This window comes from Pararoseomonas sp. SCSIO 73927 (assembly GCF_037040815.1).
GTDB lineage: Bacteria > Pseudomonadota > Alphaproteobacteria > Acetobacterales > Acetobacteraceae > Roseomonas.
This window is the reverse complement of record NZ_CP146232.1, coordinates 1-54,629: the sequence shown is the minus strand read 5'-3', so window position 1 is coordinate 54,629 and position 54,629 is coordinate 1. Positions and strand designations below refer to the sequence as shown.

53 protein-coding genes and 5 tRNA genes are annotated in these 54,629 nt (G+C 73.5%); 30 read left to right on the top strand and 28 right to left on the bottom strand.

What is annotated here, in order from left to right:
- Window positions 1-65: 65 nt before the first annotated feature.
- The 10 genes from radC to VQH23_RS00245 all read left to right on the top strand — a co-directional run bounded on the left by radC (window position 66) and on the right by VQH23_RS00245 (window position 8,607).
- Window positions 66-1,013: a RadC family protein gene (radC, locus tag VQH23_RS00290; RefSeq protein ID WP_338663612.1), complete on the top strand. Its 948-nt coding sequence runs from the start codon at window positions 66-68 to the stop codon at window positions 1,011-1,013.
- 53 nt (window positions 1,014-1,066) lie between these two features.
- Window positions 1,067-1,141: transfer RNA gene (locus VQH23_RS00285), tRNA-Gly, on the top strand.
- 97 nt (window positions 1,142-1,238) lie between these two features.
- The gene (locus VQH23_RS00280; RefSeq protein WP_338663611.1) at window positions 1,239-1,895 is read left to right on the top strand and encodes a hypothetical protein; all 657 of its coding nucleotides are present in this window, start codon (window positions 1,239-1,241) and stop codon (window positions 1,893-1,895) included.
- Window positions 1,896-2,161: 266 nt separating this feature from the next.
- Window positions 2,162-2,680, top strand: coding sequence for a hypothetical protein (locus tag VQH23_RS00275; RefSeq protein ID WP_338663610.1), 519 nt, complete (start codon window positions 2,162-2,164; stop codon window positions 2,678-2,680).
- A 168-nt stretch (window positions 2,681-2,848) separates the two neighbouring features.
- Window positions 2,849-3,289, top strand: coding sequence for a hypothetical protein (locus VQH23_RS00270; protein ID WP_338663609.1), 441 nt, complete (start codon window positions 2,849-2,851; stop codon window positions 3,287-3,289).
- Between the two features lie 46 nt (window positions 3,290-3,335).
- Window positions 3,336-4,238 (top strand): DUF6065 family protein, encoded by a 903-nt coding sequence (locus VQH23_RS00265; protein WP_338663608.1) that lies wholly within the window; start codon window positions 3,336-3,338, stop codon window positions 4,236-4,238.
- Window positions 4,235-5,263, top strand: a complete 1,029-nt coding sequence (locus VQH23_RS00260) for a DMT family transporter (RefSeq protein ID WP_338663607.1) — start codon at window positions 4,235-4,237, stop codon at window positions 5,261-5,263. The genes VQH23_RS00265 and VQH23_RS00260 overlap by 4 nt, the downstream gene beginning before the upstream one ends.
- A 30-nt stretch (window positions 5,264-5,293) precedes the next feature.
- On the top strand, window positions 5,294-5,458 hold the full coding sequence (locus VQH23_RS00255) for a hypothetical protein (protein ID WP_338663606.1): 165 nt from the start codon (window positions 5,294-5,296) through the stop codon (window positions 5,456-5,458).
- Window positions 5,459-5,627: 169 nt separating this feature from the next.
- Window positions 5,628-6,512, top strand: a complete 885-nt coding sequence (locus VQH23_RS00250; RefSeq protein ID WP_338663605.1) for a hypothetical protein — start codon at window positions 5,628-5,630, stop codon at window positions 6,510-6,512.
- Between the two features lie 121 nt (window positions 6,513-6,633).
- Window positions 6,634-8,607 carry a BTAD domain-containing putative transcriptional regulator gene (locus VQH23_RS00245; protein ID WP_338663604.1) on the top strand — a complete coding sequence of 658 codons (1,974 nt, stop codon included), beginning with the start codon at window positions 6,634-6,636 and terminating at the stop codon, window positions 8,605-8,607.
- 40 nt (window positions 8,608-8,647) lie between these two features.
- Here the strand turns inward: VQH23_RS00245 and VQH23_RS00240 are convergent, their stop codons facing one another.
- The 12 genes from VQH23_RS00240 to modA all read right to left on the bottom strand — a co-directional run bounded on the left by VQH23_RS00240 (window position 8,648) and on the right by modA (window position 20,345).
- The gene (locus VQH23_RS00240) at window positions 8,648-9,301 is read right to left on the bottom strand and encodes a chemotaxis protein CheX (RefSeq protein WP_338663603.1); all 654 of its coding nucleotides are present in this window, start codon (window positions 9,299-9,301) and stop codon (window positions 8,648-8,650) included.
- A gap of 4 nt (window positions 9,302-9,305) precedes the next feature.
- Entirely contained in the window at window positions 9,306-9,686 is a 381-nt protein-coding gene (locus VQH23_RS00235; protein ID WP_338663602.1) for a response regulator, read from the bottom strand.
- Between the two features lie 81 nt (window positions 9,687-9,767).
- Window positions 9,768-10,013 (bottom strand): hypothetical protein, encoded by a 246-nt coding sequence (locus VQH23_RS00230; RefSeq protein ID WP_338663601.1) that lies wholly within the window; start codon window positions 10,011-10,013, stop codon window positions 9,768-9,770.
- Window positions 10,010-11,989 (bottom strand): chemotaxis protein CheA, encoded by a 1,980-nt coding sequence (locus VQH23_RS00225; RefSeq protein ID WP_338663600.1) that lies wholly within the window; start codon window positions 11,987-11,989, stop codon window positions 10,010-10,012. Before VQH23_RS00225 ends, VQH23_RS00230 begins: the two co-directional genes overlap by 4 nt.
- A 22-nt stretch (window positions 11,990-12,011) precedes the next feature.
- Window positions 12,012-12,869, bottom strand: coding sequence for a protein-glutamate O-methyltransferase CheR (locus tag VQH23_RS00220; RefSeq protein ID WP_338663599.1), 858 nt, complete (start codon window positions 12,867-12,869; stop codon window positions 12,012-12,014).
- Window positions 12,870-12,901: 32 nt separating this feature from the next.
- Complete coding sequence (cheB, locus tag VQH23_RS00215; protein ID WP_338663598.1) at window positions 12,902-14,011, bottom strand: chemotaxis-specific protein-glutamate methyltransferase CheB; 1,110 nt, start codon at window positions 14,009-14,011, stop codon at window positions 12,902-12,904.
- Window positions 14,008-15,462: a chemotaxis protein CheW gene (locus VQH23_RS00210; protein WP_338663597.1), complete on the bottom strand. Its 1,455-nt coding sequence runs from the start codon at window positions 15,460-15,462 to the stop codon at window positions 14,008-14,010. Before VQH23_RS00210 ends, cheB begins: the two co-directional genes overlap by 4 nt.
- Window positions 15,422-17,389, bottom strand: coding sequence for a methyl-accepting chemotaxis protein (locus VQH23_RS00205; protein WP_338663596.1), 1,968 nt, complete (start codon window positions 17,387-17,389; stop codon window positions 15,422-15,424). Before VQH23_RS00205 ends, VQH23_RS00210 begins: the two co-directional genes overlap by 41 nt.
- A gap of 159 nt (window positions 17,390-17,548) precedes the next feature.
- Window positions 17,549-17,758 (bottom strand): TOBE domain-containing protein, encoded by a 210-nt coding sequence (locus VQH23_RS00200; protein ID WP_338663595.1) that lies wholly within the window; start codon window positions 17,756-17,758, stop codon window positions 17,549-17,551.
- Window positions 17,755-18,867, bottom strand: a complete 1,113-nt coding sequence (gene modC, locus VQH23_RS00195) for a molybdenum ABC transporter ATP-binding protein (RefSeq protein WP_338663594.1) — start codon at window positions 18,865-18,867, stop codon at window positions 17,755-17,757. The genes VQH23_RS00200 and modC overlap by 4 nt, the downstream gene beginning before the upstream one ends.
- Complete coding sequence (gene modB / locus VQH23_RS00190; protein ID WP_338663593.1) at window positions 18,867-19,562, bottom strand: molybdate ABC transporter permease subunit; 696 nt, start codon at window positions 19,560-19,562, stop codon at window positions 18,867-18,869. The genes modC and modB overlap by 1 nt, the downstream gene beginning before the upstream one ends.
- Complete coding sequence (modA, locus tag VQH23_RS00185) at window positions 19,563-20,345, bottom strand: molybdate ABC transporter substrate-binding protein (RefSeq protein WP_338663592.1); 783 nt, start codon at window positions 20,343-20,345, stop codon at window positions 19,563-19,565.
- A 138-nt stretch (window positions 20,346-20,483) separates the two neighbouring features.
- Here modA and VQH23_RS00180 point away from each other — a divergent pair, with 138 nt between their 5' ends.
- The 3 genes from VQH23_RS00180 (at window position 20,484) to VQH23_RS00170 (ending at window position 26,765) form a co-directional block, all read left to right on the top strand.
- Window positions 20,484-22,178: an IlvD/Edd family dehydratase gene (locus VQH23_RS00180; protein WP_338663591.1), complete on the top strand. Its 1,695-nt coding sequence runs from the start codon at window positions 20,484-20,486 to the stop codon at window positions 22,176-22,178.
- Between the two features lie 138 nt (window positions 22,179-22,316).
- Window positions 22,317-23,180, top strand: coding sequence for a glutathione-dependent disulfide-bond oxidoreductase (gene yghU, locus VQH23_RS00175; RefSeq protein ID WP_338663590.1), 864 nt, complete (start codon window positions 22,317-22,319; stop codon window positions 23,178-23,180).
- Window positions 23,181-23,342: 162 nt separating this feature from the next.
- Window positions 23,343-26,765 (top strand): transglutaminase family protein, encoded by a 3,423-nt coding sequence (locus VQH23_RS00170; RefSeq protein WP_338663589.1) that lies wholly within the window; start codon window positions 23,343-23,345, stop codon window positions 26,763-26,765.
- A 255-nt stretch (window positions 26,766-27,020) separates the two neighbouring features.
- On the opposite strand, the gene VQH23_RS00165 is transcribed toward VQH23_RS00170, so the two are convergent.
- From VQH23_RS00165 to VQH23_RS00140, 6 genes are all read right to left on the bottom strand, one after another.
- The gene (locus tag VQH23_RS00165; RefSeq protein ID WP_338663588.1) at window positions 27,021-28,085 is read right to left on the bottom strand and encodes a putative zinc-binding peptidase; all 1,065 of its coding nucleotides are present in this window, start codon (window positions 28,083-28,085) and stop codon (window positions 27,021-27,023) included.
- Between the two features lie 66 nt (window positions 28,086-28,151).
- On the bottom strand, window positions 28,152-28,427 hold the full coding sequence (locus tag VQH23_RS00160) for a GNAT family N-acetyltransferase (RefSeq protein ID WP_338663587.1): 276 nt from the start codon (window positions 28,425-28,427) through the stop codon (window positions 28,152-28,154).
- 2 nt (window positions 28,428-28,429) lie between these two features.
- Window positions 28,430-29,095, bottom strand: a complete 666-nt coding sequence (locus VQH23_RS00155) for an MBL fold metallo-hydrolase (protein WP_338663586.1) — start codon at window positions 29,093-29,095, stop codon at window positions 28,430-28,432.
- Between the two features lie 52 nt (window positions 29,096-29,147).
- On the bottom strand, window positions 29,148-29,660 hold the full coding sequence (locus VQH23_RS00150; protein WP_338663585.1) for a hypothetical protein: 513 nt from the start codon (window positions 29,658-29,660) through the stop codon (window positions 29,148-29,150).
- Window positions 29,661-29,696: 36 nt separating this feature from the next.
- The gene (locus tag VQH23_RS00145) at window positions 29,697-31,832 is read right to left on the bottom strand and encodes a M48 family metallopeptidase (protein ID WP_338663584.1); all 2,136 of its coding nucleotides are present in this window, start codon (window positions 31,830-31,832) and stop codon (window positions 29,697-29,699) included.
- A gap of 234 nt (window positions 31,833-32,066) precedes the next feature.
- Entirely contained in the window at window positions 32,067-32,579 is a 513-nt protein-coding gene (locus VQH23_RS00140; RefSeq protein ID WP_338663583.1) for a septal ring lytic transglycosylase RlpA family protein, read from the bottom strand.
- A gap of 425 nt (window positions 32,580-33,004) precedes the next feature.
- On the opposite strand from VQH23_RS00140, the gene VQH23_RS00135 reads away from it, so the two are divergent.
- A complete protein-coding gene (locus VQH23_RS00135; RefSeq protein ID WP_338663582.1) occupies window positions 33,005-33,229 on the top strand; it encodes a hypothetical protein in 225 nt (74 codons plus the stop codon).
- 327 nt (window positions 33,230-33,556) lie between these two features.
- Here the strand turns inward: VQH23_RS00135 and VQH23_RS00130 are convergent, their stop codons facing one another.
- Entirely contained in the window at window positions 33,557-35,131 is a 1,575-nt protein-coding gene (locus VQH23_RS00130) for a serine/threonine-protein kinase (protein ID WP_338663581.1), read from the bottom strand.
- Window positions 35,132-35,735: 604 nt separating this feature from the next.
- On the opposite strand from VQH23_RS00130, the gene VQH23_RS00125 reads away from it, so the two are divergent.
- Both VQH23_RS00125 and VQH23_RS00120 read left to right on the top strand, forming a co-directional pair.
- Complete coding sequence (locus VQH23_RS00125; RefSeq protein ID WP_338663580.1) at window positions 35,736-35,978, top strand: hypothetical protein; 243 nt, start codon at window positions 35,736-35,738, stop codon at window positions 35,976-35,978.
- 41 nt (window positions 35,979-36,019) lie between these two features.
- Entirely contained in the window at window positions 36,020-36,385 is a 366-nt protein-coding gene (locus tag VQH23_RS00120) for a hypothetical protein (protein ID WP_338663579.1), read from the top strand.
- Window positions 36,386-36,457: 72 nt separating this feature from the next.
- Here VQH23_RS00120 and VQH23_RS00115 read toward each other — a convergent pair.
- Window positions 36,458-36,534, bottom strand: a tRNA-Arg gene (locus VQH23_RS00115).
- A gap of 97 nt (window positions 36,535-36,631) precedes the next feature.
- Here VQH23_RS00115 and VQH23_RS00110 point away from each other — a divergent pair.
- Window positions 36,632-37,582, top strand: coding sequence for an alpha/beta hydrolase (locus VQH23_RS00110; protein WP_338663578.1), 951 nt, complete (start codon window positions 36,632-36,634; stop codon window positions 37,580-37,582).
- Between the two features lie 74 nt (window positions 37,583-37,656).
- Here the strand turns inward: VQH23_RS00110 and VQH23_RS00105 are convergent, their stop codons facing one another.
- Window positions 37,657-38,421: a transglutaminase family protein gene (locus tag VQH23_RS00105; protein WP_338663577.1), complete on the bottom strand. Its 765-nt coding sequence runs from the start codon at window positions 38,419-38,421 to the stop codon at window positions 37,657-37,659.
- 305 nt (window positions 38,422-38,726) lie between these two features.
- Window positions 38,727-39,704, bottom strand: coding sequence for a prolyl aminopeptidase (gene pip, locus VQH23_RS00100; RefSeq protein ID WP_338663576.1), 978 nt, complete (start codon window positions 39,702-39,704; stop codon window positions 38,727-38,729).
- Between the two features lie 112 nt (window positions 39,705-39,816).
- On the opposite strand from pip, the gene VQH23_RS00095 reads away from it, so the two are divergent.
- The 7 genes from VQH23_RS00095 (at window position 39,817) to VQH23_RS00065 (ending at window position 45,724) form a co-directional block, all read left to right on the top strand.
- A complete protein-coding gene (locus VQH23_RS00095; RefSeq protein WP_338663575.1) occupies window positions 39,817-40,611 on the top strand; it encodes a hypothetical protein in 795 nt (264 codons plus the stop codon).
- Between the two features lie 70 nt (window positions 40,612-40,681).
- Window positions 40,682-41,635, top strand: coding sequence for a metal ABC transporter solute-binding protein, Zn/Mn family (locus tag VQH23_RS00090; RefSeq protein ID WP_338663574.1), 954 nt, complete (start codon window positions 40,682-40,684; stop codon window positions 41,633-41,635).
- 142 nt (window positions 41,636-41,777) lie between these two features.
- Window positions 41,778-43,988 carry a TonB-dependent receptor domain-containing protein gene (locus VQH23_RS00085; protein WP_338663573.1) on the top strand — a complete coding sequence of 737 codons (2,211 nt, stop codon included), beginning with the start codon at window positions 41,778-41,780 and terminating at the stop codon, window positions 43,986-43,988.
- 70 nt (window positions 43,989-44,058) lie between these two features.
- The gene (locus VQH23_RS00080; protein ID WP_338663572.1) at window positions 44,059-44,187 is read left to right on the top strand and encodes a hypothetical protein; all 129 of its coding nucleotides are present in this window, start codon (window positions 44,059-44,061) and stop codon (window positions 44,185-44,187) included.
- Complete coding sequence (locus VQH23_RS00075) at window positions 44,187-44,351, top strand: hypothetical protein (protein ID WP_338663571.1); 165 nt, start codon at window positions 44,187-44,189, stop codon at window positions 44,349-44,351. Before VQH23_RS00080 ends, VQH23_RS00075 begins: the two co-directional genes overlap by 1 nt.
- Window positions 44,352-44,441: 90 nt before the next feature.
- Window positions 44,442-44,807 carry a DUF423 domain-containing protein gene (locus tag VQH23_RS00070; RefSeq protein WP_338663570.1) on the top strand — a complete coding sequence of 122 codons (366 nt, stop codon included), beginning with the start codon at window positions 44,442-44,444 and terminating at the stop codon, window positions 44,805-44,807.
- The gene (locus tag VQH23_RS00065) at window positions 44,804-45,724 is read left to right on the top strand and encodes an SAM-dependent methyltransferase (protein ID WP_338663569.1); all 921 of its coding nucleotides are present in this window, start codon (window positions 44,804-44,806) and stop codon (window positions 45,722-45,724) included. The genes VQH23_RS00070 and VQH23_RS00065 overlap by 4 nt, the downstream gene beginning before the upstream one ends.
- A 7-nt stretch (window positions 45,725-45,731) precedes the next feature.
- Here VQH23_RS00065 and VQH23_RS00060 read toward each other — a convergent pair whose 3' ends face one another.
- Complete coding sequence (locus VQH23_RS00060; protein ID WP_338663567.1) at window positions 45,732-46,622, bottom strand: YihY/virulence factor BrkB family protein; 891 nt, start codon at window positions 46,620-46,622, stop codon at window positions 45,732-45,734.
- A 222-nt stretch (window positions 46,623-46,844) separates the two neighbouring features.
- Here VQH23_RS00060 and VQH23_RS00055 point away from each other — a divergent pair, with 222 nt between their 5' ends.
- Together VQH23_RS00055 and VQH23_RS00050 are read left to right on the top strand one after the other, a co-directional pair.
- Complete coding sequence (locus VQH23_RS00055; RefSeq protein WP_338663565.1) at window positions 46,845-47,825, top strand: tripartite tricarboxylate transporter substrate binding protein; 981 nt, start codon at window positions 46,845-46,847, stop codon at window positions 47,823-47,825.
- Window positions 47,826-47,908: 83 nt separating this feature from the next.
- Window positions 47,909-48,733 (top strand): lytic transglycosylase domain-containing protein, encoded by an 825-nt coding sequence (locus tag VQH23_RS00050; RefSeq protein ID WP_338663564.1) that lies wholly within the window; start codon window positions 47,909-47,911, stop codon window positions 48,731-48,733.
- 16 nt (window positions 48,734-48,749) lie between these two features.
- Here the strand turns inward: VQH23_RS00050 and VQH23_RS00045 are convergent, their stop codons facing one another.
- Window positions 48,750-49,184: a hypothetical protein gene (locus VQH23_RS00045; protein WP_338663563.1), complete on the bottom strand. Its 435-nt coding sequence runs from the start codon at window positions 49,182-49,184 to the stop codon at window positions 48,750-48,752.
- 9 nt (window positions 49,185-49,193) lie between these two features.
- The gene (gene uvrB, locus VQH23_RS00040; protein ID WP_338663562.1) at window positions 49,194-51,392 is read right to left on the bottom strand and encodes an excinuclease ABC subunit UvrB; all 2,199 of its coding nucleotides are present in this window, start codon (window positions 51,390-51,392) and stop codon (window positions 49,194-49,196) included.
- Window positions 51,393-51,546: 154 nt separating this feature from the next.
- On the opposite strand from uvrB, the gene VQH23_RS00035 reads away from it, so the two are divergent.
- Window positions 51,547-51,621, top strand: a tRNA-Thr gene (locus VQH23_RS00035).
- Window positions 51,622-51,712: 91 nt separating this feature from the next.
- Here VQH23_RS00035 and VQH23_RS00030 read toward each other — a convergent pair.
- Entirely contained in the window at window positions 51,713-51,898 is a 186-nt protein-coding gene (locus tag VQH23_RS00030) for a hypothetical protein (RefSeq protein WP_338663561.1), read from the bottom strand.
- A gap of 118 nt (window positions 51,899-52,016) precedes the next feature.
- Between VQH23_RS00030 and VQH23_RS00025 the strand changes: the two genes are divergently transcribed.
- Window positions 52,017-52,199 (top strand): hypothetical protein, encoded by a 183-nt coding sequence (locus tag VQH23_RS00025; RefSeq protein ID WP_338663560.1) that lies wholly within the window; start codon window positions 52,017-52,019, stop codon window positions 52,197-52,199.
- Window positions 52,200-52,656: 457 nt separating this feature from the next.
- Here VQH23_RS00025 and VQH23_RS00020 read toward each other — a convergent pair whose 3' ends face one another.
- A complete protein-coding gene (locus VQH23_RS00020) occupies window positions 52,657-52,920 on the bottom strand; it encodes a hypothetical protein (RefSeq protein ID WP_338663559.1) in 264 nt (87 codons plus the stop codon).
- Between the two features lie 110 nt (window positions 52,921-53,030).
- Complete coding sequence (locus tag VQH23_RS00015) at window positions 53,031-54,134, bottom strand: TrmH family RNA methyltransferase (RefSeq protein ID WP_338663558.1); 1,104 nt, start codon at window positions 54,132-54,134, stop codon at window positions 53,031-53,033.
- A 139-nt stretch (window positions 54,135-54,273) separates the two neighbouring features.
- On the opposite strand from VQH23_RS00015, the gene VQH23_RS00010 reads away from it, so the two are divergent.
- Window positions 54,274-54,356 (top strand) — tRNA-Tyr (locus VQH23_RS00010).
- A 67-nt stretch (window positions 54,357-54,423) separates the two neighbouring features.
- Window positions 54,424-54,497, top strand: a tRNA-Gly gene (locus VQH23_RS00005).
- Window positions 54,498-54,629 lie beyond the last annotated feature (132 nt).

Below are 54,629 nucleotides of genomic sequence, written 5' to 3'. Positions count from 1 at the left end.
GGGCGGCGCCGCAGAAGCCCGCTCACGCCTCCTTGAGCGGGGCGCCGGCACACGGAATTATTCCGATGAGTCGCCAGGACGGCGAGTCGCGAGGGGGTCTGCGGGGCATGTGGCTCGGGAAGTTGTTCCGCCGGCAGCCGGCGGCGCCGACGCGGCACGGGGCGCGCCCGCCCGGCTTCGCGGAGGATCTCGGTACCTTCGGCGTACAGGCCCTGGTGGAGGACGGATCCCGCCCCATGCGGACCGGCGGCGGCTCGCGCGGTACCCGCCCGGGCCGGGGAGGGGAGGAGTTTTCCGCGCGGCCCTTCTCCGGCGGCCTCCCCCCCGGCCGGCCCTTCGCGAGCACGGGGCCGCAGGGCCATCGCGGCCGGATGCGGGAGAAGCTGCTGGAGCGCGGGCCGGACGCGCTGGCCGATTACGAGCTGCTGGAGATGCTGCTCTTCTTCGCCTTCAAGAAGGGCGACACCAAGCCGCTCGCGAAGTCGCTCATCAACCGGTACGGCAGCTTCGCAGGCGTCCTGACCGCCCCGCAGGCCGAGCTGATGGCCACGCGGGGCCTGGGGGAGCACAGCGTCTCCGCGCTCAAGCTCGTCCAGGCCGCCGCGCTGCGCCTGGCGAAGGCCGAGGTGGCCGACATGCCGGTGCTGAACAACTGGGACCGGCTGCTGGCCTACCTCAACGCCGCCATCTCGCGCGAGAAGGTGGAGCAGTTCCGCATCCTGTTCCTGGACAGCAAGAACCGCCTGATCGCGGACGAGGCGCAGGCGAAGGGTACGGTGAACCACACCCCCGTCTACCCGCGGGAGGTGATCCGGCGGGCGCTGGACCTGCACGCGACCGCGCTGATCCTCGTGCACAACCACCCGAGCGGCGACCCGACGCCGAGCCGCTCCGACATCGAGATGACGATGGAGATCCGCCGGGCGGGGGAGATCTTCTCCGTGGTGGTGCACGACCACCTGATCATCGGGAACGGCCGCCACCTCTCCTTCCGGCGGGAAGGGCTGCTGTAGGCGGCGGATTGCGCCGGGGGCGCCGCTGCGCTAGGTGTGGGGCACCTCGGAGCGCGGGCGTAGTTCAGAGGTAGAACGTCAGCTTCCCAAGCTGAATGTCGTGGGTTCGATTCCCATCGCCCGCTCCATCCTCCCGATCCCCGACCTGTTACCCGTTTCCATTGGACAGGCCGCACCGTTCGGGCGTTCCTGCCGTGTTCTCCTCCTTCGGCACGGCAACCCATCATGAGTCGGTCCAGGCTTCCCCTCGTCTCCGCCCTGCTCGCCTCGGGCGCCCTCTCCGGCTGCGCGGTGGTGCCGGAACCGCTCGTCGCCTATCCCGGCCCGAACAAGACCGCCGAGGCGATGCAGCAGGACGACGCCACGTGCCGCCAAGAGGCAGCGGCGCCCGCCCCGCCCGCCGCTGCCGTGCCCACCACTTCCGCGCCCGCTACTTCTGCGCCCGCTACTTCCGCGCCCGGGGCGACGCCGGCTGTCGCCACCCCGGCCCCGGTCGCGCCGGAAACCCTGTACTTCCAGTGCATGGCTGCGCGCGGAAACGTCGTGGCCGCGGCGCCCGCGGCCTATCCCGCCACTTACGGCCCGGCCGTGTATGCCGGCTACGGCTTCGGCCTGTGGAGCGATCCCCTCTGGTACGGCTACTACGGCGCCCCGTTCTACGCCTGGGGCGGGGGATGGGGGCTGGGCCTGGGGTGGGGATGGGGCGGAGCCTACCGGGCAGGGTGGCGCGGCCCCGGTTACTGGCGCGGCCCGGGGTATTGGCATGGGCGCGGCGGCTGGCATGGCCGTGGGGGCGGGGGCTGGCGCGGCGGCCACGGCCACTTCGGCGGGTCCCGTGGCTTCGGTTCCCGTGGCTTCGGGGGCCGCGGCGGGCGGCACTAGAACCGCGGCGCCGTAACGCCCGCGTCATCGCGGCCCGGGCCTTATTGCGGCCGGGGCGCCGGAGGCGCTAGGGGGCGGCCCCGGCCATGCCGGGCGGCGGGCGCGACCCGCCGCGGAGGACCGGCGCGCCAGAAGCCGGCCTTCCCCCAGGATGCGTCCCGTCCCCCACCACCGTCCCCCGGCCCGTGCGGCCCTTCCGGGACGGTCCCGTGCCCGCGCCGCCGGCCCGCTCCGCGGGGCGGCCGGCGCCCGTTGCCGGAGGCCGCATGAACCGCCCCGCCGCCCTCTCCCTCCTCCTCCTGCTGGCCGCCTGTGGCTACGCGGATTCCCGCCTGGCGCATCAGGCGCAGCTGGACATGCAGGGCATGACCGCCACGGACCTGCAGGCCTGCGCGGGCATTCCCGACAGGACGAAGCAGCTCGACCCGCGCACGGAGCTGTTCAGCTACGCCCTGAAGAACGAGTCCACGGGCGGGGTGCAGGTGACGCTTCCCGTGATCGGCGGCGACATCACCCTTGGCGGCAGCGGCAACGCCTGCACGGCCACGTTCCGCCTGACGGACGGGCGCGTGAGCGGGCTGTTCTACACAGGCAACAACGACCGGCCGGTAGGGCAGGACGGGGTCTGCGCCATGATCGTCCGGGGCTGCATGAGGCGGCCGATGCCCAGCATGGCCCCGGTCGCGGGGGATGGGGCCTCCGCCTTCCGCCAGCCCCCGGCACAGCCTGAGCTGCCGCCTCCACCCGCGCCGGCCGTGGTCCGCATGGAGCCGGTCGGGCGCTGAACGACGGGAAAATGAGGCACCGATCCACAATTGACGGTGATTTGACGATGGCCTGACGGAAATATCCGGCCTCCGTGCTGCCTTTGGCCGACCGGCTGAAAAGCCGTGTCCCTTCACCCCGGGGTGGTGCGCCAGCCCGGCAGGCCGATCTCAGCACAGGACCCATCCATGACCGAGAAGAGCACCGCCATCCTCCGCACCGCCCCGAAGGCCGTGGCCGACAACGGCCGCGTCTCCACCGGTGGCCTGCAGCGCGCGATCATCCGCACCGCCCCGAAGGCCGTGGCCGACAACGGCCGCGTCTCCACCGGTGGCCTGCAGCGCGCGATCATCCGCACCGCCCCGAAGGCCGTGACCGACAACGGCCGCGTCTCGACCGGCGGCCTGCAGCGCGCCATCGTCCGCACCGCCCCGAAGGCCGTGGCCGACAACGGCCGCGTCTCCACCGGCGGCCTGCAGCGCGCCATCGTCCGCACCGCCCCGAAGGCCGTGACCGACAACGGCCGCGTCTCCACCGGCGGCCTGCAGCGCGCGATCATCCGCACCGCCCCGAAGGCCGTGGCCGACAACGGCCGCGTCTCCACCGGCGGCCTGCAGCGCGCGATCTGACGGCGCCTACCGGGCTCCGTCCGGAGCCGCCGCAAGGGCGGGTTGGATGAAGCCGGCGGCCTCCGCGCACCGCGGCGGCCGGGACCTGCTGGGGATGGCGTACGGCATCATGGATCAGGACCTGACAACCGAGGCCGTCCCCGTCCCGCGGAACGCGTCCACCACGCCGCATGAGCTGGCCCGGGAGCCGGCCCGGGAGCCAATCGTCCGCTTCCACAACCTCTTCCCGGGCTGCCGTCCGCCCCAGCGCGCGGGCCGGGACGGCTACGGCACCATCCCCATCCGCGCCTACCGCTACTGCGAGGCGCTGTGCTCCGCCGCCGCGTTCGGCTGGCACGTCTTCCCGCCCATGGATTTCGAGCTCGTCTGGGATGGCGGTACGGAGATCCAGTGGACCTACCCCGAGGCCGAGGGCTGGTACCCGCTGGACGTCGCCCAGTTCCCCTATTTTGCGGGCGAGTTCGACGAGGCGGCGCCGGAGGACGCGAAGGGCTTCTCGCCCCCGTTCCTCGCGAACTTCATCGAGCCCGGGATCGTGCAGATCTGGTCCGGCGTGGTGGCGCGCACCGCGCCCGGCTGGAACCTGCTGATCCGCCCGCCCGCCAACGTGCCGCGCGACCTGGGCTACGAGCATTTCGAGGGCATCGTGGAGACGGACCGCTGGTTCGGCCCGCTGCTGCTCAACATCCGCCTGACCCGCACCGACATCCCCGTTCGCTTCAAGGCCGGATACCCGCTGATGCAGGTGCAGCCGGTGCAGCGGAGCACGGTGCTGGACCCCACCCTGGACAACTACGCGGTGTCCGAGGGGCTGGACTCCTTCAGCGAGGCGGACTGGGACGCCTTCCGCCAGACCGTGGTGAAGCCGAACAAGGACCCCAACCGCCGCCGCGGGGCCTATGCCGCCGAGTCCCGCAAGGGAAAGAAGCGCGAGGAATCCGGCGCATGACCGCCCCGGCCCCGGACCGGCTGCCCCCCAGCAGGCTTCAGGGCCTGGCCTGGGCCCTGGTGGCCGTGCTGGTGGCCGCCGCCTATCCCGCCATCACCCGGCTGGGCGTCACGCAGCAGGCGATGACGCCGCTGGAGCTGGCGACGCTGCGCTACCTCGTGGCCGGCGCGGTCCTGCTGCCCGTCTTCATCCCCCGCGCGCGCCGTCTGGACCGGCAGGGCTGGGCTGAGGCCGCGCTCCTCGCCTTCTGCCAGGGCACGCCGCTCGCCGCCCTCATCGCCGCCGGCCTCGCCCAAGCGCCGGCCGCCCACGGGGCGGCGCTGACGCTCGGGCTGATGCCGGCGGTCACCCTCCTGCTCGGCCTCCTCGCCGGGCGCCGGCCGGGGCGCAACGCCGCGCTCGGGGCCGCGATGATCGCGGCCGGGGCGGCGCTGCTGGCTGCGGCGGATGCGGGGGAGGGCGGCTCCGCCCTGCTGGGCTATGCGATGTTCGTCCTCGCGGCTTTCATGGGCGGGATCTACTTCGTCCGGCTGCGGGACTCGGGCTTCACGGCGCTGGAAGGGGCGGCCTTCGTCGCCGTCCTCTCCGGCCTCGGCGGGCTGGTGGCGCTGGCCCTGACCGGCGGGCTGCCGCACCTGGCCGAGGTGGCGCCGCGGGCGCTCCTGGCGCAGGCAGGGTTCCAGGGGCTGCTGGTGGGCGTGCTGACGATGGTGGCGATGAACCGCGCCATCGCGCTGCTCGGCCCCACCCCGGCGACGGTCTGCCTCTCCCTCGTCCCGGCCATGGCGGCGGCGATCGCCGTGCCGCTGCTGGGAGAGGTGCCGTCGCCGGAGGCCGGGACGGCGATCGCGGCCATGGTGGCGGGCGCCGCCCTCTCGGCGGTCTCCTCCACCCGGTCCTCCTCCCCGCCTTCCGGCCATGGCCCCGGCCAGCGGCCGCTGTCTCGCCCGGTTCCGCGCCTCGCCCAGGTGCTGCGCCGGATGCGGCCACCGCTCCCCCGACGTCGCGGCATGGCGGCGGGGTAGCCCCTTCGACCCTTGGCAGAGGAGAGGCACATGATCGACCTCGACCTTCCCACCGAGCAGGAGCAGCTCCAGCAGGTGATCCAGCGGCTCGTCCGCACCGCCCGCACCACCGGGCTCGACGTTGCCGGCGGGGTCCTGGAAGCGCTGCAGGACGCGCTGGCGCGGCCACCTGAAGGCGGCCCCGAAGGGCACTGACGCGACACGCCTTCGGCCTAGGCAGCCGATCAGGCTCCGATCCGGCCCCATGTGGGCTCCGATGCGGGCGCTGATTCGGGCGTGTGGCGGCGCCCGCGCGGCTTGGCTCGCCCGGGGCTGACAGGACAGCTGGCAGGACAGCCGACAAGACAGCGGGGGACATTTCGACTTGGGACAGACCGTGCCGCCTGGACGCAAGCCGGCCGTGCCGGGCAAGGCCGGGCCGGGGCTTCTTCACCTGACCTGCGAGACGCTGGCGCTGGGCTGCCTCTTCGAGAGGCGCGGCGCGGCCTATATCCGGGTGCCCGTCCACCGCCGCCAGCAGATGCTGGGCTGCGAGTGGCACAGCCGCCGGATCGCCGGGCTCCTCCGCGCCGTGTCCTACACCTTCGAGGCGCTGGAGGACTGGACCGCCATGGCGGAGGAGGCGCCGGGGCAGGTCGCGTTGCTGTACCGCGGCATCCTCGGCCGGCCGGAGATCCGCGAGGAGGATCTGGTCTGGCGGTCCGACGTCTACTCCCGCGGGCCGGAGGGCTACGAGCTCGTCTTCCGCGCCGGGAGCTATAACCCGCTGAACGCCTGGAACACCGTCCGCGGCGCGGTGCACCTGAACGGGGGCGCGAGGGCCGGTTTCGAGCCTGCCCCGCTGCCCGATCCGGGCGGCCGCCTGCGCCTGTCCGCCGGGGTGCCGGAGCGCGGCCTGCTGTTCCTCGGCGGCCGCGACGTGACCGCGGAGGTGCTGCGCCCTGCCCGACGGGAGGGGCTGGCCGGCCCGCCGCGCCGGCTGGAGGCTGCGGTGCCAGACGATGCGGACTGGTCGCTCTGCGACCTGACCCTCCCGGACGGGGACCGCTTCACGGCGCTGGGCCTGTTCAACGCCCTGCTCGGCGGCTCCGGCGGCGGGCCGAACGGGGCGGAAAGCCAGGACCAGGGACTCGGTGCAGGCCCGACCGGGCACTGGGCCATGGCGGGGCTGGGCGCCGTGCCATTCCTGCCCGGGCGCCTCGTCGCGGAGGCGTTGCTGCGGCGGGCCGGCATACCGGTCCAGCCATGAACGGACGGCGCGCGCTTTCTCCGGCGCGCGCGGCCGGCCATAATGGGCGCGCCATGGTTCCGCTCCCCAGCGCCCCCCCGGGGTGCCCTTCCGGCACCTCCCTGGGCGGCCTGCCCCGGCCGTGACGGCCCATTCCCCCTCCGGGGCGGACGAGCGATCGTCCCCGCCCCGCATCCGGGTCGCCCTTCTCGGCCCTGTGCGGGCCTGGGGGGCGGAGGGGCGGGAGATCGTCCTGCCCACGCGCAAGGTGCGCGCCCTGCTGGGGATCCTGCTGCTCTCCCGCGGCCGCCCGGTGAGCCGCGCGCGGCTGGCCGCGCTGCTCTGGGAGCGTTCCGGGGAGGCGGAGGCGCGGGCCAGCCTCCGCCAGGCCGTGCTGGAGCTCTCGAGGGCCTTCGGCGAGGTGCCGCTGGTCCGGCGCGACGGGGAGAGCCTGCGGGCCGACCTCGCCCTCGGCGACGTGGACGCCCTCTCCCCCTTCGCCCTCTCCTCCTTTGCCGCGGCGGGCGCGCCGCCGCCGCTGATGGATGGGCTGGAGGGGATCGGCGACGGGTTCGACGACTGGCTCGGCCTCGAGCGGGAGGCGCTGCGCTCCGCGCTGCAGGGGCGCCAGGAGGCGGCGCTGGCCGCGCTGGAGGCCGATCCGGCCCGGCGCGAGGAGGCGATCGAGGCGGCGCGGGCCCTGGTGGCCCTGGATCCCACGAACGAGGCGGGCTGGCGGGCCGTGATGCGGCTCATGGCGGAGGCGGGGAACCGCGCCGGGGCCCTGGCCGAGTACGGGCGCTGCCGGGCCGCGCTGCGCCGCACGCTGGAGGTGGAGCCCGCGGCCGAGACGGAGGCCCTGGCCCGCCGGCTGCGCGCCCCGGCCGCCCCCGCCCTGCTGCCGCCCCCGCCACCCCCGCCGGCGCTGCGGGAGGGGCGCCGGCTGCGGGTGGGGGTGATGGCCGTGCACCAGCCGGGCGCGGAGGCGCTTCTCCCCCTCGCCCAGGCCTATGCCGGGGACGCGGCGCTGGAGCTGGTGCGCTACCGCCACTTCGACGTGGTCGACCCGCCGGCGCTGGAGGGAACCGATCCGCGGGATCCCGGCGGGCTGGCGGCTTACGGCCTGGACTACGTCGCCCGCGTCGCCGTGCGGGAGGAGGGGGAGGGGATGCGCCTGCAGATCTCCCTCATCGACCTCGCCTGCCTGGCCCGCCCGGTCTGGAGCGCGCGCACGCCGATCGACCCCCGCGCGGGCGGGGTCGAGAGCGAGGCGCTGGGGCGACTGGTGGCGCGGCTGGAGCCGGTGATCCTGCACACGGAGGGGATGCGCCCCGTGGCCCGCCGCCCCGGCGAGGCGAGCGACATCGTGATCCGCGCCATGCCGCTGCTGTTCAGCATGGAGGAGGGGCGCTTCCGCCGCGCCGGCGACATGCTGGCCGAGGCGGTGGCGCGGGAGCCGGAGAACGCCATGGCCGCCGCCTGGGCCGCGCAGTGGCACGTGTTCCAGATCGGCCAGAACTGGGCGCCGGACCCGGAGGCCGCGCTGGCGGAGGCGGAGCGCCTGGCCGTGCTGGCGATGAGCCTGGACCCCGAGAGCGCGGAGGCCGCCGCCATCTACGGCCACGTCGCCTCCTTCCTGCACAAGGACTTCGACAGCGCGGCCTACTACCTGGACCGCTCCCTGGAGCTGAACCCGCACCAGGCCTCCTCCTGGGCGCTCTCTGCCGCCACCCAGGCCTATTCGGGCGACCCGGAGGAGGCGCTGCGGCGGATGGAGCGCTACCGGGCGCTCGCGCCCTCCCACCCGCACGACCGCATCCTCGGCCACGTCTTCACCACGGCCTACACGCTGAACGGCGATTTCGAGAAGGCGCTGGCCTTCGGGCGGCGCGCGGTGCGGGCGGCGCCGGGCTTCGTCAACGGCTACAAGCCGGTGCTCTCGGCGCTCGGCCATCTCGGCATGCGGAAGGAGGCGAAGCCGCTGCTGGCGGCGCTGCGGCGGATCGAGCCCGAGTTCAACGTGCGGAACTTCGTGGAGACCTACCCCTTCCGCCGCCCGGAGGACCGGGAGGCCTACGAGCAGGGGCTGATCAAGGCCGGCGCACCGCGAGGGTGAGGCGGCGCGCCCGGGCCGGAACGCGGGTCAGGGGGCGCGATCAGTGCGGTGCGAGATCGGCATCGTCGTCCATCACCCGCTCGATGAAATCGGCCACCAGCCGCTTCAGCGCGCCGAGCGAGGGCAGGTCCATCACCATCGCGATGTAGCCGCGCAGGCTGCGGTCCCGCACGGCGAAGTTGATGTAGAGGAAGAGCACCAGCCCCTCGCCGCCCGGCTCCGTGCCCTCCAGCAGCATCCGGCCGTCTCCGCGCACCACCTGCGGCAGCGACATGTCGAAGGAGCGGCGCAGCATGTTCGCCATGGTGGCGAGGCAGTTGTTCAGGATGATGTTGCCGGTCTCGGCGAGCGCCTCGCGCTCCATCTCCGCCGCCTCCTCGGGCGGGACCTCCTCGCCCACCACGGCGCGCAGCAGCTCCGCCCCGCTGGACTGCGGGAAGATCAGCATGGCGCGGCCGTTGAAGGCGCCGGTGAAGTCCTGCCGCACGGCGACGAGGTCGCTGCCCTCCCGCTCCTCGATCAGGGTGGCGGCCAGGCGCTCCGCGATGATCTCGACGGAGGGGACGGAAAGCAGCACCTCGCCGCCCACCATCTGGCGCAGGCTGGCGGCGGCGCGGCTGACGCCGATGTTCACCAGCTCCGTCAGCGCGTCGCGCTCCAGATCGCTGAGCGAGGCCTCGGGAGGGACGGCCACGGCGCTACCGGCCGGCGCGGAGGCGCAGCGCGGCGCCGGAGACGAAGCCGCGCAGGGCCTCCTCCGTCACCGGCTTCGGCACGAAGGTGGCGCCCACGGCGCGGGCGCGCGCCACCACCTCGTCCTGCACGTTGGCGGTGATGACGGCGACGGGCATGGCGGGGTGCAGCGCGCAGATCTCGGCGGCCAGCGTCAGCCCGTCCTTGCCGGGCATGTTGTAGTCCAGCAGGGCGAGGTCGATGCCGCCCTCGGCCAGGCGGGCCATCGCCTCCTCCGCGTTGCCGGCCTCGGCGCGGACCCAGTCCGGCTGCAGCGCGGCGATCGCCTTGCCGGCCACGATCCGGGCCAGCTTGCTGTCGTCGACGATCAGGACGGTGGTCGCCATGCGGTGCTCCCGGACGCGCGCGGTCCCGCCGCGCGGCTGCCTTCATAGGGCGGCAGGGGGGCGAGCACCACCTGGGGCGGATCAGGCGTCCGGCGGCGCCAGCAGGGGCAGGATCCAGCGGGCGTCGAAGGGATCGGCCGGCACGCCGCGGATCGGGGGGCGCAGGGCCAGCAGAAGCTGGACCACGGCGGTGTGCAGCGGGCCGGCGCCGTCCAGCCTCACCGCGCGGCCCGCCCCGCCTTGAAGGAGCGCGAGGAGCGGCTCCGCGTCCTCCACCCGCACGGCGCCCTCCAGGCGGATGGTGTCGCCCTCCAGCCGCACGCTCATGCCGACCCCGTCCTTGCTTCCACCCTTGCGAGGAGCCCCGGCACGTCCAGCACCAGCAGGGCGCTGCCGTCGCCCAGCAGCGCCGTGCCCGCCAGGCCGGGCAGGCCGCGCAGCAGGCCCTGCGGCGGGCGCAGCAGCACGTCCAGCCTCTCGCCGAAGCCCTCCACCTCCAGCGCCACCGCCTCCGCGCCCCCGCCGGTGACGAGAAGGCGGGCGGTGGCGCCGCGCGGGGCCGGCACCAGCCCCAGCAGCGCGGCGAGGCGCAGCACGGGCAGGGTGCGGCCGCGCAGCACCAGCGCCTCCCCCGCGCCCACCGGGCGGAGGGAAGCGGCCGGCACGCGCGCCGTCTCGGCCACCGCCTCCGCGGGGATGCCGTAGAGTTCGCCGCCCGCGCGAAGGGTCAGCACCCCCGTCACCGCCGCGCCGCCGGGCAGGAGGAGGCGGACGGTGGTGCCCGCGCCCGGGGTGCTGGTGAGCGCGACGCGCCCGCCGAGGGCCTCCACCGCCGCGCGCACCGCGTCCATGCCCACCCCGCGGCCGGAGATCGCGGTGACGGCGCCGGCGGTGGAGAAGCCCGGGCGGAAGACGAGGTCCAGCGCCTCGCGGTCGTCCATCACGTCGATGGCGGCCGGGTCCGCCACGCCGCGCGCCCTCGCCACTTCGCGCAGGCGGGCCGGGTCCATGCCGGCACCGTCGTCCGAGAGGGTGACGGCGATCCCGCCATCCTCCCGCGCGGCGGAAAGGGTGATCCGGCCCGCGCGCGGCTTGCCGGCGGCCTCCCGCGCCGCGGCGGGCTCGATCCCGTGGTCGATCGCGTTGCGCAGCAGGTGCAGCAGCGGGTCGGAAAGGCCGTCCACCACGATGCGGTCGACCTCCACGCCCTCCCCCAGCACGGTGAGGGCGACCTCCTTGCCCAGCGCCCCCGCGGTCTCCCGCGCCAGGCGCGGCAGGCGGGCGAAGGCGCGGCCGAGCGGCACGAGGCGCAGGCCGAGGGCGCCGCGGTGCAGCCGCTCCGCCAGGCGGCCGAGGCCGGCCGCGCTCTCGGCCAGGGCGCGGGCCAGGGCGGGGTCCTCCACGCCCGGTGCGGCGACGAGGTGGGCGAGGCCGTTCCGGGCCACCACCAACTCCCCCGCCAGGTCCACCAGCGCGTCCACGCGGCCGGAATCCACGCGCAGCCCGCGCGGCGCGGCCGCCGGGACAGCCGCGGCGAAGGGGACGGGCGCGAGCGCCACCGCGTCCGCGACGAGGCGAAGGACCTGGCGGAGCGCGGCCTCCGGCGCGGCGAAAAGAGCCTCGATCACGAGGTTGCAGGTGAAGGGGTCCGGCCCCTCGGCCGGCCAGGGCTCGCGCGGGGCGATGTGGAGCGCGACGGGGCCGGGCAGGGCGCGGAGGATCGCCACCGGGTCGTCGCCGAGGAAGAAGCAGTCCGCCGTGGGAACGTAGCGCAGGGCGGTGAGGGCCTTCCCCTCCGCCTGCGCCCGGGCGATTGCCGCCGCCTCCCGCTCCATCAGGGTGGGTAGCCAGTCCGGGGAGGCGGCGCCCATCAGAACGAAGGGTGGGGCGAGCGGCGGGGCGGTCGCCGCCGGCACGGCGCCCGGCAGGCGGGCGCGCAGCGCGGCCTCCAGCGCGCGCCCTTCCGCCTCCGCCGCCTCGGGCAGGTGGCCGTCGGCGGCGAAGGCCTCGATCCAGGCCTCGCCCGCCCCGACGAGGGCGAGGAGGGTGTCCATCGCCGCCCGGTCCGGTGCGGCGGCGCCGCGGCGCAGCGCCTCCAGAAGGTCCTCCCCGGCGTGCAGCGCAGCGCCCAGCGGCGCGAGGTCGAAGAGGGCGACGGAGCCCTTCAGCGTGTGAACGGCGCGGAACGCCCCGTCCAGCCGCGCGGGGTCGCCCGGCGCGCGCTCCAGCGCCAGTAGGTCGTCGGCCGCGGCCTGCACCAGCTCCCGCGACTCCACCAGGAACTGCTCCAGCAGCTCGCTCATGCGCCCCTACTGATGATGGTGCTCACGATGGCGCCCTCTGGTGGACCACGGCGTCGTCGAAGCGGCGCGTGGTGAAGCCCTCGGCGATCCGGCCCATGGATTCCGTATGGCCGAGGAGAAGGAAGCCGCCGGGGGCGAGGGCGGCGTGCAGGTTGCGCGCGGCCTCGGCGCGGGAGGCCTCGTCGAAGTAGATGAGGACGTTGCGGCAGAGGATCACGTCGAACCGGCCTTCCGCAGCCATGCTCGCGGGATCGACGAGGTTTGCGGAGGTGAGGCGCACGGACTCGCGCAGGTCCGCGATGATCCGGCGCCCGCCGTCCTGCGCCGGCTCGAAGTAGCGGTCGAGCAGGTCGGGCGGCAGGCGGGAGAGGGCGCGGCCGGCATAGACTCCCTCTGCCGCGGCCGCGAGCGCGTCCGTGTCGATGTCGGAGCCGAGGATCTCGATGTTGTAGGCATCGACCATCGGCCAGTTCTCCAGCAGCCAGATGGCGACGGAGTAGGGCTCCTCCCCGCTGGAGCAGGGGATGGACCAGATCCGCACCCGGTCGCCCGGGCCGCGCCGGGCGACGATCTCCGGCAGGATGGCGCGGGAGAGGGCGCGGAGCTGGTGCTCCTCCCGGTAGAAGTAGGTCTCGTTGACGGTGAAGCTGTTCACCAGCCGCTCCGCCTCCGCGGGGCTGCCGCGCAGCAGGCCCATATAGGCGGCGAAGGAAGCGGTGCCCGTGCGCTCCATCCGCTGCGCGACGCGGCGCTCGATGTAGTAGCGCTTGCTCTCGCCGTAGAGCATCCCGGTGCGTCGGTAGACGAAGTCGCAGACACGCCGAAGATCCTCCGGCGCCAGGACGGGGTCGTTGCCCGGACCCTCCGGGAGGCTGCCCACGGGACCAGCCGCTGGACCGGATGTGGGGCCGCTCACGCCAGCCACCCCCGCAGCGCGGCGGCGATGCCGCCGAGCGGGACCACGGCCGAGGCGCCGCCCGCCCGCACCAGCGCGCCGGGCATGCCCCAGACCACCGCCGTCTCCTCCGCCTCCGCCACCGTGTGGCCGCCGGCGGCGCGCAGCCGGGCCATGGCGGCCGCGCCGTCGTCGCCCATCCCCGTCATCAGCACGCCCACCAGCCGCTCGGCGGGCATCAGGGCCAGGGCGCTGTCCACCAAGCGGTCCGCGCTGGGGTGCCAGCGGTGCTCCGGGGCGGACGGGGCGGCCATGGCCACCACCCCCGCGGGGCGGCGCCCGAGGATGAGGTCTGCATCGCCCCGCCCGATATAGGCGTGGCCGGGCAGCAGCCGGACGGGGCGGGAGACCTCCTCCACAGCCAGGGCGCAGTTCTTGTCCAGCCGCCGGGCCAGGGCGGCGGTGAAGCCGGCAGGCATGTGCTGGGCGATCACCACGGGCCAGGGAAAGTTCGCGGGCAGGGGTTCCAGCAGCGCGTCCAGCGCCGGCGGGCCGCCGGTGGAGCAGCCGACGAGGACGATCCCCGGCGGGTCGCCCGGCGGTACCGCGTCGGGCAGCCCGGCCGGGATGGGGCTTTGGGCCGGGGCGTGGAGGAGGGCAGGGGCGGCCGGGCGCGGCGCGGGGGGCAGGCCGGCGCGCAGCCGCACGCGCTCCGTCAGCCGGTGGCTTCGCCGAAGCCGCGCGCCCGCGGCCGCGCGCAGCTTTTCCAGCAGCAGCGGCGCCAGCTCGTCGATGGAGAGAGAGGCGGCACCGGCGGGCTTGGGAAGGAAGTCCACCGCGCCCAGGCGCAGCGCTTCCAGCGTCGCCTCCGCGCCCGCATCGGTGAGGGAGGAGAGCATCACCACCGGCACGGGATGCTCCAGCATGATGCGGTCGAGCGCGGCCAGCCCGTCCATGCGGGGCATCTGCACGTCCATCGTCACCACGTCCGGCGGGTCCGCGGCGATCGCCTCGAGCGCCTCCACCCCGTCCCGCGCGAAGGACACCTCGAAGCCGCCGGCACGGAGCACCCCGCCCAGCAGCCGGCGCATCAGCGCGGAATCATCGACGACGAGGACGCGCGTCACGGGGCGGGCCCAGCCTTCGTGCCACTTCCCGCCTCCGCGCCGCCCCCGGCCGCGGCGGCCAGCAGGTCGTGGCCGGCGGCTTCCAGCAGGCGGTGGGGATCGACGAGGGGGAGCATCCGGCCCTCCGGCCCCACCCGCGCCACGCGGGCGAAGGCATCCGCGCCGCCGGGGGGCAGCGCCGGGGCGGGGTGGATCTCCGCGGTGGCGATCGGCAGCACCTCCGAGACCGCGTCCACCGCCAGGCCGGCGCGCATCCCGCCCGCCCCGATCACCACGACGAGGCCCGCAAGGCCCGTTTCGGCACGCGCGCCGAAGCGGAGAGGCCCGTCGATGACGGGCAGGACGGTGCCGCGCAGCGTCATGGCGCCGGCGACGAAGCGCGGCGCACGGGGGAGGCGGGACAGGCGCTTCGGGCGGCGCGCCACCTCCTCCACGGCCGCGACGGGCAGGCCGTAGCTCTCCCCGCCCAGGCGGAAGAGGAGGAAGCGCTCCGCCGCCCCCAGTTCCGGCGCCACGTCCCCTTCCGGGCGGGCGCCGGCGAGCAGCCGCGCCGTGGTCGCCTCGTCGAAGAGGCCGTCCGGGGAGAGGACGGTGACGAGCCGGCCATCGCCGGTCCGCGCGATCGCCTCCACCCGCGCCTCCCCCATCCCGCGGGAGAGGATCGCGGGCACCGGGGCAAGGGCCGATGGCGGCAGGTGCAGGACGGCGCGCAGGGAATCGACGACCAGCCCCACGGGGAGGTGCCCCAGCCGCACCACCACCAGCCGCGCCCCCGCCAGGCCCGCGCCCGGCCCCGGCCGAAGCCCCAGCAGCGCGCGGGGGCAGACGAGGGGTAGCAGCCCGCCGCGGAAGGGGACGACGCCGAGCATCGCCTCCTCCGTGCGGGGCAGGGCCGTCATCTCGACGGGCAGGCGCGCCACCTCCAGCACCCGCTCCAGTGGCAGGGCATGGTCCCGGCCGGCAAGGGTGAAGGCGAGGAGCGCGACACTTGAACCTTCCGGCTCCGCCGCCGGCGCGGGGCGGGGGGTGGCGGAAGGACGTAGTGCGGCCGGGGAGCGGGCCGCGCCGAAGTCGCGGGCCAGCAGGGCGGGCAGGTCGATGGCGCGCGCTTCCCCCGCGGGGCCGAGGCGAGAGACCTCCTCCACCATCAAGCCGAAGGGCGCCTCCCCTCCTGCCACCACCACCCGCGCGGCGGGGGAGGGTGCGCCCTCCTCCTTGCCCAGCAGGCGCGCAAGGGAGAGGACGGGCATGACGGCGCCGCGCAGGCCGGAGAGGCCGAGCAGGGCCGGCGGAGCGTGGGGGATCCGGGTGAGCGGGGCGGGGCGCAGCACCTCCCGCACCAGGGGGGCGGGCAGCGCCAGCGCCTCCCCGCCCGCGCGGACGGTCAGGACCTCCGCCCCGGCCACCCGCTCAGCCTTCCGCCAGCCGCAGCTCGTCGGCGAGGCTCGCAATCTCCTCGATGGCGGCGGCCAGGTCCTCCGCGCCGCGGGCCTGCTCCCCGGCGGCGGTGGAGGCCTGGGCGGCGGCGGCGCTGGCCGCATCGGCCGCCGCGGCGATCTGCCGCGTGCCGGAGAGCACCTCCTGCACGGCGTCCAGCACCCGCTCCGTCCCCGCAAGGACCTCGCCGGAGCCGGCGCGCAGCGCGCCCAGCCCGGCGGCGGCGGCGGCCAGGCGGCCCTGGACGGCGCGGCCCTTCCCGGCCTCTCCCTCGCCGGCGGCGGCCACGGCCTCCAGCTCGGCGCGCACCCGCATCGCGCCGTCGCGCAGGTCGCGCACCACGTCCTTCATGCGGTCCGCCTGCGCCGCGGCGTCGCGGGCCAGGGCGCGGATGTCGGTGGAGACGGTGGCGAAGCCGCGCCCCGCCTCCCCCGCCCGCGCGGCCTCCACGGAGCCGCTGACGGCGAGCATGTTCGTCTGCACGGCCACCAGCGCGATGTAGTCCACGATCTTCTCCATCCGGCGGCCGGACGCCTCCAGCCCGCCGATCAGCGCGGCCAGCGCCCGCGTCTCCACCAGGGCGGCCGCCATGCCCCCGCCGAGGGTCGCGAGGGCCGTGCGGCCCCCTTCCAGCCGGGGGGCGAGCTCGGCCAGCCGCGCGGCGGCGGCGGCGGCGGCGGCGCGGGTGCCGGCGGCGGCGCGCTCGATCCCGGCCATGGAGGCGGCAGCCTGCTGTGTGGCCGCGGCCTGGATGGCGGCGCCGCGCCCGATCTGGTCCAGCGCCGTGTTGATCTCCCCGGCCGCGCCGGAGAGTTCCTGCACCGTGGCGGAGAGTTCCTCGGCGGCGGAGGCGACCGCCTCGGCGGAGGCGGTGTTGCCGGCCTGCAGGCTCTCCGCCAGCGCGGCCAGGGTCTGGGCGGTGCGCTGGCTCTCGTCCAGCGCGCTACCCTGCTGCTGCACGGCGCGCTGCGCCTCCGCGGTGGCGGCGGACTGCTCCTCGGCGGCGCTCGCCACGCCCTCGGCGCCGCGCTGCGCCTCACGCGCCGCGCCCTCGGCCTCCACGCTGGCCGCGAGGATCGCGCGGGCGCCCTTCGCGATGTCGTCCATCGCGCCCCGCACCTCCTCCAGCGCGAGGACGGTGGAGCGGCCCTCCCGCGCCTGGCCTTCCGCCGAGGCCGCGGCGGCGCGGATGCGGGCGGCGACGTCGCGCACCTCCGCGCCGATCGCCGCGACCAGCGCCTGCACCTCGCGCGCGCTGGCCTCCGAGCTCTCGGCGAAGGCGCGCACCTCCTCGGCCACCACGGCGAAGCCGCGGCCGCCATCGCCCGCGCGCGCGGCCTCGATGGCGGCGTTGAGGGCGAGGAGGTTCGTTTGGTCGGCGATGTCGCCGACGGTGGCGGTGATCTCGCCGATGCGGGCGGCGCCCGCCTCCAGCGCCGCCACCACCTCCACGGAGCGGAGCTGGCGGGCGGCGTTGTCCTCCACGGCGGCGGCCGTGGCCTCGATCCCCGCGCCCAGCTCGGCCAGTGCGACCTGCAGCGCCCCGGTGCCGCGCTGCGACTCCTCCGCCCGGTCGCGCGCCCCGGCGAAGACGGCGCCGAGGGATTCGATGTTGCCTTGGGATTGCTGCGCGGCGCCGGCCGCCTCCTCCGCCGCGGAGGAGATCTGCGCCAGGGCGCGGCCCAGCTCCTCGGCGGCCGCGGCGGCCTGGGTGATGCTGGCGGCCAGCTCCTCGCTCGCCGCGCCGATGCGCTCGGCCGCCTTCTCCCGCCGGGCGCGGCTGCGCTCCTGCGCGCGGCGCTGGCTCGGGGGCAGGGGCTGGGAAGCCGCCGGCCCGGGGGCTGGCGTGTGGGAGGCAGGCACGGGCGTCACGGAGGAGGGCGGGGGGGACGGCGCGGCGGCGCGGGCGGACGCGCGCCCGGCCAGCTCGGTTGTCTTCACCAGCGCCATCTGTGCCTCAGCCCCCCATCCGCCCCGCCGGCGCGCCCCTGGCCGGGGCGGTGCCGTCATGAAGGGACGGGCGGGACCTGCGACGATCCTACCGGGCCGGGGCGCGCGGCGCCACTCGCGGCGCCGCGCAAGCGGGCGGGGAGGGGCGGGTCAGCCTTTCCCGACAAGGACGTCGGAGGCCTTGATGATCGCGGAGGCCTCGTCGCCGACCTTCAGCTCCAGCGCGTCCACCGCCTCGTTGGTGATGGAGGCGGTGATCGTGGCGCCGCCGGCGACCTCGATCCGCACATGGGCGGTGGTCTGGCCCTTGGTGACGGCGACGACGGTTCCGGCCAGGACGTTGCGGGCGGACAGCTTCATGGCGGGTTCTCCTGTGCGGGGTTGGCGGCCGCGAAGGCGGCCGACTTCACCAGCGCCCAGAGGCGCTGGCCGGGCCGCAGCGCGAGGCGCGCCACGGCGTCGTCGGTGACGCGCGCGAGGAGGACGGCCTCCCCCGCGCGGAGGCGCAGCATCGCCTCGTGCGGCGCGGCGGGGCCGAGGGATTCCAGCAGCACGGGCAGGACGTTCTGCACGGAGAGGCCGCGCGGCTCCTCCGTGGCCACGGAGACGTCGCGCGCCCGCACGCGCACGCGCAGCCCCGTGCCGGGCGGCTCCTCGCGCAGGGGCACGCGCAGCTCCCCGCCGGGGAAGCGGAGCCGGGTCAGCCCGCGCGCGGGATCGTGCTCCAGCACGTTGCACGGGAGGAGGGCGCCGGCATCGCGCCGCGCGGCGAGCAGGGGCAGGTCCGCGCGGGTCGAGAGTGCCTCCACCGTGCCGGCGGCCAGGACGCGGCCGGCCTCCATCAGCACGAGGTGGTCGGCCAGGCGGTCCACCTCGTCCAGCGCGTGGGTGACGTAGAGGACCGGCGCGCGGAAGCGGTCCCGGACGCGGGCGAGGAAGGGCAGCACCTCCGCGCGGCGGGGGGCGTCCAGCGCGGCCAGCGGCTCGTCCATCAGGAGCAGGCGCGGGCGGGAGAGGAGGGCGCGGCCGAGGGCGACGCGCTGCCTCTCCCCGCCCGAGAGCGCGGCGGGGCGGCGGGAGAGGAGGTGCGCGATGCCCAGGAGGTCCACCACCTCCCCGAAGCCCGGCCCCTCCGCGTGCCGCGGGGCGCGGCGCAGGCCGTAGCGCAGGTTCGTCTCCACGGAGAGGTGCGGGAAGAGGCGGGAATCCTGGAACACCACGCCGCAGCGCCGCCGCTCGGCGGGGATCTCCACCCGCGCGGCGGTGTCCAGCAGCACGGTGCCGTCCAGGGCCACGCGGCCTTCCGCCGGGCGCAGCAGGCCGGCGACGGCGGCGAGGAGGGTGGACTTGCCGCAGCCCGAGGGGCCGAAGACGGCGGTGACGCCGGGTGTGGGCGCCGCGAAGGCGACGTCGAGCGTGAAGCCGGGCGCGAAGCCGGGGAAGCGGTGGCGCAGCGCGATGTCCAGCATCAGCGCGGGGCGCGGCCGATGAGGGTGGCGAGGCGGCGGCCGGCGAGGTCGGCCAGCAGGAGGCCGGCGACGGCGAGGACGAGGGAGACCGCGGCGAGCTTCGCGGCCGTCGCCTCCCCGCCCGGTGTCTGGGTGGCGCTGTAGATGGCCAGCGGCAGGGTCTGCGTCTCTCCGGGGATGTTCGAGGCGAAGGTGATCACGGCGCCGAACTCCCCCAGCCCCGCGGCGAAGGCGGTGATGGCGCCGGAGAGGATGCCCGGCGCGATCAGCGGCAGGGTGACGGTGACGAAGCGGTCGATCGGACCGGCGCCGAGGCTGCGCGCCGCCGCCTCCAGCCCGGGATCGACCGCGTCGAGCGAGAGGCGCACGGCGCGCACGATGAGGGGGAAGGACATGACGGCGGTGGCGAGCGAGGCGCCGGCGGTGGTGAAGACGAGGCGGACCCCGAACCACTCGTTCAGCAGCGCGCCCGCCGGGCCGCGCACGCCGAAGGTGACGAGGAGGAGCCAGCCCACGACCACGGGCGGCATCACCAGCGGCAGGTGCACCAGCGCGTCCAGCAGCGCGCGGCCGGGGAAGCGCCCGCGCGCGAGGAGCCAGGCCGCCAGCACCGCGGGCGGGAGGCCGAAGGCGACCGAGCGGAGGGCGACGGAGAGGCTGAGCCGGACCGCGCCCCATTCCTCGGGCGTCAGCACCTACCCGCCGCGCAGCCCGAAGCCGAGCCGGCGGTAGGTCTCGGCGGCCTCGGGGCCGGTGGCGAAGGCGAGGAAGGCGCGGGCGGCGGCGTTGTCCGCGGCGCGGCGGGTGAGGGCGAAGGGGTAGGTGACGGGCTCGTGGCTGCCGGCGGGAAAGGTGCCGATCACCTTCACCCCGCGGGAGGCGGCGGCATCGGTGGCGTAGACGATGCCGAGCGGGGCCTCGCCGCGCTCCACCAGCAGAAGGGCGGAGCGGACGTTGTCGGCGCGGGCGATGCGGGGGTTCAGCGCGTCCCACTGGCCCATCCAGGTGAGCGCGGCCTGCGCGTACCGGCCGACAGGGACGTTGGAGGGATCGCCGGTCGCGATCCGCCCGTTCGCGCCCAGCATGGCGGTGAGGTCCGTGTCGCGCCCGATGGTGACCGGCGCCTGCCGGCTGTCGGCCGGGGCGACGAGGACCAGCGCGTTGGCGAGCGGCGAAACGCGGGTCTCGTTCACGATCAGGTTCCGCTCCTGGGCGTAGTCCATCCAGGGCTCGTCGGCGCTGGCGAAGAGGTCGGCGGGCGCGCCCTGCTCGATCTGGCGGGCGAGGGCGGAGGAGGCGGCGAAGGAGAAGCGCGGGGCGGGGTTGCCCCTGGCGGCCCAGGCCTGGCCGAGCGCCCGCATCGCGTCCGTCAGGCTGGCCGCGGCGAAGACGGTCGGCCCCTCTTGCGCGCGGGCGGGAAGGCCGGTGGCCGCGAGGAGGGCGGCGGCGGCGATGGCGCGGAGGAGGTGGCGACGCATGGGCGAGCCTGGCGTTGTTCCCATTCGGCTATATCGATCCGGGAAAGGGGGCGCAAGGCGGGCTCCGTTGACAAGCCGGTGCGGGAAACGGCTCATGCGAGGACCGGCCGGTGGCCGCGAGGGACGGGAACGGGGAAGATGGCGCAAGGGCTCCGCAAGGGACTGACGAGCTACGGGGATGCGGGGTTCTCGCTGTTCCTGCGCAAGGCCTTCATCAAGGCGGCGGGCTACTCGGACGACGCGCTGGACCGGCCGATCATCGGCATCACGGACACGGCGAGCGACTTCAACCCCTGCCACGGCAACGCGCCGCAGCTGATCGAGGCGGTGCGGCGCGGCGTCATGCTCTCCGGCGGGCTGCCCATGGCCTTCCCGACCATCAGCATCCACGAGAGCTTCTCCCACCCCACCTCCATGTACCTGCGTAACCTCATGGCCATGGACACGGAGGAGATGATCCGGGCCCAGCCCATGGACGCGGTGGTGCTGATCGGCGGCTGCGACAAGACGCTGCCGGCGCAGATCATGGGGGCGGCATCCGCCGGCATCCCGGCCGTGGTGCTGCCGGTGGGGCCGATGGTGGTGGGGCATCACCGGGGCGAGGTGCTGGGCGCCTGCACGGATTGCCGCAGGCTCTGGGGCCAGCACCGGGCCGGCAAGATCGACGAGCCGGAGATCGAGGTCATCTCCGGCCGGCTCGCGCCCTCCGTCGGCACCTGCATGGTGATGGGCACCGCCAGCACCATGGCCTGCATGATCGAGGCGATGGGCCTCTCGCTCCCCTACTCCGCCGCCATCCCCGCCCCGCACGCGGAGCGGCTGCGCTGCGGCGAGGCGACGGGGCGGGTGGCGGTGGAGATGGCGCGGCGCCAGGGGCCGGGACCGAAGGCGCTCGTCACGCGCGCCTCCATTCGCAACGCCATGGTGGTGCTCCAGGCCATCGGCGGCTCCACCAACGGCCTCGTCCACCTCGCGGCCATGGCCGGGCGCGCGGGGCTGGAGGTGGACCTGGAGGAGTTCGACGCGATCGGGCGCGAGGTACCGGTGCTGGTGGACCTGAAGCCCAGCGGCGACCACTACATGGAGCACCTGCACCATGCCGGCGCCATGCCGCGCCTGCTGCAGGAGCTGGAGCCCTTCCTCGACCTCGGTGCGCCGACGGTGCTGGGCGGGACGCTGCGCGACTACCTGGAGCTGGCCGAGGACGTGCCGGGCCAGACCGTGATCCGGCCGCGGAGCAGCCCGCTGAAGTCCACGGGCGGGATGGCCGTGCTGCGCGGGAACCTCTGCCCCGGCGGGGCCGTGATCAAGCACGCGGCCGCCACGCCGGCCCTGCTCCAGCACGAGGGCCGCGCCGTCGTCTTCACCAGCGTCGAGGACATGACGAACCGCATCGACGACCCGGAGCTGGACGTGGCGGCCGAGGACGTTCTGGTGCTGCAGAATGCCGGGCCGAAGGGCGCGCCGGGGATGCCGGAGGCGGGCTACCTGCCTATTCCCCGCAAGCTGGCCCAGGCCGGGGTGAAGGACATGGTCCGCATCTCCGATGCCCGCATGTCCGGCACCGCCTTCGGCACGATCGTCCTGCACATCACGCCCGAGGCCGCGGTGGGCGGCCCGCTCGGGCTGGTGCGCACCGGCGACCGCATCCGGCTGGACACGGTGGCCCGCCGCATCGAGTTGCTGGTGGACGAGGCGGAGCTGGAGCGGCGTGCCGCCAGCTTCCAGCCGCCGCGCCCGGCGCCGAAGCGCGGATACGCCAAGCTGTTCCATGACACGGTGATGCAGGCCGACAAGGGCGTGGACTTCGACTTCCTGGCCGGGGAGGACTGAGCCGGGGGAGCACTGGGCCGGGGGAGCACTGGGCCGGGGAGGGGCGGCGCTCGCGGGCGGTTGAAGGCCGGGGCGGGCTGCGGCGGCCCCGGGAGGCGCCTAGTCTCCCGGCAACCGAGACTCGGAAGGATACGAGAGATGGCCGACTACACGCCGCCGGCGGTCTGGACCTGGAACCCCGGGAATGGCGGGCGTTTCGCCAACATCAACCGCCCGATCTCCGGGGCCACGCACGAGAAGGAGCTGCCGGTGGGGCGCCACCCGCTGCAGCTCTACTCCCTGGCCACGCCCAACGGGCAGAAGGTCACGATCATGCTGGAGGAGGTGCTGGCCCTCGGGCATGCGGGTGCCGAGTACGACGCCTGGCTGATCAAGATCGGCGATGGTGACCAGTTCGGCAGCGGCTTCGTGGGCGTGAACCCCAACTCCAAGATCCCGGCGCTGATGGACCGCAGCGGGCCGGAGCCGGTGCGCGTGTTCGAATCCGGCGCGATCCTGATGTACCTGGCGGAGAAGTTCGGGGCCTTCCTGCCGGAAGGCGGGGCTGCGCGGGCCGAGTGCCTCTCCTGGCTGTTCTGGCAGATGGGCAGCGCGCCCTATCTCGGCGGCGGCTTCGGGCACTTCTATGCCTACGCGCCGGTGAAGATCGAGTACGCGATCGACCGCTTCACCATGGAAACCAAGCGCCTGCTGCACGTGCTGGACACGCGCCTGGGCGAAAGCGAGTACGTGGCGGGGCCGGACTACACCATCGCCGACATGGCGAACTTCCCCTGGTACGCCGGGCTGGTGAAGGGCTGGAGCTACGGCACGGCGGCGGAGTTCCTGGGCGCGGGCGAGTACCCCAACGTGCTGCGCTGGGCGGACCGGATCCTGGCGCGGCCGGCGGTGCAGCGCGGGCGCATGGTGAACCGCGTGACCGGCGAGCCCTCCGGCCAGTTGCACGAGCGGCACGATGCGGGCGACTTCGAGACGCGCACGCAGGACAAGCTGGCCCCCTAGGGCTAGGGCAGGGCGTACCCGGCGGGTGCGGCGGCGCCCCCGCCGGGTGGCCGGCCCGGCAGCCGCCCTCCCGCGGTGCCGCCCGCGAAAGCTCCACGGGCGTGAAGCTTGCATGGCGCCGCCCCGTTCCCCTCGCGCACTGACGACGGTGAAGCCCGACCCATGCCCCTGCACGTCGCCCTGACGCATCGAACCACCTACAAGTACGAGAGGCCGGTCTCGCTCGGCCCGCAGGTCATCCGCCTGCGCCCGGCGCCGCACGCGCGCACGCCGATCCTCTCCTACGCGCTGCGGATCGAGCCCGCGGGCCATTTCGTGAACTGGCAGCAGGACCCGCAGGGGAACTTCCAGGCCCGCGTGGTCTTCCCGGAGCGGGTGACGCATTTCGACGTGACGGTGGACCTGCTGGCCGACATGGCCACCATCAACCCCTTCGACTTCTTCCTGGAGCCGGAGGCGGAGGCCTGGCCCTTCGCCTACGACCCCACGCTGGAATCGGAGCTCTCGCCCTTCCGCAGGGTGGAGCCCGCCGGCCCGCTGCTCTCCGCCTTTCTCGCCGAGACGCCGCAGCACGAAGGGCAGGCGACGGTCAACATGCTGGTGGCGCTGAACCAGCGGCTGCAGGGGAAGGTGTCCTACGTTGTCCGCATGGAGCCGGGCGTCTGGACGGCCGAGGAGACGCTGGGGCAGTGCAAGGGCTCCTGCCGAGACAGTGCCTGGGTGCTGGTGCAGGCGCTGCGGCACCTGGGCTTCGCCGCCCGCTTCGTCTCCGGCTACCTCATCCAGCTCCTGCCCGACGTGAAGCCGCTGGAGGGGCCGCAGGGGCCGACGGAGGACTTCACCGACCTGCACGCCTGGGCGGAGGTGTACCTGCCCGGCGCCGGCTGGATCGGGCTGGACCCGACCTCCGGCCTGCTGACGGGCGAGGGGCACATCCCGCTCGCGGCGACGCCGGAGCCCTCCTCCGCCGCGCCGATCTCCGGGCTGGTGGAGCCGGCGGAGACGGAGTTCGGCTTCGAGATGAGCGTGCGGCGCGTGCTGGAGACGCCGCGCGTCACGAAGCCGTACACGGAGGCCCAGTGGCAGGCGATCCTCGCCCAGGGGCGGGAGGTGGACCGCAGGCTGGCGGCCGGCGGCATCCGCCTGACCATGGGCGGGGAGCCGACCTTCATCGCGGCGGACGACATGGACGCCGCGGAGTGGAACACCACCGCGCTCGGCCCGACCAAGCGCGCCTATGCCGGGCGGCTGCTGCGCCGGCTGGCGGATCGCTGGGCGCCGGGGGCGGCGTTGCAGTACGCGGTGGGCAAGCACTACCCGGGCGAGCAGCTGCCGCGCTGGGCGCTGATGTGCCACTGGCGGAAGGACGGGGAGCCGGTGTGGCGCGACCCATCGCTGCTGGCCTCCGACGACGACAGGGACGACGCGACGGCGGAGGACGCGGCGCGCTTCGCCGGGGCGCTGGCGGAGCGGTTGCAGGTGGACCCCGCGCTGGTGACGCCGGCCTACGAGGACATCCACTACTATCTGTGGCGGGAGTACCGGCTGCCCGCGAACGTGGTGGCGGAGGACGCGAAGCTGCGCGACCCGTTGGAGCGGGCGCGGTTGGCGCGCGTGTACGGGCAGGGGCTTTCCTCCCCCGTGGGCAGCGTGCTGCCGATCCGCCGCGTGCTGCGCGACGGGGTGCGGCGCTGGCAGTCCGGGCGGTGGTTCCTGCGGGGGGAGCACCTGTTCCTCGTGCCCGGGGACAGTGCCATCGGCTTCCGCCTGCCGCTGCAAAGCCTGCCATGGATGTCGGAGACGGACGCGGCCAACACCTTCGAGACGGAGGCGGACCCCTTCGCGCCGCGCTCGCCGCTTCCGCCCCACCCCGCCCTGGCGCGTCCCATGGGCAACCACCCGGCGCCCGGTCTTCACCATGTGACGCCGGATTGTGTCGCAGCTGCGCCCCTTCCGCCCTTCCAAGCCTTCCAGCGCGTGCCCGGCAACGGCCCTGGCACCAGCTACGCCGGCGGTGCGGAAGGATTCCGCCCGGTGCCGCAGAGCCCGCCGGAGGTCGGCAAGAGCGACCCGGACGTGGTCCGCACCGCGATGACCGTGGAGGCGCGGGGCGGGATCATCCACGTCTTCTTCCCGCCTCTGTACGAGGCGGTGGACTGGCTGGACCTCGCCGCCGCGGTAGAGGCGACGGCCGCCGAGACGGGCCGCAAGGTTGTGCTCGAGGGCTACCTGCCGCCGCGCGACCCGGGGCTGCTGAGCTTCTCCGTCACGCCCGATCCCGGCGTGATTGAGGTGAACGTCCACCCCTACGCCTCCTGGGCGGAGGGCGTGCAGCGCACGGAGGAGCTCTACGAGGAGGCGCGGCAGGTCGGCCTGGCCTCGGAGAAATTCATGCTGGACGGCCGCCATGTCGGCACCGGCGGCGGCAACCACGTGGTGATGGGAGGCGCGACCCCCGCCGAGAGCCCCTTCCTGCGCCGCCCGGACCTGCTGAAGTCTCTGCTGGGCTTCTGGCACAACCATCCCAGCCTTTCCTACATGTTCTCCGGCCTGTTCATTGGCCCCACCAGCCAGCACCCGCGCGTGGACGAGGCGCGGATGGACAGCGTGGCGGAGCTGGAAGTGGCCTTCTCCCGCATCAAGGCGGGGGAGGAGACGCCGCCCTGGCTGGTGGACCGCCTGTTCCGCAACCTGCTGGTGGACATGACGGGGAACACCCACCGCACGGAGTTCTGTGTGGACAAGCTCTACGCGCCGGAGAGCAGTTCCGGCCGCCTGGGGCTGGTGGAGTGGCGCGCGGCGGAGATGCCGCCGCACGCGCGCATGTCGGCGGTGCAGGTGCTGCTGCTGCGCTCCGCCATCGCGGGTTTCTGGGACACCCCCTATGACCGCCGCTTGGTGCGCTGGGGCACGCGGCTGCACGACGAGTTCATGCTGCCGCACTTCGTCGCGCAGGACTTCCACGACGCGCTGGACGAACTGGCGATGCTGGGCTGCCCGCTGGACCCCGCCTGGTTCGCGCCGTTCCTGGAGTTCCGGTTCCCCCAGATCGGCGAGACCTCCGTCCGCGGCACGGGGCTGGAGATCCGCCACGCGCTGGAGCCCTGGCACGTGCTGGGCGAGGAACCCGCCGCCGGCGGCACCGTGCGCTACGTGGACAGCTCCACGGAGCGCGTGCAGGCGAAGGTCACGGGCTGGGTGGAGGAGCGTCTTGTCCTCTCCTGCAACGGCCGCGCCGTGCCGCTGACGCCGACGGAGCGCCAGGGCGAGTACGTGGCGGGCGTGCGCTTCAAGGCGTGGAACCCGCCCTCCTCGCTGCACCCGACCGTGCGCGCGCAGTCGCCGCTGGTCTTCGACATCTACGACCGCTGGACCGGCCGTAGCCTGGGCGGGCTGACGCACCACGTCTCCCACCCCGGCGGGCGCAACTACGAGACGCTGCCGGTGAACGCGAACGAGGCGGAGGCACGGCGCCGCATCCGGTTCCAGCCCTTCGGGCACACGCCGGGGCCGATGGAGGAGCCGCCGCTGGCCGTCTCGCGCGAGACGCCGCGGAGCCTAGACCTGCGGCGGGGCGGGGCTTGAGCTGACGGGATGTTCCGGGGAGAGGAAGAAGACATGCTTCCTCCCCCCGGACCCCTCTCCATCATCTTCTTCTTCGAGTTGGTCTGGCTTGGCTGACGGTGCGCCTGAGGTCGATGACCTCAGGCGACTGCAAAGGCAGGATCAGGTCCTAAGCAGAAACACCATGTCAGGACGGTGCAGCGGCAGCCAGATGGGGGTCCAGGGGCCTCAGGCCCTTGGTGGGGGTCCAGGGGGCAGCGCCCCCTGGGGCCACCCTCACGCCGGCACGCCGCCGTTCCGCACCAGCCCGTGGATGAAGCGCAGCTTCTCGATCACCGCGGGCGACAGCACGAAGGGGTAGAGGTCCGGCTGGCCCATGGAGCGGTTCAGGCTGTTCACCGCGAAGGCCAGCGGCAGCCAGTCGTCGATGATGCGCTGGAAGTCCGGCTCCCTGTAGGGATCGAAGTCGATCACGGCGTGCAGGTCGCCGGTCTGGTCGATGCGCGGATGAACGCTGAGGCCGAAGGAGGCGGCGGTCTCCAGCGTGTCCACAATGTGCAGGTAGTGCGCCCAGGTCTCCGCGAAGTCCTCCCAGGGGTGGGTGGTGGCGTAGGCGCTGACGTAGTGCTCCTGCCAGTCCGGCGGCGGGCCGCTGTTGTAGTGGGCCTGCAGGGCGGCGTTGTAGTCCTGGCTGTCATCGCCGAAGACGGCGCGGCAGGCGTCCAGCTGGCCGCCATCGCGCACCAGCCTGTCCCAGAAATAGTGGCCGACCTCATGGCGGAAATGGCCGAGCAGGGTGCGGTAGGGCTCGCCCATGTTCTTGCGCATGAGCTCGCGCTCGGCGTCGTCCGCCTCCTTCAGCGCGATGGTGATCAGGCCGTTGTCGTGGCCGGTCATCACCTTCGGGCCGTTAGGGTCCGGGGAGTCCGCCAGGAAGTCGAAGGAGAGGCCCTCGGCATCCTCGTTGCGGGTGCGCATAGGCAGGCAGAAGCGGACGAGGGTGTAGAACAGGCGGTGCTTGGCCAGTTCCAGCAGGCGCCAGCGCTGCATGCTCTCCGGCACGGTCGTGTCGGGAATGAGGTGGTTGTGCCGGCAGGCCGCGCAGTAGGTGTCGGGGGAGTCCGCGGGGATGGTCCAGTTGCAGACGTCGAACTCGGCATTGGCGCAGAAGCGGCGCCTCGTGTCGGGTGCGGCCAGGGGCTTCCAGGCATCGCCCTCCGGCTCCATGGCGGAGAGCACCGCGCCGTCCGGCAGGTAGCCCAGGCGGTCCTTGCAGCGCTCGCAGTGCGTGTTCTCGAAGTAGAGGAGCTGCTCGCAGTTCTGGCACTTGAAGAGCCGCATGCGCCGGGCCTTACGGAATGGATTGCGTGCGGTGCAACGCGGGCCGTTCCGTTCTGTTGCAGCGCCTCAGGCCAGCAGGTCGCGCTCCTCCGGGTGCCGCTCGATGTAGGCGGCGACGAAGGAGCACCGGGGCACCACGCGCAGGCCCTGCGACCGGATCATGGCCAGCGCGCCGCGCACCAGCCGCGATCCCGCACCCTGGCCGGAGGCCGCCTCCGGCACGATCGTGTGCACGAGGGCGATGCGGTCGCCGTCGCGCTCGTAGGCGATGATGGCGGGCTCCCCGACGCCGACATCCAGCTCGAAGCGGTGCCGGGCGGTGTTGTCGATCACGTCGCTCATGCTCAGGCACGCCCGTTCAGGAAGGGGTTGGACCGGCGCTCCTCGCCGAAGCTGGAGCCGGGGCCGTGGCCGCAGAGGAAGCGGATCCCGTCGCCCAGCGGGAGGAGCTTGTCCTGGATGGAGGTGATCAGCGCGGCGCTATCGCCGTAGGGGAAGTCCGTGCGGCCGACGGAGCCGCGGAACAGCACGTCCCCCACCACCGCGAAGCCGAGATCGGCGGCGACGAAGACGAGGTGCCCCGGCGTATGGCCGGGGCAGTGCAGGATGGCGAAATCCTGGCCGGCGATGGCGATCGTCCCGCCCTCCTCCAGCCAGCGATCGGGGGTGACGGCCTCCATCCCTTCAATGCCGAAGCGGGCGCCCTGCTCGGCCAGGCCCTCCAGCAGTAAGGCGTCGCGGCGGTCCGGGCCCTCGATCGGCACCGGGCCGCCCTGGCGCGCCTCCAGCACTCGCTTCAGCTCCGCCGCGCCGCCGGCATGGTCCAGGTGGCCGTGGGTGAGGAGGATGCGCTCCACCGTGAACCCCGCCCTGTCCAGCGCGGCGAGGATGCGCGGCACGTCGCCGCCGGGGTCGATCACCGTGCCGCGCCCGGTCTCCGCGTCCCAGATCAGGGCGCAGTTCTGTTGGAAGGGCGTGACAGGGACCTGGGCGGCCTGAAGCTGGGGCATGGCTCCCGGCGTGGCACGCGGGGTTACGGGGGTCAACCGGAGTGGCGGCCCGTCAGGCCGCCGCCTCCTCCCGCCGCGCGCGCATCTTGCGGAACAGGCCGATGATCGGCGCCACCGTCATTGCCAGCAGCAGGCCGCCTGCGATCAGCAGGGTGATGGTGCGGTTCCACAGCTTGTCGAGCGCCATGTCCGTGGTCGCCAGCTCCGGGCGCGCCGGATCGGCCAGGACCGTCACGGTGTAGTTGCCGGAGTGGGCGTCGGCGAAGATGTAGTTCACGTCGCGGGAGACGCGGCCCGTCTTCGTCATAATGGAGAGGGTGGCGTCGCAGATGTTGATCATCAGGCGGGAGCTGCAGGAGCCCTCGGAGACGCGGCCATCGGCCACGGGCTGGGCGGCGTCGCGCACCTGCCAGTCCGTGACGAGGTTCGGCACGGTGTAGATCGACAGCGCGACGAGCATGGCGCCGAACATCAGCGTGCCGAGGAGGGAGAAGAAGGTCTCCCGCCAGCCGCCGCCCTGCGGGGGAAGGGTGAGCTGGCGCGGGGGTTCGGTCTGGGTCTGCATGGTGGCGATCCTAGTCGCGTGAAAGAGGGTGCAAAGTCACACGCTGGTTACATGTTCGGCATCGTTCCGCCCTGCCGCACCCGCCTCCTCTTCGGCCAGCAGGCGGCGGGCGAGGTCGGCCTGGCGGTATCGGCCGATCAGCTCCGCGAAGCCCTCGACCTTCATCCCGCGCGGCATGCCGGAGGCCAGCGTGACGATTCGCCGCTTCGGGTCCGCCCTTACCCGGCGCGGCGCCTTCGGCAGGCGGGCGGGGAAGGGCGCTTCCGGCGGCAGCAGGATCCGGGTGACGATCGAGCCGCGGTCCATCGTCATGTCCAAGTCCGCGATGTCGGCCCAGGCGATCGGGCGGTCCAGCCCGGGGATCTCCATGGCGTCCGGGCGCAGGATGAGGAAGGTGCGGTCGTGCCGCCGCAGCGTGAGCCATCCCGCGAGGAGGAAGACAAGGGCGAGGAGGGCGGCCGTGACGCAGATGACCCCCTTCTCCTGCGGGCCGACGCCGGGAACGTCCACCGCCAGCACGAAGAGGATGGCCGCGAGGAGGACCGCGCCGAACCCGATGAGGAACAGGCCGCCGCCGCGCGTGTTCTCGCCCAGCACCGTCGCCTCGGGCGCGACGCCGGCGGCCGCCTCCTCCAGAGCGTTCCGCCGGGCGCGGATGTTGCTGTGGACCATGGACAGGAAATCCTCCGTCGCGTCGCGGCAGAGCCGGTCCGGCGCGGCGAAGAGGGCGGCGAGGCGGTCCATCGCCTCTGGGGGCGGGGGCTCCGCGGCCTCGGCCAGGGGGGCGGCGCCCGGCTCCCGGCCCAGTGCGGCAAGGCGCTGGCGGGTGGGCGGGTGCGTGTCGGTGGGGTGGGGCTGCGCCTCCTCCAGGTGGGGGGAGGGATCCTCAAGCCCCTTCTCAGAGGCGAGGCGGAAGGTGGCCTCCACCAGGTCGGGCGGGGCCTCGGCAGGGGTCTCGGCGGCGGAATCCAGCACGGCCTCGATCCGGGGATGGGCGGCGGCGGTGCGCAGCAGGGCGCGAGCGGCGGCGTCCGCCGAGGTGACGCGGGCGCCGGCCGCGTCCGCCTCGAACTCGCGCAGGCGGCTCCAGTGGCGCACCGCGTGGTGGAACTGGTCCATGACGAAGACGCCGAGCCGCAGCGCCGGCCGGATCAGCGGCGAAATGGTGCCGCCCGCGTCCAGCCCCGCCGTCACCACCGCGTCGAGCGAGCGGGAGACGCCGGCGTAGATCGGGACGAAGCGCAGGCTGTACTCCGTGTCCCCCCCGGAGAAATGGGCCAGCTCGTGCCCGATGATGGTCGCCACCTCGTCCTCCCGCAGCAGGGGCAGGTAGGGCAGGGGCAGATAGAGGGTGCGGCCGCCGAGCGACGCGCCACCGGGCTCCAGCAGCTTCGGGCCGGAGCTGACGAAGAAGCCGCCCGTCAGGCCCACCACCACGTTGTCCGGCCGCAGCGCGCCCAGCCGGCCGGCGAGGTCGTCCAGCATGCGCCACAGTCCCGGCGCCTCCTCCGGCGTGACCGGGCGGCCGAGGATCGGCAGGGGATCGGGGGTGAAGAGGTCCATGGCCCGGCGCAGCTGGACCACGGCCTTCCCCGCGACCCAGATGCTGGCCCCCATGATGACGGCGAGGAGGCCGAGGACCTTCGCCCCTCCCGAGGAGAGGTTGCCGGCCTCCAGGATGCCCAGCGCCTCGAAGCCCGTGACCGCCACCACGGCGACGGCGACGAGCACCACCTGCGCGCCGAGCACACCGGGCAGGGCGCGGCGGATGACGGAGAAGCCGCGCAGCAGCGCCTCTCGCGAGGCCCGCCCGGCCCGGCCGAGCAGCGCGGCCGCCAGCAGCACCATGATCGAGAGCGCGGCGGCGAGCCCACCCGAGAGCATCGTCACGGGCGGCAGGTGGCCGCGGATGCGGGAGAGGGTGACGGCGCGCTCGGCGTCCTCCAGCGCGTCCCGCGCCTGGGTCAGGGCCAGGGGACCAACATAGGTCTGCCCGTTGCGCCGGAACTGCGCACCAAAATCGGGGCGCCCGTTCGTCGGGGCGGGTCGGGATTCCAGCACCGCGATGGCCTTGGCCGCGCGGGCGCGGTCCAACTCCATCGCGGCGAGGTCGGCCTCTCCGCGCGCCGCTTCCCAGACGCCCAGGCCCAGCACGGCCAGGGGTAGCAGCACGGTGGTGAGAAGGAGGCCGAGGGTGGCGCGGGCGCGCCCGGTGGTCTCAGAAATGGGGCCAGTCCTCCGTGCCGTGCGCACTTCGGCGCGGGCGACAGGTTAGAAGGCCTAATCGCCGCCCGGAACGTGTCGGCCCCGCTGACCAAGGAGACGTGATCGGGCCGGACGACGAAGCCGGCCCGGTTTATTGAGGGCGAAGACGTCTGCCCACGCGCTCCCTACTGCCTGTGCGCCTCACGGCCTGCCCGGAGTCCCAGCCTCGGCGCGGGATGCGACGAGAATAGGCGTGACCGCGACGGGCGCCACACCGCCCGCCATTCCGAGCAGCGAGGCGACAGCCGGGCTGAGGTCCAGGATCCGGCGGCCCCGGTTCGGGCCGCGGTCGCGCACCTGCACGATGGTGCTCCGCCCGTTCCGCAGGTTCGTGACCCGCGCATGGCTCCCGAGCGGGAGGGTGCGGCTGGCCACCACGCTCGCGCCCGGATCGAAACGGGTGCCGTCCGCCATGCGCCGGCCGGCCAGGCTGCGTGCATAGACGGAGGCGTGCCCGTGCTGGGTGTGCGCCGCGCCCGCCGATGCGGCGGGAGGGGAGGTGTGCCGTGCCGGCCGGCCGGCCGTGTGGCGCGGGCGCCCCCGATGCCCTGCCACGTGATAGCCGGATCCGCGCTGAACGGATTCACGCAGCTCGGCCCGGTGGCCTTGCTGCGAGGTGCGGGCCGAGGCGGCATCCCCGATGATGGCGAACAAAACAATAAGGCCGGCGGTGCAGGCCAATCGAACTCGTAGTCCCCTCAATCCCACTCTCCCCGGCTCAGGCGCGATCCAGTCCGCGCGGTCACGCGGCGACCGCCCGGAGCAGAGGGCGCCGGCGACCGGGCGGGTGCTTCAATGCGGGAATCCGTGACGGCCGGGGATCACGATCGCGATCCCGCCGGATCTGTTGATCCCTGGATTCCTCCCATACGCCTTGGGCCACACGCCTTAGGGGCGAAGCGAGATGGTTCTCTTCCGCCGGGCCCGTTAGGCCGGCAGGGCTCGGCAGCCCGGCACGACTTGGACCGGCATCTCGACCTCGAGCGACGACTATGAATCAGTCCGCAAAATTTTCTTCACTTGAACGTGATTGATTGCTTAGGGTTACTTCTCCACCCCGGAATGAGAGCGGTCCCGCCATGCCACTGGACGTCGCCGAAGCAGGCCTCGGTGCCCTGGGAGCTCCTTCCGGCGTGACGCCGGAACGGCAGGTGGATCTCGACGGCTGGATGCGTCGGCACCTGCATCGCGCCTATGACGGCATCCTCTCGGAGCCGGTGCCCGAGGCGCTCCTCCGGCTCGCCATCGACCACGAGAACGAGCGGGCCATCTACCAGTGGGAGCGTGCCTCAGCGCGGCGCTGAGCACCGTCCCGCGCCGCCGCCCCGTGGGGGGTGCTTCAGTCCCGGAGAAGAGGGCACCAGCCCCCGGGACCTACTCACCCACCGGCACCCTTGGTGGGGTCCTGTCGGGAACGGGCCGGGGAGGGGGGCGGGTTGCCGGGCGGGGTGCCGTGGCCGCGTCGTGCAGGGGAGCGGCCCCTTGGGGACTTGCTTTCGTGGGCCGCCTCCCGGCCCAACCACGGCGGACCGGCAGATGCCGCGGGAAAGGGGCGGGCCGAGGGCGTGATTGGGGCGAAGCCGTGCGGGCCGCGGGAAGCGCCCGGCGCCGCGCCGCATCACGGGCGCGGCTCAGGGCTCGCGGGCAAGACCTCTCCGCAGCGACCGCGCCAGGAAGCCCCCCCGTTGCACGGCATCGGCGCGCCCCGGACCCGCTGGCGTGGCGCCGATTTCCCTGAGCGCCGCGATGAACTCGGCCGCGCTGGCGAAGCGCGCCTCGGCCGGCTTCGCGAGGGCCCGCCGGATCACGGCGTCGTAGCCGGCCGGAACCCCGGGGACGCGCCGTGAGGGCGGTTCGGGATCCTCGGTGAGGATGGCGTTCATCAGGGCGGCGGACGTGCCCTCGAAGGGCCGCGTCCCCGTGAGCATCTGGTAGAGCACGACCCCGGCGGCCCAGAGGTCGGCCCGGTGGTCCACCGGCCCGCCCCTCACCTGCTCCGGCGACATGGTGCTCAGCGTCCCGACCATCTCGCCCACGAGGGTGGCCTGGCTGCCCTCCAGGCGCGCGACGCCGAAATCGACGAGCCGCACGGCGCCGTGGCCATGATCGCTGGTGGCCGCGAGCAGCACGTTCGCCGCCTTCACGTCGCGGTGGACGATCCCCCGGCCATGCGCGAAGGAGAGGGCCTCGAGCAGTTCCGTCGCGATGCGGCGCGCCTCCGGCGGCACCATCGGCCCGTCGCGCCTGAGCGCCACCTGCAGCGTCTCCCCGATAACGAGTTCCATGACGATCCAGGCGGCGTCGGGAACCTCGCCGAAGTCGAAGACGGGCACGATCCCCGGGTGCGACAGGCGGCCGACCGCGCGGGCTTCCCGGCGGAACCTCTCATGCTGTTCCGCGCGCTCCGGCGCGTCTTCCGGGGAAGCGGCCTGGGCCATGTCCATCACCTTCACCGCAACCAGGCGCCCCAGGGACTGGTCGAAGGCTTCCAGCACGGTGCCGAAGCTGCCCCGCCCGATCAGGTCGCGGATCTCGTAGCGGCCGGCGAGGAGGAGCCGGTCCTCGCCGAACCGGAAGCTGTTGGCCAGGATTCGCCGCAAGCCCGGAAGCGGTGCGCCGGCACCGTCCTGGCTCGCCCCGGTTTCCGGGAGGGCGGCGGGTAGAACGGGGGCGGCCGACGGGAGCGGCGAGCGGACCGTGGACTCCTCATCGCCGCTGGGGGGGAGTGGGATCGGAAGAGGCTGCTCCTGCGGAACCGGCATCTCCTCGGAAGACCCGGCGAGGATCGCGCCGGTGCGCTGCCAGGCCCGGCGCCCGGCCCGGGCGCAGGCGACCGCTTCGTCGCGCAGGGCCGCGACACGGTCCAGCACCGACAGGTCGCCCGACACCATCAGCAGCACGCCCCGCGCCCTGCGGCGCGCCGCGTCGCCGGCGAGGGATTCGGCGGCGGCCAGGGCAGCCTCGGCGCGGTCGGCCCGTTCCGCGCTCACCGCCGCGAGGTCGCGCGGCAGGCCGGGCACCAGGGACGGCTCCTCCCCGAGAACGGCGCTGAGGTTCGCCTGGAGCTGGGCCATTCGGCCGACGATCTCGTCCAGCCTCTCGGCGTGGCGCGCGCGGGCCGCATCGTTCGGGGGATGGTGCCCGGCCTCGATCCGCCTTCCGATCGCGCGGAGGATGGCGGAAAGCGGCGGGTCTCCGGATGTCATGATGATCTGGAGCTCACCTGGCTGGCGGATTCCCACTTGTCATCGATTATACGTCGGAATCATTGACGTTCGGTCTCGGGGTGTAGCCACAGTCTCCGGCCATTGGAAAGGCGCGCCCGGCGCGACGCCTTGGCCGCCCGCCTCGCCCGTCCCCGCGATGACAGCCTGGCCGGCCTGGGCAGGTGTATCCGACGCGGATTGGCGCTCTGCCGGGTGCCGGACCGAGTGCCGGACTGGGTCGCCGGATGGAGCTGCCCTGCAGATTGCCGGACGTGTTGGACCTGTGTTTGCTGGAGTTGCGCTTCGGCGTTCGGGTGTGCAGGGCCGGCCGTTGCCTCCGTCCGCCCCCCGCGTCGCCCCGAAGCAGCGATGCCGTTTCCAACCCGCGACAGAATTGTCGCAAGAGTTGTGTGATCGTGACTTAGTCCCTTCTCACGGTGTGATACTCGAAATATGATCAACCGGAGGTTGTAGAAGATTGGTGGGCAGCCCCCGATCCGCCCTAGCGTATGACGAGGCAGCCGAACAGCTGGCCTGGGGCTCTGCCGCACCGCACAAGGGTGAGCGCAGCCTCCGACGAAACTGCAGCGCCAAAAAGGTCGATATGACGATCCTTGTCGCCTCTTCGCGCCCACGGGAGCAAGAGGAGCTGAACATCCTGCTGGGGGATCTCGTATCCCGCTTCAACGAGCGGGACCTGCCACGGGCATTGCTGCGCGATGTGGGGCTGGTCCTGATCCAGCGCCTGGCGCCGCGGGACGAGGTGACCCTTCGCGCGTTGCAGTGGAATGACCGCTGGCGGGAAACGGTTCGGCTGGAAGCACAACCCTTGCGAAGGCACGGATAGGCCGGACCGGGTGGGGCGTTCCTGACTCAGGAGATTCTGGGATGAGCAGGCCGTTCGACGACACCGCGAGGATCACCCGCGTCCTGGCAATGCCTGGTCCCAGGAACGGCGCCGGCAAGCTCGCGATTGGGTTCGAGGCCGGATCCCGCGCCGGTACCGTCCTTGTCGTGACCGGTGGGAGCGGACGGCACAGCCTCAGCTTTCGTGACCACCCTCCTGCTGCCCTGGAACCGGATCGCGGCGGCGGTGCGGAGGTGCTCCTCCTGCCGGGGGGGAAGCGCGGCGCGGACGCGAAGATCCATCGTCCGGAGGCCGGCGAGACCGAGGCGCTCCACGCCCGCCGCGACGCTGTCGTGCGCCGGTCGATGAGGCTGCTCGCGCTGCCGGTCCACTCGTACTGGAGATAGCCGGCCCGGGCGGCGCCACGGGGCATAAGCCGCCGAACGGCCGGTGCTGCCGCGTGCCGAAGCTGGTGAAAATGGTGTCCCCGACGGGATTCGAACCCATGGCCCCGGGATTAGGAATCCCGTGCTCTATCCTGCTGAGCTACGGAGACACGCCCGCCCACCCTAGCGCTCCGCCGCCACCGGGCAAAGCCCCGGCGGAGGGACGTGCCCCTTGAGGCGTGCGGCGAACCGCCCCTAACTGGCCTCATGCCGCAAGACCCCCGCCTGGATCCCGAGATGGCCGCCTTCACGGCCATGATGAACGAGCGCGCCGCCGGCTACCCGCCGCAGCGGCTGGAGCGGCCGCTGGACGCCTCCCGCGCCGTGAACGACGCGCTGAACATGACCCTGTTCAGCCCCGAGCCGCGCATGGCCGAGAGCGCCGACCGGTGGGTGCTGGCGAATGGCCGCCGCGTGCTGTGCCGCCTGCACCGGCCGCGCACGGACACCGCCCTGCCGGTGCTGGTGTACCTGCACGGCGGCGGCTGGGTGTGGAACAGCGTGGACACGCACGACCCCCTGATGCGCCGCTACGCCGAAGGCTCCGGCTGCGCCGTGATCGGCCCCGACTACGCGCTTAGCCCCGAGGCGGCCTTCCCCCAGGCGCTGGAGGAGATGGCGGCGGTGGTGCGCTGGCTGGCCGCACATGGCGCGAAATGGGGGCTGGACCCCTCCCGCATCGTGCTCGGCGGGGATTCGGCGGGCGCCAACCTGGCGCTGGGCGCGGCGCTGCTGCTGCGGCAATCCGATCCCGGCCTCGTGCTGCGCGGGCTGCTGCTGAACTACGGCGTCTTCGACGACCGCATGGCCAGCGCCAGCTACGCCGAATTCGCGGAGGGCTACGGGCTGACGGCGGAGCGGATGCGCTTCTACTGGGACTGCTACGCGCCCCGCCCGGCGGACCGGGCCTCGCCCTTCGCCGCGCCGATCCGCGCCGACCTCCGCGGCCTGCCGCCCTGCCTTGTGCACATCGCGGAACTGGACGTGCTCGCGGACGAGAACCGGGACATGGTGCGCGCCCTGCGCGGGGCCGGGGTGGGCGTGGAGGAGGCGACATTCCCCGGCACGCTGCACGGCTTCCTCCGCGCGCGGGATCACGTCGCGGCGGCGCGGCGCTCCATCGCGGCGGCGTCGGACTGGCTGCGGCGCACGGCCTGAGAGGGGCGGGAGAGGCGGCCTTCCTCTCCTCCTCTCGGGGGCAGCAGCCGGCCAGCGCAGTGCCGGCCGGCGGTTCAGGGTTGGGCGGCCGCGATCTCGTCGGTCTGCACGGTGAAGCTGCTCAGCAGGTTGGATCCGAAGGTGGTGGTGATGGCGACATCGGTGGCGTCCCGCCCGCGCGCCAGGAGAATGCGCCCGATCCGCGGCACGTTGTTGCGGGCGTCAAAGACGTGCCAGGCACCGCCGAGATAGACCTCGAACCACGCCGCGAAGTCGGGCACGCCCCAGGGCGGCGGCGTGCCCATGTCGCCAAGGTAGCCCGTGCAGTAGCGCGCGGGGATGTTCAGGCACCGGCAGAAGGTGATCGCCAGGTGCGCGTAATCGCGGCAGACGCCCGTTCCCTCGTGATAGGCATCGGCCGCGGTGCGGGTGGCGCGTGCGGCCTGGTAGTCGAAGGCGATGTGGTGGTGCACATGGTCACAGATCGCCTGCACCCGGTCCCAGCCGGGGGGCAGGTGCCCGAAGAGCCGGAAGGCCGTATCGGACATCAGGTCCGTCTCGCAGTAACGGCTGCCGAGCAGAAACCCGACCGCCTCGTCCGGCAGGTCCTCCACCCGGTGCTGGAGGGCGCCGGGGCTCAGCGTGTCGGGCAGCCCGCTGTCGCGGACCACAGCGCTGTTGGACAGGGTGAAGCGGCCGGCCGGCGCGACGAGGCGGGTTCCGACGTTGCCGAAATGATCCCGGTAGGCGTTGGCCTGCACGGGTGGATCGAAGACAGGGGCCTCGGCGACGAGAATGTCCTCCATACGGCTCGGATGTATGGAGAGCATCAGGATCATGGGCGTCGGTTGCGGGAGCTCGTAGACGAGCCTGTACCCGACCTGGATTTGCAATTTGGGTCTTTCATGGGTTCGGACCGCGCAGTTTCTGCGGGACACGGGCGCGGGCAGCGCGTCGGCACGGGCGTGCAACCTGTTTAGACCGTTGTGCTTCCGGCGTCGAAGTCTTTAAGGGCGGCCCTGTCCTGCTTCGGGAGGGGGGGTGCCTGGGCGATGGTCCGGCCGCCCTGCTGCCAGCGGCGAAGGGGCTGCTCCGGGCTCCATGAACCTGCGGCCCCCGACGGTGAGCCTGGCGATGCCCGTCCTCAGAACCCCGGCGGGCGCCGGCGGAACCGCTCCACCGCGGAGACCAGCGCCGTCCGCACCCCCGGCTCCAGCGCGGAGTGCCCGGCATCCGGCACCACGGTCAGCCGCGCCATGGGCCAGGCCTCCGCCAGCTCGAAGGCGGAGGTGGGCGGGCAGACCATGTCGTAGCGGCCCTGCACGATCTCCGCCGGCACGTGCGCGAGACGGTCCATGCGGGCCAGCAGGCCTTCCGGCGGCAGGAAGAGGTCGTGGGCGAAGTAGTGCGCCTCGATCCGCGCGAGGCCGAGGGCGGAGCGGTCCTGCGCGAAGGAGGCGACGGTCTCCGGACTCGGCAGGAGAGTGCTGCACAGCCCCTCGTAGTTGCTCCAGGACCGGGCGGCGGCGAGGTGGATGGCCGGGTCCGGGTGCGTCAGCCGGCGGAGATAGGCGGTGAGGAGGTCGCCGCGCTCCTCCGGCGGGACGTGCTCCGCGAAGGATGCCCAGGCATCGGGAAAGACGCGGCGCAGGCCGTAGAGGAACCACTCCACCTCATCCTGCCGCCCGAGGAACACGCCGCGCAGCACGCAGCCCGCCACGCGGTCTGGGTGAGCCTGGGCGTAGGCAAGGGCGAGGGTGGAGCCCCAGGAGCCGCCGAAGAGAAGCCAGCGGTCGATCCCGAGGAAGCGGCGTAGCGTCTCGATGTCCTCCACCAGCTTCGGGGTGGAGTTGTCGCGCAGCTCGCCGAGCGGGCGGGACCGGCCGGCGCCGCGCTGGTCGAAGATCACCACGCGCCAGTGCAGCGGGTCGAAGAAGCGGCGGTGGACGGCGCCGGCGCCTGCGCCCGGGCCGCCGTGCAGGAACAGCACGGGCTGGCCCCGCGGGTTCCCCACCTGCTCCCAGTACATCACGTGCGCCGGGCCGCCCGCTCCGGAATGGGAGAGGGGGAGCAGGCCCGTCTCGTAGGGGGCGATGTCGGGAAAAAGGTCGCCGCGCGGCATGGGGCCTGTTTGGCGCATCGCGCGGGCGGGATGCAACGGGCCCGCCGCGGCGGCGGCGATTTCCCGCGCGCGCCCTTCGCGCGGCGCCCCCGCGCGCCTATCTTGGACGATCATGTCCCGCCCCACCCCTGGCCCGCACGCGAGCCGCAACGGCCCACAGCCCGGCCCCCGCGCGGGCGGGTCCCGCACGGCCGAGGTGCGCTGCGCCGTCTGCGGCACGGAGAGCCGGCAGGCCCGCTTCCGCCCGGTGCCGCCGGAGGGCGCGCCGGACCTGGACCTGCGCCCGGGCGAGCCGCTGCGGGGCACGATGGCCGCCTGGCTGCAGCAGTGCCCGCACTGCGGCTACGTGGCCCCGGAGATCGCGCGCGCCCATCCCGCCGTGATCGAGGCGGTGGGCACCGCGCCGTTCCGCGCCCTGATCGCGGACGCGACCCACCCGCCGTTGAGCCGCCGCTTCCTCGCCTATGCCTACGTGCTGGAGGAGACGGGGGCGCTGCACGCGGCGGCGGAGGCGACGCTGCAGGCGGCCTGGGCGGCGGACGACGCGCGCAAGCCCGACCTGGCGCGCGCCTGGCGGGGCGAGGCGGTGGCGCTGTGGCGCGCCGGCCCGCCGCTGGACGCGGAGCAGACGGTCCGGGTGGTGGATGCGCTGCGCCGGTCCGAGAACTTCGAGGACGCGGCGGCGACGGCGGAGCAGCTCGCCGGCTCCCACCCGGTGGAGGCGGTGGCGGGGGTGATCGCGCTGGAGCTGCGGCTGATCGGGCTGCGCGATTCCGGCCGCCACACAGTGGCCAGCGCCCTGCCGCCGCCGGCGCGGCGGCCGCACGCCACGCAGTCCAGCATCGCCCGGCGGGGTGGCCCGGGGCTTTGGGATCGGCTGCGCCGGCTGTTTCGCCGCGACCGGTAGGCGTCGTTTTCGCACTTGCAAGCGCGTGCCCGTGCTGCTCTACGTTATGTTATAACGTAGTGAGATCCTGATGCAGCGCCGCACGCTCCTCGCCGCCGTCCTCGCCCTGCCGGCCATCCGCCCCGCCGGCGCGCAGGGGGGCCTGCCGGTGGTGGCGAGCTTCTCCATCCTCGGGGACATGGTGCGGCAGGTGGCGGGGGACCGGCCGCTCGCGCTCTCGGTCCTTGTCGGGCCGGATGGCGACGCGCACGACTTCCAGCCCCGGCCCTCGGACGCGGAGCGGCTACGCGGCGCTGCGCTGCTGGTCCGCAACGGGCTGGGCTTCGACGACTGGCTGAACCGGCTGACGGATGCCGCCGGGTTCCGCGGCGCGGCCGCCATCGCCACCGATGGCGTGGCCACCCGCGCCGCGGAGGCGGGGCCGCATGACCACTCCCATGATCATTCGCACGGCGGTGGCCGGCGCGGCCGGGGGGAGGGGGTCGCCCGCGCGCCCGATCCCCATGCCTGGGGCGACCCGCGCAACGCCCGGATCTACGCGCGCAACATCGCGGCCGGGCTCTCCGCCGCCGATCCCGGCAATGCCGCCCTCTACGCCCGGAACGCCGAAGGGTTCTCAGCCCGGCTGACGGCGCTGGACGCCGAGGTGCGGGCGGCGGTGGCCATGGTGCCGGAGGGCAGGCGGCGGGTGATCACCGGACACGACGCCTTCGGCTACTACGGCGACGCCTACAGCATCCGGTTCCTGGCGCCGCAGGGGGTGAGCACCCATTCCGAGGCCTCGGCCGCTGGCGTGGGCCGGCTGATCCGGCAGATCCGGGCGGAGAGGATCACGGCCGTCTTCCTCGAGAACATGGCGGAGAGCACCACGCTGGAGCGCCTGGCGCGGGAGGCGGGGGTGCGCGTGCGGGGGCGGCTCTACTCCGACGCCCTCTCCCCGCCCGATGGCCCGGCCGCGACCTACGAGGCGCTGATCCGCCACAACACCGGCCTTCTCGTCCCGGCCATGCGGGGCGAGGAGTAGCGCGCCGCCCCCGCGGGGGCAGCACCATCGCCGGCCGCCGCACGCCATCGGGGGATGGGTGCGCGGCCAGGAAGTTACGTTATCACATTACGTTCGGGGCGGTGCCTCGCCCGCTGGCGGGCACCGGGATGCAGAGGGCCTCATGACGATCTCACACCGCGCAGCACTCCTGGCCACCGTCGCGGGGCTGGCCTGCGCCGGCACTGGGCCGGTGGCCCTGGCGCAGGAGGCGGGCCCGGCGGGCGCGCCGTCGACGGCCACGGCCCCGGTCTCCATCCCTTCCGTGTCGGTCACGGCGAGCCCGATCGACACGGGCCAGCTCGGCAGCTTCCTGCCGGTGACGACGCTGGACCAGGGCCAGATCGCGGCGCAGCCGGCCCGCAACCTCGGCGACGTGCTGTTCACCGAGCCCGGGATCACCTCCTCCACCTTCGCGCCCGGTGCCAGCCGCCCGATCATCCGCGGGCTGGAGGGCGTGCGCGTGCGGCTGCAGGAGAACGGCTTCCTCTCCGGCGACGTCTCCACCCTCGGCGAGGACCATGTCGTGCCGCTGGACCCGCTCTCGGCGGATCGGATCGAGGTGGTGCGCGGCCCGGCGGCTCTGCGCTGGGGATCCCAGGCGATCGGCGGCGTGGTGAACGTCATCAACAACCGCATCCCGACGGCGCTGCCGGAACGGGCTGTGCAGGGGCGCGTCTCCGGCGGCTGGAACAGCGGCACGCGCGGCTGGGATGGCGTGGCGACGACCGACATGCGCGTGGGCAACTGGGTGGCCCATTTCGACGCCTTTGGCCGCTACGACAGCGACTACCGCATCCCCGGCGGCCGCCGGCAGGAGAACAGCGGCGTGCGGACGGACGGCAAGTCCGCCGGGCTGAGCTACATCTTCGACCAGGGCTTCATCGGCACCTCCGTCTCGCACTTCCGCAGCCTCTACGAGATCCCCGGCGGGGAGGAGGCCGAGGCGCGCACGGCGCTGGACGCCGAGCAGCTGCGCTGGTCCACCCGCGGCGAGTACCGGCCGGGCTCCGGTCCCATCCAGCGCGTCAGCGCCTGGTTCGGCTTCACCACCTACCGCCACGAGGAGATCGCGGCGGAGCACGGCCACGGCCATGATCACGGCCATGATCATGACCACGGGCACGACCACGGGCACGACCACGATCATGGCGCGGAAGAGGGGATCGGGGCAGCGGGCGCCCGCGTGGTCCATGGCGGGTTCCGCAACCGCAGCTGGGATGCCCGGCTGGAGATGCAGCACGTTCCCATCAGCACGGGCATCGGCCCGCTGAACGGCACCTTCGGCCTCTCCTTCGAGAGGGAGCGGCTGCGCACCACCGGCGAGTTCCTGGAGTTTCTGCCGCCCGCCCGCACCAGCCGCTACGCCGGCTACCTCTTCGAGGAGCTGACGCTGACGCCCCGCCTGCGGCTGCAGGCCGCCGGGCGGGTTGAGTTCGCCCGCATCACCGGCTCCACCGCGACCTTCCCCGGGGACAACCTGCCCGCCGATCCCGATGCGGAGCTGGAGAACAGCGGGCGCCGGCGGAGCTACACGCCCTTCAGCGTCAGCCTCGGCGCGCTCTACGACCTGCCCTGGGCGGTGCAGGCGCGGGTGACCGGCCAGTACGTGCAGCGCGCGCCGAGCGCCGCCGAGCTCTTCTCCCGCGGGGCGCACGACGCCTCCGGCACCTTCGACGTCGGCGATCCCAGCCTGCGGAAGGAATCCGCCGCAACGGCGGAGCTGGGCTTCTCCCGTACCGCCGGCGCTTTCCGTTTCGACACCAGCGCCTTCTACTCCCACTTCGACGACTTCATCTTTCGCTCCCTGACCGGGAACAGCTGCGGGGAGGAGTTCGCATCCTGCGCGCCGGGGAGGGACGGGGACTTCCTCCAGACCGCCTATGGCCAGCGGAACGCGCGCTTCTACGGCGTGGAGGCGAAGGTGGAGCGGGACTTGTTCCGTCTGTGGGACGGCCAGGTGGGCGTCTCCGGCCGCTACGACTTCGTCCGCGCGCAGTTCGAGGGCGATGGCGGTAACCTTCCGCGCATCCCGCCGCACCGGCTGGGCGGCGGCGTGTTCTGGCGCGACGGCAGCGCCCAGGGAAGCGTGGACTACCTGCATGCCTTCAACCAGAACCGCGTGGGCGAGAACGAGACGCCGACCAAGGGCTACGACCTGCTGAACGCCCGGATCGGTTACACGGCGCGGCTAGACGACACCCGGTCCGCGAACTTCTCCCTCATCGGCACCAACCTGCTGGACTCGGACATCCGCAACGTCGCCTCCTTCAAGAAGGAGGAGGTGCTGCTGCCCGGGCGGACCGTGCGGCTGCTGATGACGGTGAGCTTCTGACCGGTAGGGGGCTCCTCTTCCCAAATCCGGGACCGGGGCCAGATGCGCGGCGGACAAGGGAGTGCCGCGCATGCCCATCTTCGCCTCCATCGCCCTGTCGCTGACAGGGCTGAGCATCGGTGTCCCGCTCGGCATGGCCGTGGCGGGCGGCCTTCTCCTCGCGGGCGGGGCGGCGCGCATGGCCGGGGGGCGGATCTGATGCTGCCCAACCCCTTCCGCCCCGTCCGCACCACCCTGCTCGGCCTCCATGCCGGCGCGGTGCTCGCCACCCATGTCATGGCGGGCGCCCTGCTCGGCGCGCTGGCCGTCGCCGCCCTGGCCGGCGCGGCGGGCACGGCCATGACCCGGCGCGGGATGCGCTAGGGGCGCCTTCCGGAGCCCCGGCGGCGCCTGCCCGGATCCTGCGGGCGGTGCGCCTCCCGGCCGGCGCCGGGTTCTGCTAGGTCTTTGGGGATGTCACGTCTCTTCATCGCGGCCGGCGCCCTGGCCGGGCTGCTCGCCGTCGGCCTTTCCGCCTATGCCGCGCACGGGCTGGCGCTGAACCCCGCCCGCGCGCGGATGATCGACAACGCGCTGACCCAGCAGGGCTGGCACGCGCTGGCCCTGATCGCGGCCGGCATCCTGGCGGAGCGCTGGGGCGGCTGGGCCGTGAACGGCGCGGGGCTGGCCTTCCTGGCGGGGATGATCCTGTTCTGCGGGGCCGTCTGGTACGTCGCCACCACGGGCCGCAGCCTCGGGCCCGTGGCGCCGACGGGCGGGATGCTGCTGATGCTGGGCTGGCTGCTGCTGGCCGTGGCCGCGCTGTTCCAGCGGGCATGATCCGCTCCGCCTACCTGGCGGCCGAGGGGCTCGAGCCGGAGCTGGAGGAGGACCTTCGCCGCGTCGGGCGCCGGATCGGCGGCTGGCACGGTCCGCTCGCCCTCTCGCCCGATCCGGTGCCCGAGGGGCCGAACGCCGCGCCCTGGGCGCTGGACGTGTGGAGCGACCCGCGGGAGATGCCCGTGCCCTCCATCAAGGGCGCGGCCGATGCTCTGCGAGCGATCCAGCGCAACTGGGGGCTGCTGGACGTGGCGCATCACCGCCGCGCCGCGCTGATCCGCGATGCCCTGCCGGTGCTGCGGCCGAAGCCGATCGTCTTCCCGGCGCCCCCGCCCACCTCCCACCTCGGCGCATGGACCCTGCTGGCCCCGGACCGGATGCTGGCGAGCCCGACCAAGAGCAGCCCCTTCATCAACGGCGCCCCCGCCTTCGTGGAGGATCGGGAGGGGCCGCCCAGCCGCGCCTACCTGAAGCTGTGGGAGGCCCTGCTGCGGATTGGCCGCTGGCCGCAGCCCGGTGAGCACTGCCTGGACCTCGGCGCCGTGCCGGGGGGATGGAGCTGGGCGCTGGCGCAGCTCGGCGCCCGCGTGACAGCGGTAGACAAGGCGGAGATGGACCCGCGCGTGGCCGCCATGCCGGAGGTAACGGTGCGGCGCGAGAGCGCCTTTGGGCTGGATCCCTTCCCCGTGGACTGGCTGTTCAGCGACGTGATCTGCTACCCCGCGCGCCTGCTGGGGCTGGTGCGGCGCTGGATGGAGGCGGGGGCGGCGAAGAACATCCTCGTCACGGTCAAGTTCCAGGGCGAGACGGACCACGAGACCGCGGCCGCCTTCGCCGCCATTCCCGGCGGGGCGCTGTTCCACGGGGCGCACAACAAGCACGAGCTGATGTTCGCGTGGTCCGCCGCCGCGGCGTGAGGCGCGGCTAGGGCGCGTCCGCCCCTATCGGCGCGGAGGCGCCGCGCGCGGGCATCCTTCCCTTCCAGGCGCCCTCCCGCGCGGCCCAGGCGCGGGTGAACTCGGCGCCGAGCAGGAAGACCTGGGCGGAGTAGTAGACCCAGAGCAGCACCACGATGAGCGCGCCCGCCGCGCCGTAGCTCTGCGTCATGCCGCTGCCGCCGATGTACCAGCCGATTACCGTCTTCCCGAGGCTGAAGAGGAAGGCGGTGATGATCGCGCCCACGGCCACGTCGCGCCACGCCAGGTGCCGGTCCGGCAGGATCTTGTAAATTGCGCCGAAGAGCAGGGCGGTGAAGCCGAGGCCGACGACGAAGTTCACGACCTTCAGCAGGATCTCCAGCGCCGGGACGAAGCCCGTGAGCCAGGAGCCAAAGGCCGAGAGAAGGGCGCTGACCATGAGGGAGACGAGCAGGAGGAAGCCTGTTGCGCCCACAAGCCCGACGGAGAGCGCGCGGGCCTTTACCAGCGCGCCCACGGAGACAGGCTTCGCTTCCGCCGCCCAGATGACGTTGAGCGCGCCCTGCAGCTCCGCGAAGACGCCCGAGGCGGTGATGAAGAGGATGCCGAAGCCGATCAGGGCGGCGATCCCGCCGCTGCCCGAGCTCTGCTGGCCCTTCATCACCTCCTCGATTGCCTTGCCGCCCTCCTGCCCGACAAGGCCGGTGAGCTGGGCTGACACGGCCTCGCTCACCGTGTCCTTGCCGAAGAAGAATCCGGCGATCGCGACGGCGAGGACCAGCAGCGGCGCGATGGAGAACAGGGTGTAGCAGGCGATCGCCGCGCCCCGCGTCATCGCCTCGTGGTCCACGAAGCCGAGAACGGCGTCCTTGATAAGGCGCCAGGCCCGCCCGAGCATATGTCTTCCCCGTCCTGCGACAGGGATGAAAGGCGGGCGGGGCCGGGCGGGTTTCAGCGCGGGAACGGAACGGCCGCAGGCATCGTCCGTCCAGGGAAATCTTCCCCTCAAATACCGCTTGCCAGCAATCTTGTTGCGCGGATCGGCCATGTGCATGGCATAGCTTGCTTGAGGCAAGTGGGTGGGCCTATGGGCCGGGCTGAACCGAGGGGAGGTCACGCCATGTCCGTCCAGATCGTCCGCCGCAGCCTGCTGGGCGCGGCCCTTGCCCTGCCGGCGCTGCGCTCCGCCACGGCGCAGGAAGCCTGGCCCGCGCGGCCGGTGCGCCTTCTCATCCCCTTCCCGCCGGGGCAGGCGACGGATACGATCGGGCGCGTTCTGGCCGAGGCGCTCTCGGCCAAGTGGCCGCAGCGCGTGGTGGTGGAGAACCGGGCCGGGGGCGCGGGGGTGGTGGGCACGGAGGCGGGAGCGCGGGCGGCACCGGACGGCTACACCCTGGTCGCATCCACCTCCGGCACGAACGGGATCAATCCCAGCGTGATCCGCAGCCTGCCCTACGACGCGGAGCGGGACTTCAACTACGTCACCCTGATGTTCACCGTGCCGCTGATGATCGTGGCGCACCCCTCCTTCGCGCCGAACGACATCGCCGGGCTGATCGCGGCGGCGAAGGCGGATCCGGGCGGCATCTCCTACGGCAGCGGCGGGCCCGGCACCTCCCAGCACATGTCGGCGGAGCTGTTCTGCTCCAGGGCCGGGGTGCGGCTGACCCACGTGCCCTACCGCGGCAGCGGGCCGGCGGTGGCGGACCTGCTGGCGGGCAACATCCCGATGATGTTCGACAGCGTGGCGAGCGCCCTGCCGCACATCCGGGGCGGGCGGATCAAGGCGCTCGGCGTCACCTCCGCCGCGCGTGCACCGCAGCTGCCGGAGGTACCGGCGATCGCGGAGGCCATCCCGGGCTACGAGGCGATCGGCTGGGCCGGGATCGCGGTGCCGGCTGGCACGCCGGAGGCGGTGGTGAACCGGGTGAATGCCGATGTTACGGCCCTGCTGCGCGACCCCGCCTTCGCCGCGCGGGTGGTGCAGCTCGGCGGGGCGCCCGCGCCGCAGAGCGTGGCGGAAGCCAACGCCTTCGTCCGCGCGGAGATCGCGAAGTGGCGGGAGGTGGCGCGCAACGCCGATGTCCGGCTGGACGGGTAGGGGGCTGTGACCCGGCCGCCACATCGGGCGGCGGGTTTCCATCCGGTGGCCGCGGAGGGGCCGGGGATGCGGCAGAATGGGGCATGGCCTGGTTCCGCCCCCTCCACTCCGCCCTTCCCCTGGTCGCTCTCGGCCTGCTCGCCGCCTGCGCCGGTACGCCCGCGCCCGCCCCGCAGGCCTACGCACCCGGGGCGGGGTATGACACGCCTCCTTCCGCCGAGGCGTCCGTGGATGATCGCGCCGCCAGCCGGGCGGCGGCCCGTGCCTACCGCGCCGCCGCCGCGCGCCGCCGCTACAATGTCCCCGGCTCCTCCGGTGATCCCTGGGGGCCGCACATCCGGGAGGCGGCGAACCGGTTCGGGGTGTCCGAGGGCTGGATCCGCGCGATCATGCGGCAGGAATCCGGTGGGCGGATCAACGGCTCGGATGGGCTGCCCATCACCTCACCCGTCGGCGCCATGGGGCTGATGCAGGTGATGCCGCGCACCTATGAGCGGCTGCGCGACGAGCACGGGCTGGGCGAGGACCCCTACGACCCGCGAGACAACATCCTGGCCGGCGCCGCCTACATCCGGGCCATGTCGGACCGCTTCGGCGCGCCGGGATTCGTGGCCGCCTACAATGCGGGGCCGCTGCGGGTGGAGGGGGTCCTCTCCGGCGCGATGATCCTGCCGGACGAGACGATCAACTACCTTGCCAAGGTGGTGCCGAACCTCGGCACGCCGGTGGCGATGGACGGGGTCTGGGCGGAGGCCGCCGGCTCCTACTCCGGCACACCCTACTCCGGCACACCCTACTCCGGCGGCTACCGCACGGGGGTGATGGCGGTCTCCGACGACCCGAGCCTGCGCGCCTTCGAGGGCGGCGGGCTGGTGACGCCTTCCGCGCCGACGGGGAGGACCTACTGAGGCGGGGCGCCCTGCCTCACACGTAGAGCGCGCGGGTGCCCGGGGCGGCCTGCCGGGCACGCTCCGCGAAGCCGGCGTAGAAGAAGGGGAGATTGTCTGCGGCGTCCCCGCCCAGCCGGCCGCGCAGCTTGTCCCAGGTCATCAGCGCGACGTGGAAGGCCGGTTCGCCGACGACGAGGACGGGCTGGTCCCGCGCCTCGTGCCAGAGATAGGCACCGCCGAACTCGGCGCGGCCGACCTCGAGCAGGTAGCAGCCGAAATCCTGGACCAGGCCCGTGATCTCGGCGGGCGTCAGCTCGGTGGCCCAGTGGGCGGCCTCCCCGGCCATCTCCTCCACCGTCTCCAGGCTCGCCGGGGTGAAATCCAGCGGCGCGCCCCCGCCGCGCTGGCGGGACAGCGCGACGAGCTTCGCCGCGGAGCGGGCGATGGAGGCGGCGAGATCCTCGGCCATGCGCCGCGCCTAGCCCGCCTTCTTGCGGCGCGGCGCCCCGCGCGACGCCGTGCGGGTGGTGCGCTTGTCCGGGTCGTAGCCGCCACCGCCGGGACCTAGCGGCTTGGGTTTCCAGTCCGCCTTGGCGCGCGCCTCGTGGCCGGAGGGAGGAGGGGCGTCGAGGCCCAGTTCCAGGTTCTCCAGCCGCTTGATCTCGTCGCGCAGGCGGGCGGCGGTCTCGAACTCCAGGTCGGCGGCGGCGGCGCGCATCCGGCGCTCCAGCTCCGAGATGCTGGCGCGCAGGTTGTGGCCGATGAAGTGGGAGGAGGCGTCGTCCTCCACCGCCTCCACCGTGACGTAGTCCTGCTCGTAGACGGATTGCAGCACGTCCGCGATGTCGCGGCGGATGGTCTGCGGGGTGATCCCGTGCTCCGTGTTGTAGGCCACCTGCTTGGCGCGGCGGCGATCGGTTTCCTCGATCGCGCGGCGCATGCTGTCCGTCATGCGGTCGGCGTAGAGGATCACGCGGCCCTCCGCGTTGCGCGCGGCGCGGCCGATGGTCTGGATCAGCGAGGTGGTGGAGCGGAGGAAGCCCTCCTTGTCGGCGTCCAGGATGGCGACGAGGCGGCACTCCGGGATGTCCAGCCCCTCGCGCAGCAGGTTGATGCCCACCAGCACGTCGAAGACGCCGCGGCGGAGGTCGCGGATGATCTCGATGCGCTCCAGCGTGTCCACGTCGGAGTGCAGGTAGCGGACCTTGATGCCCGTCTCCGTCATGTACTCCGTCAGGTCCTCGGCCATGCGCTTGGTGAGCGTGGTGGCCAGCACGCGGCCGCCGGCGGCGATCACGTCGCGGCACTCGGCCAGCAGGTCGTCCACCTGGCCCTCCACGGGGCGGATCTCCACGGGCGGGTCGATCAGGCCGGTGGGGCGGATGACCTGCTCGGCGAAGGTGCCGCCGGTCCGCTCCATCTCCCAGGCGCCAGGGGTGGCGGAGACGAAGATCGTGTCGGGCCGGAAGCTCTCCCACTCCTCGAAGCGCAGCGGGCGGTTGTCCATGCAGGAGGGCAGGCGGAAGCCGAAATCCGCCAGCACGGACTTCCGCGCGAAGTCGCCGCGCGCCATGCCGCCGATCTGGCCGATGGTGACGTGGCTCTCGTCAACGATCAGCAGGGCGCCCTCGGGCAGGTACTCGAACAGGGTCGGCGGCGGCTGGCCGGCGCCGCGGCCGGAGAGATAGCGGGAGTAGTTCTCGATGCCTTTGCAGACGCCGGTCGTCTCCATCATCTCGATGTCGAAGGTGGTGCGCTGCTCCAGCCGCTGGGCCTCCAGCAGCTTGCCCTCGGATTGCAGGCGGGCGAGCGTCTCCCTCAGCTCGATCTTGATATCCTTGATCGCCTGGATCAGCGTCGGGCGCGGCGTGACGTAGTGGCTGTTCGCGTAGATCGCGACGCTCTCCATCTCCCCCGCCACCTCGCCCGTCAGCGGGTCGAACTCGCGCAGCCCGTCGATCTCGTCCCCGAAGAGGGAGATGCGCCAGGCGCGGTCCTCGAGGTGGGAGGGCCAAACATCCACCGTCTCCCCGCGCAGGCGGAAGGTGCCGCGCTGGAAGGCGGTGTCGTTGCGGCGGTACTGCAGCTCCACGAGTGCCTTCACCAGCACGTCGCGGTCGATCCGGCCGCCGAGCTGCAGCTTCACGGTCATGTTGCCGTAGGTCTCGACCGAGCCGATGCCGTAGATGCAGGAGACGGAGGCGACGATCACCACGTCCCGCCGCTCCAGCAGCGACTGCGTGGCCGAGTGGCGCATCCGGTCGATCTGCTCGTTGATCTGGGCGTCCTTCTCAATGTAGGTGTCGGTGCGCGGGACGTAGGCTTCCGGCTGGTAATAATCGTAGTAGGAGACGAAGTATTCCACCGCGTTCTCCGGAAAGAAGGACTTCATCTCCCCGTAGAGCTGGGCCGCGAGCGTCTTGTTCGGCGCGAGGATCAGGGTCGGCCGCTGCACCGCCTCGATCACCTTCGCCATGCTGAAGGTCTTGCCGGAGCCGGTGACGCCGAGCAGCACCTGGTCGCGCTCCCCGCGCGCGCGCAGGCCTTCGACCAGATCCGCAATGGCCGTGGGCTGGTCGCCCGCCGGCTCATAAGGAGAGACGACCTTCAAGGGCTGGCCGCCCGCCGGCGCGGGGCGGCGGATCGGCTGGAACAGGACGGGCGGCAGGGTATCCATGGGCCGTGAACATAGGGTGGACAGCGGCCGGTTACAGCAGGATTCCGACTCCCGGCCGGGCGACCGCGGCAGGGCGGGGATGACGCCTCCGTGACCCCGGGCTAAGGTGGCGGTGCTGCGGGCTCCGAGGTGAAAGCAGGGGCGTGCAGCAAGGGCCGGGTTAGCACAGCGGTAGTGCAGCGGTTTTGTAAACCGAAGGTCGGGGGTTCGATCCCCTCACCCGGCACCATGCTGACCCTCACGCCCCACTTCTCCTGCCCCGTGAACCTGGAGGCCGGGGTTGGAGCGCTTCAGTCGGCCTGCGGGCGCGGGAACCGCCCCTAGAGGCTGATGAGCCGGTAAAAGACCTTCGCGGTCAGGATCAGGACGGTCAGGAAGACGAGGCCCGCCACGGTGAGGGAGGCCTGACGATCGGAGCCGACCGCGTCCAAAAGCCTGTCGATGGCCCGGATCAGCCGATCGCCCGCCTGGTCGGTCAAACGCTCCAGGCGGGCTCTCCGAATCATGCTGGGATCATACAGGCGATGGCGGCGCGTGGCGATGCGGGCCGGGGAGGTTCCCGGTCCGCAAAGCCCGGCCCGGTCCGGCGTTCACCCCTGGTCAGCAGCCAGGAGAGTCGGCGGAATGGATGAAGCGCAAGGCCGTAAGCACATGGCCAAGGTGGATCTGCAGATCGGGCGCGCCGTATCGGCCAGGGCGGAAGTCCATATCTCCTCTGGAGGCCTGATCGCGATCGGGGCCCTTGTGTCCAGCATCATCCTGTCCGTGGCGCCGCTGGTCTGGGCGGCGCGCCGGCGCCCCTATTGAGCACCGGCAGAGCCGCATCCGGATCGGGCGAGGTGGAAGTCGTCCAGTAGCCCGGCCCGATTGGGAAGGGCCGGTCGGCCTAACTGGAGAGGTCGGTATCCCGTCCCAAGGCTGGCGTTGTGGCCCATAGGCGCGGGTCCGTTACTGGCCGACGATACATTGCCCCCTGGCGCCCCGGGGAGACCCCGGGCGCGGCAGGGTCAGGCCTCCTGCGGAAGGCGGGGCAGGCGGCGGAACTCCTCGAAGTGGTCGAGGGAGATGCGGGCCACCACCTGCGCGGCCACGAGGCCGGCGAGAGCGAAAGCGGAGACGATCAGCATGGGACAGATCCTTTTATCTGTTCCTCCCTATCCCTGCGATGAAGGTGGATGCTGCGGTGCAACATGTCCATGGCTTAATGCATGCATGGCGCGGAGGGCTGGCGTGCCCGGGGTGCCGGGGCGGCGTGCAGCCAGGGTCAGGCGTTGCCGACCGTGGCGAAACCGTCCCGGTTCGTCGCGCGCACCACGGCGGCGAAGAGGCGGAGCGCCTCCGGCCCGCCCTGGTCGAGCAGGGTGCCGCCATCCATCTCGGCGGCCAGAAGCTCCGCGTGCTCGGCCAGGGTTTCCGCCGCGCGCCGCAGCGCCTCGCGCGAGAGGGTGAGTTGCAGGTCGTCGGGCAACTCGTGCCAGGCATTGGGGGTGGCCGGGACTTCCCCAAGGCGGCGGGGGTTGGGCTGCATGAAGGGTTTCCTCCTCCGCGAAGCCCTCCTGGCACGGTACGGCCCCTCTCGGGTGCCCGGGCCCAGTCTGCGTCGGCCCGGGTTAACGGCAGGTGATCAGAGCGGGGCCATCAGGCCCGGCGCAGCTCGTAGAGAGCGACGGCCGCGGCGGAGGCCACGTTGAGGCTCTCCATCGCCTCGGTGATCGGCAGCCGCACCAGCTCGTCGCAGGTCTCGCGCTGCAGGCGGCGCAGTCCGCCGCCTTCCGCCCCCAGCACCAGCCCTACCCGGCGGTCCGTGGGCTTGGCCTCGGCGAGGGTCCGCCCGGCCTCCCCGGCCAGGCCCATCACCCAGGCGCCGCCATCCTGTAGGTGGCGGATCGCGCGGGCCAGGTTCACTTCGCGCACCATCGGCACGATCTCCAGCGCGCCGGAGGCGGCGCGGGCCAGGGCGCCCGTCTCCGCCGGGGCGTGGCGGTCCTGCACCACCACCGCCGCGGCGCCGAAGGCGGCGGCGGCGCGCAGGATGGCGCCGACGTTGCGCGGGTCCGTCACCTGGTCCAGCAGCAGCACGGGGCCGTCCGAGGCCTTCAGCGCGTCGTCCAGCCCGATGCCCGGCAGGGGCTCGGCCAGCAGGGCGGCGCCCTGGTGCACCGAATCCTCCGGCAGGAAGGTGTGGAACCGGGCGCGGTCCTCCACCCGTTCGGGCTGGAGCTTGCGGGCGGCGATCGCGCCCTCCGGCAGGCGCTCCTTCAGCGCCGCCTCGGCATCGGCCGTTAGCAGCAGGCGGCGCAGGCGGCGGCGGGGGTTCAGCACCGCGGCGGCTACCGCGTGCAGCCCGTGGAGCCACAGGGTGTTGGCGGGGGCGCGGTCCTCCTCCCGCCGATCGGGACGCTGGACGTCCGGCCGGCCGCGCGGAGGGGCATCGCGGCGCGGCGGGAAGCCCGCCTCATGCCGGGATGCCCCATGCTGCGACGTTTCTGGCCGGAAGGATTCGGAGCGGGCGGAGTCAGGGCGTGCCGCCTCGGCCCGCGGGCCGGGCCGGGCCTGGCGCGGGGCGACGGGCGGCTTGCCGGGCGCCCTCTCGCCGGGGCCGGCCGGCGGCTCGCCGCCTTTCCAGCCGCGCTTGCCGTCGAAGGCGCGGGGGCGGCTGGGCTTGCCCGTGCCGGGGCCGCCGGGGGTGTTGCCCGGTTGATGGGGCGAGCGGGGGCCTTGGGGCCTGCGGGGCGGTGACATGGCGGCATCCTGCAAATCGCGGCGCCCGCCGCAAGGCATCCTAACGGTGCGTGCAGGACATGATCCACATGCGTTGACAGGCCCGCCGCTTCTCGGATAGTCCCCCGGCTCCCGCCCGTCAGGGTTGGGGACACCCTGTGGAGGGGTGCCCGAGTGGCTAAAGGGGGCGGACTGTAAATCCGCTGGCTCGCGCCTACGTTGGTTCGAATCCAACCCCCTCCATGTGTCCCATCCCCCTGGTGGTGCGGTGCGCGCGCGGCGGTCCATCCCGGACCGGCGGGTTCGGTCGGCGGGTGTAACTCAATGGTAGAGTTCCAGCCTTCCAAGCTGGCAATGCGGGTTCGATTCCCGTCACCCGCTCCAACCGCGTTGCATGGCGGCCCGGCCTTCCCACGGGCCTGAAAACCGTCATCCCGATCACCACCTAGCGATCACAACACGGCCTGCACCCGCAGGCGGGGGCCACGGCCCCTGGACAGGATAGGACCGGACGCG

Coding starts and splice junctions, on each gene's coding strand:
- VQH23_RS00050 (WP_338663564.1), top strand. CDS start 47,909: ATGGCCTGGTTCCGCCCCCTCCACTCCGCCCTTCCCCTGGTCGCTCTC.
- VQH23_RS00180 (WP_338663591.1), top strand. CDS start 20,484: ATGGCGCAAGGGCTCCGCAAGGGACTGACGAGCTACGGGGATGCGGGG.
- VQH23_RS00095 (WP_338663575.1), top strand. CDS start 39,817: ATGTCCCGCCCCACCCCTGGCCCGCACGCGAGCCGCAACGGCCCACAG.
- VQH23_RS00110 (WP_338663578.1), top strand. CDS start 36,632: ATGCCGCAAGACCCCCGCCTGGATCCCGAGATGGCCGCCTTCACGGCC.
- VQH23_RS00200 (WP_338663595.1), bottom strand. CDS start 17,758: ATGAAGCTGTCCGCCCGCAACGTCCTGGCCGGAACCGTCGTCGCCGTC.
- VQH23_RS00150 (WP_338663585.1), bottom strand. CDS start 29,660: ATGCAGACCCAGACCGAACCCCCGCGCCAGCTCACCCTTCCCCCGCAG.
- VQH23_RS00125 (WP_338663580.1), top strand. CDS start 35,736: ATGACGATCCTTGTCGCCTCTTCGCGCCCACGGGAGCAAGAGGAGCTG.
- modC (WP_338663594.1), bottom strand. CDS start 18,867: ATGCTGGACATCGCGCTGCGCCACCGCTTCCCCGGCTTCGCGCCCGGC.
- VQH23_RS00270 (WP_338663609.1), top strand. CDS start 2,849: ATGACCGAGAAGAGCACCGCCATCCTCCGCACCGCCCCGAAGGCCGTG.
- VQH23_RS00235 (WP_338663602.1), bottom strand. CDS start 9,686: ATGGCGACCACCGTCCTGATCGTCGACGACAGCAAGCTGGCCCGGATC.
- VQH23_RS00070 (WP_338663570.1), top strand. CDS start 44,442: ATGTCACGTCTCTTCATCGCGGCCGGCGCCCTGGCCGGGCTGCTCGCC.
- VQH23_RS00020 (WP_338663559.1), bottom strand. CDS start 52,920: ATGCAGCCCAACCCCCGCCGCCTTGGGGAAGTCCCGGCCACCCCCAAT.
- VQH23_RS00055 (WP_338663565.1), top strand. CDS start 46,845: ATGTCCGTCCAGATCGTCCGCCGCAGCCTGCTGGGCGCGGCCCTTGCC.
- VQH23_RS00045 (WP_338663563.1), bottom strand. CDS start 49,184: ATGGCCGAGGATCTCGCCGCCTCCATCGCCCGCTCCGCGGCGAAGCTC.
- VQH23_RS00105 (WP_338663577.1), bottom strand. CDS start 38,421: ATGATCCTGATGCTCTCCATACATCCGAGCCGTATGGAGGACATTCTC.
- VQH23_RS00025 (WP_338663560.1), top strand. CDS start 52,017: ATGGATGAAGCGCAAGGCCGTAAGCACATGGCCAAGGTGGATCTGCAG.
- VQH23_RS00085 (WP_338663573.1), top strand. CDS start 41,778: ATGACGATCTCACACCGCGCAGCACTCCTGGCCACCGTCGCGGGGCTG.
- VQH23_RS00080 (WP_338663572.1), top strand. CDS start 44,059: ATGCCCATCTTCGCCTCCATCGCCCTGTCGCTGACAGGGCTGAGCATC.
- uvrB (WP_338663562.1), bottom strand. CDS start 51,392: ATGGATACCCTGCCGCCCGTCCTGTTCCAGCCGATCCGCCGCCCCGCG.
- VQH23_RS00120 (WP_338663579.1), top strand. CDS start 36,020: ATGAGCAGGCCGTTCGACGACACCGCGAGGATCACCCGCGTCCTGGCA.
- VQH23_RS00015 (WP_338663558.1), bottom strand. CDS start 54,134: ATGTCACCGCCCCGCAGGCCCCAAGGCCCCCGCTCGCCCCATCAACCG.
- VQH23_RS00060 (WP_338663567.1), bottom strand. CDS start 46,622: ATGCTCGGGCGGGCCTGGCGCCTTATCAAGGACGCCGTTCTCGGCTTC.
- VQH23_RS00135 (WP_338663582.1), top strand. CDS start 33,005: ATGCCACTGGACGTCGCCGAAGCAGGCCTCGGTGCCCTGGGAGCTCCT.
- VQH23_RS00155 (WP_338663586.1), bottom strand. CDS start 29,095: ATGCCCCAGCTTCAGGCCGCCCAGGTCCCTGTCACGCCCTTCCAACAG.
- modA (WP_338663592.1), bottom strand. CDS start 20,345: ATGCGTCGCCACCTCCTCCGCGCCATCGCCGCCGCCGCCCTCCTCGCG.
- VQH23_RS00160 (WP_338663587.1), bottom strand. CDS start 28,427: ATGAGCGACGTGATCGACAACACCGCCCGGCACCGCTTCGAGCTGGAT.
- VQH23_RS00260 (WP_338663607.1), top strand. CDS start 4,235: ATGACCGCCCCGGCCCCGGACCGGCTGCCCCCCAGCAGGCTTCAGGGC.
- VQH23_RS00275 (WP_338663610.1), top strand. CDS start 2,162: ATGAACCGCCCCGCCGCCCTCTCCCTCCTCCTCCTGCTGGCCGCCTGT.
- radC (WP_338663612.1), top strand. CDS start 66: ATGAGTCGCCAGGACGGCGAGTCGCGAGGGGGTCTGCGGGGCATGTGG.
- VQH23_RS00075 (WP_338663571.1), top strand. CDS start 44,187: ATGCTGCCCAACCCCTTCCGCCCCGTCCGCACCACCCTGCTCGGCCTC.
- pip (WP_338663576.1), bottom strand. CDS start 39,704: ATGCCGCGCGGCGACCTTTTTCCCGACATCGCCCCCTACGAGACGGGC.
- VQH23_RS00230 (WP_338663601.1), bottom strand. CDS start 10,013: ATGAGCGTGCGGCTGGAGGGCGACACCATCCGCCTGGAGGGCGCCGTG.
- VQH23_RS00165 (WP_338663588.1), bottom strand. CDS start 28,085: ATGCGGCTCTTCAAGTGCCAGAACTGCGAGCAGCTCCTCTACTTCGAG.
- VQH23_RS00170 (WP_338663589.1), top strand. CDS start 23,343: ATGCCCCTGCACGTCGCCCTGACGCATCGAACCACCTACAAGTACGAG.
- VQH23_RS00225 (WP_338663600.1), bottom strand. CDS start 11,989: ATGAGCGAGCTGCTGGAGCAGTTCCTGGTGGAGTCGCGGGAGCTGGTG.
- VQH23_RS00030 (WP_338663561.1), bottom strand. CDS start 51,898: ATGATTCGGAGAGCCCGCCTGGAGCGTTTGACCGACCAGGCGGGCGAT.
- VQH23_RS00255 (WP_338663606.1), top strand. CDS start 5,294: ATGATCGACCTCGACCTTCCCACCGAGCAGGAGCAGCTCCAGCAGGTG.
- VQH23_RS00280 (WP_338663611.1), top strand. CDS start 1,239: ATGAGTCGGTCCAGGCTTCCCCTCGTCTCCGCCCTGCTCGCCTCGGGC.
- VQH23_RS00130 (WP_338663581.1), bottom strand. CDS start 35,131: ATGACATCCGGAGACCCGCCGCTTTCCGCCATCCTCCGCGCGATCGGA.
- VQH23_RS00065 (WP_338663569.1), top strand. CDS start 44,804: ATGATCCGCTCCGCCTACCTGGCGGCCGAGGGGCTCGAGCCGGAGCTG.
- VQH23_RS00265 (WP_338663608.1), top strand. CDS start 3,336: ATGAAGCCGGCGGCCTCCGCGCACCGCGGCGGCCGGGACCTGCTGGGG.
- yghU (WP_338663590.1), top strand. CDS start 22,317: ATGGCCGACTACACGCCGCCGGCGGTCTGGACCTGGAACCCCGGGAAT.
- VQH23_RS00090 (WP_338663574.1), top strand. CDS start 40,682: ATGCAGCGCCGCACGCTCCTCGCCGCCGTCCTCGCCCTGCCGGCCATC.